The sequence below is a fragment of the Micromonospora sp. NPDC048830 genome (assembly GCF_043198215.1).
In the GTDB taxonomy this organism is placed as follows: Bacteria; Actinomycetota; Actinomycetes; order Mycobacteriales; family Micromonosporaceae; genus Micromonospora.
The window spans coordinates 1-43,515 of sequence record NZ_JBICUP010000051.1 but is presented as its reverse complement, the minus strand read 5'-3'; the positions used below and the strand labels follow the sequence as shown (position 1 = coordinate 43,515).

Here is a 43,515-nt window from a genome sequence, read left to right as displayed (position 1 = left end):
GTTCTACCGGAGTCCCGCTGCCTCTCTACCGGCACCCTCCATCATGCTCAGGCAGCCCTTGACATCAGGCCCAACGCCTTAACTTCACGGCCTTGTCCTTTAGGGCGGGGAGGATGTCAAGCCCTCACCGTCGCCAACGGCATGATCGCGAAGTACGGCAGCCAGTCGAAGCTCGCCGCCGTCGGCCGGTACTTCCACCCGCCCGGGAGTACGCGGGCCAGGGCCGCTCGGCGTTCGCCCTCAACGGCACCGGCACGGTGCTGTTCGAGGTGCGCGGCCAGCAGGACGACCTGGGCCAGAAGCAGCACGGCATGCTCGTGGAGAGCGTGCAGACCGGCGTCGAGGCCCTGATCGGCGGCCTGGCCGACGGCACCGTCGACCGGGTAGACGGCGACGACTTCTTCGACCTGCCCGACTACGGCTGGGACACCGCGAACGACTGAGCACCGACGGAGCAGCCGCGGGGACGCACCTGTTCCCGCGGCTGCTCCGTTCGCGCGGGCGCGCTGGCACGTCGGCTCGGGGCCGGGTCGCATCTGCGGGGAGGTGGCGGCGGGCCGCTCGCATGTCGCCAATCCGTCGTTGTCCCCCAGCCGGCCCGTCCGTAGCGTCGCGACCACAGATCGATGCCGCGTGGAAGGGCTCCCCTCGTGACCGAACTCGTTGCTCCGCAGCTCGTCGTGAACAGCAGGATGATCTACTTCGGCTGGTTGCCGGCCGATCCCGACGCCGTGGCCGCCCTGGTGCCCGAGGGGCTCGAGCCGACGCCGAACCGCCAGGTCTTCATGAACCAGTACGTCGTCGACGACGCGGGGCAGACGTCCGGCTTCGGCGCCTACTCCCTCACCTACATCGGGCCGGACCTGTCCGGGGTCGACGCCCCCGACGGGGTCACCCCGGGCCGCTGGTGGACGCACTACTTCAACTCGAGTCCGGTGGTCCGCGAGTACGCCCTCGCGCGGGGTGTGCCGGCCACCGTGGGTACCACCACCATCGAGGTGACCGGTCACCGGCTGGTCGCCACCACCGAGGCGGACGGCGTACCCGTGATCAGGACCACGGCCCGCGTCGGCCGCACCGGCGACGCGGCGAACCGGGGGCAACTGCGCTACCTGACCAGGCTGGACGGCAGGTTGCTCAGCGGCAACTACCCGTTCGTGGCGGAGCCGGTCGATCCCTTCGAGGTCGAGTCGCTGGAGTTCCTGGCCCCCGACCATCCGGTGTACGCGCTGCGCCCGGCCGAGCCGTTGCAGGTCGTGTGGGGCTTCTACGCACCGCGTTCGTCGTTCGCCTACCCGGGCGGCGAGTCCACCCTCGACTGAGCCTCCCGTCTCCTACCACGGTAGGAGGCGGCGCTCCGACCGTCGGCCGCAACCGGGGCTTCAGGTCGGGCGAAGTCCACGGGCCGGCGCAGCAGCATCTGCAGGTATGACAATCACGCTGCGCCGGGCGGCTCACTGGCACCGCCCACTGATGGTCTTCGTCTCGGCGATGGCGGTGCTCGCCGTCGTCTCCGCGGTCGGCATCGTCGCCGACCCGCGGGTCCTCACCGGTGTGCCGATCTGGCTCAAGCCGCTGAAGTTCTCCCTGTCGTTCGTGGCGTACAGCGTCACCCTGGCCTGGATGCTCTCCCTGCTGCCGAGGCGTAGCCGGGTCGCGGAGCGGGCCGCCACCGTCATCGTCGCCGTGGCGGTGCTCGAAATGGTGATCATCGTCGGGCAGGTGCTGCGCGGCACCACCAGCCACTTCAACGCCACCACCCCGCTGAACGGCGCCCTGTTCGCGTTGATGGGTGCCGCGATCATGGTGCTGTTCGCCGCGCACCTCGTCCTCGGGATCGTGGTGCTGCGCCAGCGCATCGCCGACCGGGCCGCCCGGTACGCGGTGGCGCTGGGGCTCGGCCTGACGCTGCTCGGCATGCTGGTGGCGGTGCCGATGACGATGCCCAGCCAGCAGTCGGACGTCGAGGGAATCTCGGGGGCGCACAGCGTGGGCGTGCCGGACGGCGGGCCGGGGCTGCCGCTGGTCGGCTGGAGCACCACCGGCGGGGACCTGCGGATCGGGCACTTCGTGGGGCTGCACGCGCTGCAGGCGCTGCCGATCCTGGCGATCCTGCTGCGCCGGTTCCTCGGCAGGCGACTGGACGAGCTCACCCAGGCGCGGCTGCTGGTCGTCGCGGGCGGCGCGTACGGCGCGTTCACGCTGCTGCTCACCTGGCAGGCGCTGCGCGGGCAGCCGCTGCTGCGGCCGGACGCGCTCACCCTGGCCGCCGTGGCGGCCCTCGTGGTCGCGACCGCGACCGCCGCCGGCCTCGTCGTGACCCGGCGGCGCCGCTCGGAGATGGCGCTCGCGGCATGACCGGCACGCTGTTCACGCTGACGTTCGCGACGGCCGCGCCGTTCTGGGCCCTGATGATCCTGCTGCCACGCTGGTCGGTGACCGCCCGGGTCGTCCGGTCGCCGCTGATCGTGGCCCCGGTCCTGGCGATCTACGCGATCCTGGTGCTCCCGGCGCTCGGGGAGGTACTGCCGGCCGTGACCTCCCCCACCCTGGACGGCGTACGCGACCTGCTGCGCACCGCCGACGGCGCGGCGGCGGCCTGGGCGCACATGATCGCGTTCGACCTGTTCGTCGGCCGGTGGGCGTGGCTCGACAGCCGGGAACGGTGGGTGCCGGCGCTGGTCATGGCGCCCGTGCTGGTGCTGACGATCCTGCTCGGGCCGCTCGGCCTGGCCGCCTACCTGGCCGCCCGGACGAGGTGGGCCCGGCCGGCGGGTGTTCGTCCGTCCGAGCCGCAGCGCCTAGGCTGACCTGGTGGGCTGGGTGGCACGACTGTTCGGCGCGCGGGACACCCTCGTGCGGATGGTGCTGCTGGACCTCAGCGGCATCGGATACCTGCTGTTCGGCGCCCCGGTGACCGGGGCGCCGACGGCCGCCCAGTGGGTCCTCGCGGTGATCGCGTTCGCCGTCGCGCTGGTGTTGCACCGCCGGCCGCTGGTCAACCTGCTGGCCCAGGCCGCGCTGCTGGCGGTCGCGATCCCGCTGGTCGACGACGTCACGATCAACCAGGTGGGCGCCAGTTGGGCGCTGCTGGAGCTGACCATGCGGGCGCGTCGGCCACGGACCATCTGGCTGGCCGCCGGGCTGCTGGCCGCCGTCGACCTGACCAACTCGATCGGCGACCCGTTCCGGCGGGTCCTCTCCGGGGTGTTCGGGCTGCTGGTGGAGGTCGGCGTCCCGCTGCTGCTCGGCCTGGTCATCCGGACCACCCGGGAACTCGCCCGGCAGGCGCAGGATCGGGCGGAGGCGGAGCAGCGCCGGCGCGAGTCGGACAGCCGCGCGGCGCGCGCCGACGAGCGCAGCGCCATCGCCCGGGAGTTGCACGACGTGGTCGCGCACCACGTGGCGTCGATGGTGCTGCGGGTCGGCGTGGCCCGGCACGTGCTGACCGACCTGGATCCGCGGGTAGGTGAGGTGTTCGACGACGTGCACGCCACGGGGAGCGCTGCCCTGGCCGACCTGCGCCGGCTGGTCGAGGTGCTGCGCAACCCCGAGGGGGTACGCGGCGACGCAGCGCTGACCGCGATCGAGCCGTCGGCGCTGCCGGCGGCACTCGGCGCGGCGGTCGACCGGGCCCGGCAGGCCGGCGTCGTCGTGGAGGCCGACATCGACCCGGCGATCGGTTCGCTCGACGCGGTCCGGGGCCTGGCGGTGTTGCGGCTCACCCAGGAGGCGCTGACCAACGTGGCCAAGCACGCCGGCACGTCCGCGCTGGCCCGCCTCTCGGTCGGCGTCGCCGACGGCGCCGTCCACTGGGAGGTGTCGGACGACGGGGGCGGGTGGCTGCCCGCGGCCGTGCCCTCCGGTGGCGGCCACGGCATCACCGGCATGCGCGAGCGCGTCGAGGTTCTCGGCGGTCGACTGGAGGCCGGCCCGACGGGCAGGGGCTGGCGGGTGCGTACCGTCCTGCCGGCCGCGGTGCCTCCTCCCCCGTCCCCCGCCGTCGCGCCGGCCCCGTCGGCACCGCGGGAACGCGAGGCCCCCGTCGGGCCGCGCACGGCGGAGCCGGCGTGATCCGCGTCCTGCTGGTCGACGACCAGCACCTCATCCGTGCGGGCCTGCGCATGCTGTGCGACGCCCAGCCCGACATCGAGGTCGTCGGCGAGGCCGACAACGGCCGCGACGCGGTCACCCTCGCCGCGCGGCTCGTCCCCGACGTCGTCGTCATGGACCTGCGCATGCCGGGCGTCGACGGGATCACCGCGACCACCCGGATCCTCGCCGACCGTCCCGCCATCCGGGTGCTGGTGCTGACCACGTTCGGCGACGACGACCACCTCTACCCGGCTCTGACCGCCGGTGCCTGCGGATTCCTGCTCAAGGACGCACCGCCCGCCGACCTGCTGGACGGCGTCCGCCGGGCCGCCGCCGGCGAGAGCCCGTTCAGCCAGGAGGTGCTGCGGCGCCTGGTCCAGCGCGCGGTGCACGCCCGCGCCGGGACGCCCCGGCCGGTGGCGGAACTGACCGCCCGCGAGCAGGACGTGCTGGACCTGGTCGCCGAGGGCCTGTCCAACACGGAGATCGCGGAGCGGCTGCACATCGGCGTCACCACGGTCAAGACCCACATCACCAGCCTGATGACCAAGACCGGGAGCCCCAACCGGGTGCGCCTGGCCCTGTTCGCCCGCGGCGCCTGAGGAGCCCCTGGGCCGGCCGGCCCCCTCCCCGCACCGCCGGCCGAAACTCGCTTGCTGCGGGGGGTTCCCTCCCGGACAGTGGTGCCCATGACGTTCTGAGGACAGCTTCCCCCTCCGTTCCCGAGGCCCGCGGCGCCAGCCGGCGCCGTAGTGCCGCCTGTCCACACCTTTCACCGAGAAGCGAGCGTCTTTGTCTCAGCACCACTTCCGGCGGGAACCCCTGCCCAGGTCCACCCCGGCCACCGTCACCGTGTTCGCCTCCCCCACCAGCTGGATCGAGTCCGAGGCCCTCGCGCAGTGCCAGCAGGTGGCCGCCCTCGACGGCATGATCCACGTCGCCGGCATGCCGGACCTGCACCCGGGCAAGGGCGCCCCCATCGGCGCCGCGATGGCGTCGACCGTGTTGTACCCGTTCCTGGTGGGCTCCGACATCGGTTGCGGGATCGCCGTGTTCCCGGTCAAGCTCAAACGCGCCGTACCGGAGAGACTCGCCGCCCGGTTCCCCGACCTCGACCGCCCGCTCGACCCGGAGCGGTACGGCGACGACCCGGCCTGGGCCGTCGTGGACGGTGACGTTCCCGCGGGTCACGTCGAGGGCCTCGGGACGGTCGGCCGGGGCAACCACTTCGTCGAGCTGGCGCGGATCGACACCGTCCTCGAGTCGGGTCACGCGAGCCGTCTCGGGCTCGACCCCGGCGACCTCGTGCTCGTCGTGCACAGCGGTTCGCGAGGGCTCGGCGAGCGGATCCTGCGGGCGCACACCGAGGTCCACGGTGCGGGCCCCACCCCTGATCCCGCCGCCTATCTGGCCATGCACGACGCGGCCGTACGCTGGGGTTCGCTCAACCGGCGGCTGCTGGCCGCCCGGGTCGCCCACGCCCTGGGCAGCGAGCCCACCGAACCGGTCGTGGACCAGTGCCACAACCTGGTCGAGGTCCGCGACGGGGGCTACCTGCACCGCAAGGGCGCGGCGCCGGGCGACGGCCGCGACGTGCTCGTCGCCGGGACGCGCGGCACCCGTTCCTACCTCGTGGCCGCCCACGCCGGCCCGGAGGCCAACCACTCGGTGGCGCACGGCGCGGGCCGCAAGATGTCCCGCGCCGACGCCCTGCGACGGGGCCGGGCCAAGCACACCGTCGAGGAACTGCGCCGCACCCCGGTGGGCTCGCTGGTGGTGTGCGGCGACCGTCAGCTGCTCTTCGAGGAGGCACCCACGGCGTACAAGCGCATCGAGCAGGTGATCCGCGACCTCGTCGACCACGACCTGGCCACCCCCGTGGCCGCCACGGTCCCCCTGGTCACCTACAAGACGCCCGACGTCGCAGCGGGCCCCCGGCCCGAGCGCCGGAACGACGGCCGCCGGCGGGGCCGGCGATGAGCGTGCACCTGCTCATGTCCGCCGGGCGCGGCCCACGGGAGTGCGCCTGGGCGCTGGCTCGGCTGCTGTGCCGGCTGGAGGCCGACGCCGCCCGGCAGGGTCTGACGACCCGGCGGGTGCAGACCGTGCCCGGTGACCGGCCCGACACCTACCGATCAGCGCTGGTGCGGGTCTCCGGCGCCGACGCGGAAGCGTTCGCCGCCTCCTGGACCGGAACCCTGTGCTGGCAGGCCCCCAGTCCCTACCGCGCGAGCACCGGCCGCAAGAACTGGTACGTCGTCAGCCGACCGTGTCGGACCGACGTCCCCGCCACGGCGTTCGCGGAGGCGGACGTCGAGATCGTCGGCTGCCGTACCGGCGGCCCCGGCGGGCAGCACCGGAACAAGGCCAGCACGGCGGTACGGGCGGTCCACCGCCCTTCGGGCATCGTCGTGGTGGTCGACACCGAACGGCAGTTCAGCCTCAACCGGCGCATCGCCGTACAGCTGCTGCGGCAGCGCATCGAGCGCGGCGACGAGGCGGCGCGGCGCGCCGTCACCCGGGACCAGTGGCGGATCCACGACGAGCTCGTCCGCGGCGATCCGACCCGGGTGGAACGCCCCCGACCGGCGGCGGGGGACGGGACCCCGCGACAGCGGACGCACCAGCGACGGCGGCCCGGGCCGCGCTGAGCGGCGACGGCTCAGCTGGCCCGAGCCGTCGCCGCGGTACCCGTCGTCAGGGGCGCGCCCACCGGCCGACCACGGCCGCCGCACCGCCGCCCCGGCGTACCGGCTCGGCCGCGGCGAGCAGCCGGCCGTCGTCCAGGAACTCGATACCCGTCGCGGCGCCGATCTCGGCGGTCGAGGAGAAGGCGTGCCCCGGGGGAAGGCCACCGGCGTACTCGGCGACGAACGCCGGCTCGGCCTGGGTGCTGGCGCCGTTGCGCTGCGACGCCCGCGGCGCCGCCAGCGCCTGCCGCAGGGTCATCCCCAGGTCGATCCGGTTGACCAGCAGCTGCAGGACCGTGGTGATGATGGTCGCGCCGCCGGGCGTGCCGACGGCCAGGAACGGCCGTCCGTCGGCCAGCACGATCGTGGGCGACATGGAACTGCGCGGGCGCTTGCCCGGCGCCGGCAGGTTCGGGTCGGGCGCGGCGCCCTGGGTCGGCGCGAAGTTGAAGTCGGTCAGCTCGTTGTTGAGCAGGAACCCCCGACCGGGTACGACCATCCCGTTGCCGCCGGTCGCCTCGATGGTCAGCGTGTACTCCACCACGTTGCCCCACCGGTCGGCCACGGTCAGGTTGGTGGTGCTCCTGCGGTCGTCGCGGACGTCGGCGGCCGGCGCCGCCGAGCAGCCGCCGTAGGCGCCGTCGGGCACGCCGGGCGCGACCGGCTTGGGCAGCGCCGCCGAGGCGTCGATCAGGCAGGCGCGTTCCTTGGCGTACGCGTCGCTGAGCAGTTCGTGGAGCACGGCCCGCGGGGTGTGGTCGCCGACGTACCGGTTGCGGTCGGCGAACGCCAGCGCGCTGGCCTCCAGGTAGTGGTGCATCGCCTGGGTCGCGCTCATCGAGCGCAGGTCGAACTGCTCGAGGATGTCGAGCGCCTCGCCCACCGCGGTGCCGCCGCTCGACGGGGTGGACATGCCGTACACCTCGAGGCCCCGGTAGTCCGACCTGGTCGGCTCGGGGAAGCGGGTGCGGTAGCCGGCGAGGTCCGCGGAGGTCATCCCGGCCGGGCGGACCGGGTACGGCCAGGACCCGATCGGCTGCGCCGCGACCGGCGGGTGCTGCACGGTGGCGACCAGGTCGCTACCGACCTCACCCCGGTAGAACACGTCGGTGCCCTGCCTGGCGATCAGCCGGTACGTCTCGGCCAGGTCGGGGTTGCGGAAGGTGCTGCCGACCGCGGGCGGCCGGCCGCCGGGCAGGTACAGCGCGCTGGTCGAGCTGAACTGCCCGAAGGCGGCCTGGTTAGCGGCGATCTGGCCGGCGAAGGTCTCGTCGACGGTGAAGCCGTCCTCGGCGACCCGCGCGGCCGGCTCGAGCAGCTGCGCCAGCGACCGCGTGCCCCAGCGGTCCAGGGCGTCCTGCCAGGTGAGCAGCGTGCCGGGGACGCCGACCGACAGCCCGCTGATCCGGGCCTCGTCGAACCGGTACGGCTGGCCGGTGGCCGGGTCGACGAAGCTGGTCTCGGTCATCGACGCCGGAGCCGACTCGCGGCCGTCGATGGTGTGCACCCGCCCGGTCCCGGCGTCGTAGTAGAGGAGGAAGCCTCCACCGCCGATGCCGGCCGAGAAGGGTTCGGTGACGCCGAGCGCGGCCGCCGCGGCGATCGCCGCGTCGACCGCGTTGCCGCCGCGGCGCAGCACCGCCAGCCCGACCGCCGTCGCCGTGGCGTCCACCGTGGCGACCGCTCCCCCGTACCCGACCGCCGCCGGTTCCTTCGGCGGCTCGGCCGGCTTCGCCGCCTGCCCGGGTACGGCGGTCCCGGCCACGACCGTGGCCAGCGCGATCGTGGCGGTGATGAGGGTACGAGGTCTCACGTGGTCTCCCCGGATCGACATGGGTGGACCTACTGCCTACCGCCACGGCCGCGAGTAGGCAACCGGTCGAGCCGATGTTCCCGATCCGCCCTGGTCACCCAGGCGGTCACGGCCAAGACCTGGCGGGCCACCGTCTGGGGCCGCGCGGGAAGGCGGCCGGGTGACCGTGGCCCGGTGGGAGGGCACCCCCGGCCGGTCCTGCCGTGGCGACGGCGCCCGCCGGGCCGGTCTTCCCCGGCCCGGCGGGCGCTCCCATTCGATCAGTCCTGCCTTGCGGAGATCGAGCTCTGCGCCGTGTTCGTGGCGGCCCGGATGCCGAAATAGGCGGTCGTGATGGAGGTGATGGCGGTGAAGGCGCTGGTCAGTATCGCGACGGTCTGAGAGTCCGCGGTGTTCGAATCCAGACTGACCAAGCCGATGATCGAGGCCGCAACGATGGCCGCGTCTCCCAGGACCACCACCAGCAGCCCCGTCACCGCCCGGGTCTTCTGAACGCCGTCCCTGGTACCGACGGGCTTTTTTGGTGCACCCCCGGTTCGATCATCGGGCGGAGCCGGCGGTGGATCGCTCGGCTGACTCGGCGGCGGATCCAGCCCTTCAGCCACGGCACCTCCATTCTTCCGCGCCCCGGGTGTTCTTGATCGACAACTGTGCCGGCGCGGCCCGCACGGACGACCCGACCGCGCCGTGCGAATCATTTTCTCCTCGCGCGCCCTGGCACCGGGGACGGACCGGTCGGTGCCGCAGGATCTGCGAAACGGTGTGCCGGCGTCCGGGAACACTCTCGGCGCTCATCTGCCGAGAGACCGGCAGCACCCCGACCAGGGCGCACGAACGGGGACAGTCGGCGGTCACGTCGACTTCCCTCCCGCGTACCGTGCCGGAATTTTGCCGAACCCGTCCCGCCGTCGGCGCCGCCGGTTGACAATGCTGCTGCGGAGAAGACGTACCGTGATGCGAGGTCGACGTGGCGGAGACAATTCGAGATCAACCGTCGCGTCCGCAGAACCCGCCCGAGGACGCCGACCGACAGGACATCCGACTCGCTGTGGTCATGACCGGTGGGGTCAGTCTCGCGGTGTGGATCAGCGGGGTCACTCTTGAGCTCTTCCGGTTGGCCACGGCCCGCACGAGGCAGGAATCCACCTGGACGGCGCTGCTGGATCTGCTCCAGGCTGACGTCCGCATCGACGTCATCGCCGGGACGTCCGCCGGCGGACTCAACGGCGCTTTCCTGGCGCTCGGCCTCGCCAGAGGCGGTGACCTGTCCGCCATGCGGGACCTGTGGCGTGAACACGGCAGTCTGGACCGGTTGCTGCGCCATCCGTTGACAGCGAACCCGAAGTCGCTGCTCAGGGGCGACGACTACTTCCTGCCCAGGGTGCGGGAGGCGCTGGAGAGCATCGTCTCGCGTGCCACGCCCCCCGGAGGCCCGACGGACGAACCACTGCCGGTCGAGCTGGTGCTCACCGGAACACTCTGGCGGGGCCGCTGCACGGCGTTCACGGACGACCTGGGCGTGGCGATCACCGAGACCGACCACGACGCCACCTTCCGGTTTGCCAACCTCCGAGCCGGCTACCCCGACGGCCGGCCGGTCAGCGGCGACCTGGCCGGCGACGCGGTGCTCGACGAGCTGGCCGCCGCGGCACGCTGCACGTCCTCGTTCCCCGGCGCGTTCGAGCCGCACCTCGTCCGCGTCGGCCCCGGCGATCCGGGCGGGGACCTGCGATGGGACTCGGCAGCCGGCCGGGCCAACTTCCGCGAGACGCAGTACGTGGTGGACGGCGGCGTGCTCCTCAACAAGCCGATCCGCCCCGCCCTGGAGGCGGTGTACCGGCAGACCGCCGGCTTCCAGGTGCGCCGGGTTCTCGCGTACGTCGCGCCGGACCCGGGCGAGCAGGCTCGCCCCTCCCCCGCGGTCGACTGGGCGGCCGTACCGCACGCCGACGCCGCCCCACCCGGGCCGGAGCTGCCGTCCGCCCGCGAGGTGCTGCTCGGGGTCCTGACCCGGCTGCGCGCGACGGACTCCGTCTCCCGCGAACTCACCGAGATCCGGAGCCGCAACGGTGACGTGCGGGTGCGGCGCCGGGCCCGCGACAGGTTCGCCACCGCCATGGTCGGGTTGGCCGACCGGCTGTCGGAAGGGGCGTGGCCGGCGTACCTGGAGGTCCGGGTCGAGAATGCGGCCCGCACCGTGGCCCCGCTGCTGGTGGCGGGGCAGCGCGGCCGGCCCGCCGAGCGGTGGAGCGAGCAGGAACTGCTCGCCGCGCTTCGACGGCAGAGGATGTCCTTCATCCCGACGGGCTCCCTCACCACGGCGCTGGAGTGCGCCGACGAGTCCTGGGACTGGGGGCAGACCACGGTCCAACGCCTGGCCGACATGACGATCGACCTGCTCAAGCGGGCGGTGTGGCTGGCGCACCTCGGCTCGCCCGAGCGGGCGGCCGTCGTGCGGTGCCGCGAGAAGGTGGCCGGCACGCTGAAGGAGATCCACGCCGGCCGGGAGGACCTCAACCGCTACTGGTCGACGGCACCGAGCGGGCCGGCGCGGTACGGCATCGGCCCGATGCCGGTACGCCGCGGCTCGGCGAATCAGCCGGCGGAGAACCCGCACGAACTCGAACGGTGGCTACAGGCCGCGTTGGCGGCGTGGGACGCCGCGGCCGCCGGCGAGGGCGGACGACGCACCCGCCTGTACCGGCAGGCCCTCGACCTGGCCCGGAACCTCCGCGAGGTCGCCCCCGTGGTGCGGACGGTGAGCGCCGCCGGAAACGATGTGGTCGATCCGGATCGCGAGTGGGCCGACCGGCTCGCCGCGCTCCACCGGTTCCTCCTGCCAACGCCGTCCGTCGCACCCGCGAGCGGCCCCGACCCGGTGGCCACGGCCGATGCCGGCCCCGCCCTCGCCGAGGCCCTCAGCGACGAGACGGTGCTACGGAACATGCTGCGCCTGGAGGTGGCGCAGCTGGCGTTCACCGGTGCCAGCCACGAGCCGGAGCAGGAGGTGGAACTGGTCAAGGTCTCGTCACTTCACCCGGATCGGTTGACCGGCGTCCAGCTGCACCACTTCGGGGCCTTCTACCGCGGCTCATGGCGGGTCAACGACTGGCTGCACGGCCGGATGGACGGGGTCGCACAGCTCGTCCGGCTCCTGCTGGCTCCGGAGCGGTTACGGCAGTGCCTGCTCACGCCCGACTCGGCGCCTCCCGCGGGTCCCCGGTCGGCACGCTCCGAGGCGGTCGCCCGGCTATTGGAGGCGTTCGAGAGGTGCGCGGTCCCCGACCGGTCGCCGGACCGGGAATGGCTCGCCGCGCAGTGGGCCCAGGACCGGGCGGCGTGCGAACGTGAGGTGCTGCTGCTGGTCGCCGGCACGGACGCACCGGCGCTGGACGCCTGCACCCTCGCCATCGCCCGTCCGATCCAGACCGCCGTCCTGCGGGAGGACCTGCGCAGCCTCGCCGAGGCGGTACGCGCCGAAGGGGACGACCGCGGCGTGCCGAGCACGACGTGGCTGGCGTCCGTCGACGCCGCGTGGCGCAACGGGCGGAGCATGCCGGCGCAGGACCTGTGGCGGTGCTGGGACGAGGCCGCGAAGATCGGCCGGGAACGCGTCGAGGGCGACGTCGGCAGTGACACCTTCGCCCGAACCGTCTCGCACGCCACCACCGTCCTCGCCAACGTCGCCGGTGCTGCCGTTCCCGTCAGGCCGCTGGCCGTGGTCCTCTCCGCCTTCCGCGGCTACGCCCTCACCGTCTGGGCGATGGTGTCCCTGCTCACCCGCCGCAGCGCGGTGGGCAGGCATGCCGTCGACATCGCCGTCGCAGCCGGCGGTGCCCTGCTCGCCGTCACCCTTCTGGTGCCCGGGGTTCCGGTCGCGCTGACCCTCCTCGCGGTCCTCCTGCTGCTGGCCGGGTTCTCGTCCGCCGCCCTGCTCTCGCCCCAGGCGAGACCGGTCGGCCTGCGGCTGGCCGCGGCGGCGCTCGTCGTCCTGCTCGCCCTGGGCGGCGTCGTGTGGTCGGACCTGGCCCGCCACGGCTCCACCGCGCTGATCTGGAGCCTGTCGATCAAGCTAGGCGTCTCGGTGCTCGTCGTCCTGCTCGGATGGTGGGTGGCCCGCGCCCGCCCCGGGCGGTCCGGTGGTGGTGAGCGCCGATAGGCGCGTCCGCCCACGCCTGTCGCCGGGGTGGCTGTCGAGCCCTGGCGCCCAGGATTCGGTGGTGAAACGCCACGGCCGCGCCCGTCGCTATCGCACTCAGAGGCCCTGATGCTCGACGTCTTCGACGTCGAGCCCAGTGTCGTGCTCCAGTTCGGACATATCGATACGTTTTTGATAACAGATACCGGTCGCATCTGGTGCGCGTCGCTCCGGTGGAACAACCTCTGTGTGGGGCCTACCGCCCCACCGCATGTCGAGAGGAAAACCCATGCGCAAGACACTGGGCGTCGCGCTGCTGACCGGCGCCGTCGTCGCCGCCACGGCGGCCGGCGCGACAGGCGCCACCGCCGCCTCCGGCGCCGAGACCACCGGTTACATCGTCGTACTGCGCTCGGACGCCGACTCCCCGTCGGTCGCCGCCGAGCACTCGCGGGCCAACGGCGCCGCCCTCGGCCACGTCTACCAGCACGCCCTCCGCGGCTACTCGGCCCGGATGAGCGCCGCCGCCGCGGCGCGGGTCGCGCGCGACCCGCGGGTGCTGTTCGTACAGCCCGACGGGGTCGCGACGGTCGCCGCCCAGACGACTCCCACCGGCATCGACCGGGCCGATGCCGAGCTCAGCCCGACCGCGAAGATCAACGGTGTGGACGAGCGGGTCGACGTCGACGTGGCGGTGATCGACACCGGCATCGACCTCACCCACCCGGACCTGAACGTCTACGGGGCCGGCGCCAAGAACTGCTCCACGGGCGCCAGCGCCAACGACGGCAACGGGCACGGCTCCCACGTGGCCGGGACGATCGGCGCGCTCGACAACAACGTCGGCGCCGTCGGCGTGGCTCCGGGCGCCCGGGTCTGGCCCGTCCGGGTGCTGAACAACGTCGGCAACGGCAGGTACTCCGACATCATCTGCGGCATCGACTACGTCACCGCCCATGCCAGCGAGATCGAGGTCGCCAACATGAGCCTCGGCGGCTCCGGCTCCGACAGCGCCTGCGGCAGCAACAGGGACGCGATGCACGAGGCGATCTGCCGGTCGGTCGCCGCCGGCGTGACGTACGTCGTCGCGGCCGGCAACGAGACCGACAACGCGGCGAACCATGTGCCTGCCGCGTACGACGAGGTGATCACCGTCAGCGCGCTCGCCGACTTCAACGGCCTCCCCGGCGGCGGCGCGGCGGCCACCTGCGGCAGCGACGTGGACGACACGATCGCCGACTTCTCGAACTTCGGGGCCGACGTCGACCTGATCGCGCCCGGCGTCTGCATCTACTCCACCTGGAAGGGTGGCGGTTACAGCACCATCTCGGGCACGTCGATGGCCAGCCCGCACGTGGCCGGTGGCGCCGCCCTCTACAAGGCCACCCACCCCACCGCCACCCCGGGTGCGGTCAAGTCCGCCCTCCAGGCGGCCGGTACCACCGCCTACAGCTGGCCCGCCGGCGACCCGGACGGGGTCCAGGAGAAGCTGCTCAACGTCGCCACCTTCTGACCGGTGACCGTCCCGGCCCGCGCGGGCCGGGACGGTCGCTTCGGCGCGGGCCTGCTCCAGCGCGGCGAACAGCGGCGATACGGACAGCGACGGCATCGGGCCTCCTCGGGCGACGGCCGCGGGTTCCACGGCGGAGCGCCCGGCCGGTCCCTCCGCCGAGCCCACCGACCGGCCAGCGGCGGGCGCACCGGCCGACCCGTGAAGGTCCGGCCGGCCGGTGCGGTGCCGCCGGGACATCGCCCGGCGGCGCGTCAGTGGATGAGGATGGGGCTCTTCCCCTGCTCCGCCTGCGGGTCGTCGGGCAGGTGTGACGGCTCGTTCCGGCGGGACAGGAAGGCGGCCGGGACGAACGTGACCGCTACGAGGGCGAACGCGATCCAGAACGTGGTGGCGTACGAGCCGGCGGCGAAGTCGAGCCCCCGCTCGATGAGCGACGGCGGGACCGGGAACTGCTGGAGCAACTCCGGCTGCTGCTGGGCGGCAATGGCCAGACCGGCCTGGGTGATCGGCTCTCCGCTCGGGTCCGTCGCGCCGGGGATCGGCTGGGAACCGTTCAGCTCGTTGGTGAGGATCACCGACATCAGCGCGGCGCCGACGGAACCGCCGATCTGCTGGAGGATGTTGACCAGCGTGGAGCCGCGGGCCACCTCCTGGGGGTGCAGGGTCTTCAGCGCCGCGGTCATCAGCGGCATCATGGCGGCACCCATGCCCAGGCCCATGACGAACAGCGAACCGCACAGCAGCCAGTACGAGGTGCCCGCGTCGACCTGGGTGAAGGCGAAGAACCCGAGGAGAATGAGCACCAGGGCGAACGGCACGGTGCGACCGACGGGCACCCGGTCGGCGAGCGTCCCGGCGAGCGGCATGGTGAGCATCGCGCCGATGCCCTGCGGCGCGATGAGCAGGCCCGCGGCCAGCGTCGACTCGCCGCGCACCTGGAGGAAGTAGGCGGGGAAGAGCAGCCCGGCGCCCATGAACGCGATGATGAACACGAACAGGGTCACCGTCGCGACGGTGAGGTTGCGGTTGGCGAACAGCCGCAGGTCGAGCAGGGGGTGCCGGGGCTTGAAGGAATAGGCGACGAACCCGACCAGGAGCGCGGCGCCGACGAGCGCGGGCGCCCAGACCTGCCTGTCGGCGAAGGTGCCGGCCTCGGGCAGCGAGGAGACGCCGTAGAGGAACAGGGCGAGACCCGGCGACAGCATCAGCATGCCGAGGAAGTCGAACGACTCCGACGGCTCAGGGTTGTCCTTCGGCAGGGCCAGCTGGGCGTAGACGAGCGTCACGGCGCCGATGGGCAGGTTGATCAGGAAGATCCAGTGCCAGCTCGCCGTGTCGATCAGCCAGCCGCCGAGGATCGGGCCGCCGATCGGCCCGAGCAGCATCGGGATGCCGAGGACGGCCATCAGGCGACCGATCCGGTTCGGCCCGGCCGCCCGGGTCATGATCGTCGTGCCCAGGGGCAGGAGCATGCCGCCGCCGAGGCCCTGCAGGACGCGGTAGGTGATCAACTGCCCGATCGTGTCGGCGGTGGCGCACAGGCCGGACCCGATCGTGAACAGCGCGAGCGCGACCATGTAGAGGCGCTTCGTGCCGAACCGGTCGGCGGCCCACCCGCTGAGCGGAATCACCGTGGCGAGCGCGAGGGTGTAGGCCGTCATCGTCCACGCGACCCGGGCGTAGGACGCGTCGAACTCGGCCTGGAACGTCGGCAGCGCGACACTCACCACCGTCACGTCGAGGATCGACATGATGGCGCCGAGGACGACCACCCCCGCCACCTTGAGGACCGCGGCGTCGAGCTTGTCCGCTGTCGCGGCAGGTTGCTGGGTCACGAAAGAAGTCTCCTGGGATCGGTTGGGCCTGCGAGAGGCGGGCGGTTGCGGCGCGCCGCACCCACCCGGTTCGGGAGACGCCGCCTGCGGAGGCGACACCCGCGCGCAGCGTAACCACCGGCACCGACATTCCGCCGCCAATTACCGGCGGACGTCGCACAGCCCACACCCGCCAACCGTCCCGGGTCGATGACCGGCGGCGCGGCGACCGACGTCGCGCCGAAGTCGCGGCGACCGCCAACCGGCCGTGGCGGCGGTGCCCGGCGAGGACGGGCGGCGGGTCAGTCGGCCGCCGCCGTGGCGGGGACCGGATCGTCCTCGCCCGCCGGCCGCTCGACCGTCGGCAACAGCGGGTCCACGAGCAGCAGCAGCACCGAGGCCGCGGTCAGCGCCGCACCCACCAGGAAACCGGCCCGCGCGTCGAACGCCGACAGCAGCACGCCGCCGATCAGGGCGCCGAGCGCCACGCCGACGTTGAACGCGGCCGAGTTGGCCGCGAACCCGATCTCGGTACGGCCGGGTGCCACCCGCAGGATCCGCGCCTGCGTCGCCATGAAGACCGGCGCGGCGGAGCAGCCGAGCACGCCCAGCAGGATCACGACCGCCACCTGGTTGCCGGCCAGGGCGCCGAGGCCGAGCAGCGCCACCGCCTGCACCCCGACCGTCAGGAGCAGCGATCCCCGCGGCATCCGGTCCAGCAGCGGCCCGACCGCCACCACACCCGCGGTGCCCGCCGCGCCGAAGACGAACAGCAGCGCGCCGACGCTCTGCTCGGAGAACTCGGTCAGCTTGGTGAGGAAGTCCGTGATGTAGGTGAAGCCGGCGAACATGCCCGTCACCGACAGGGCGGTGGTGGCGATGACGATGGCGAACCGGCGCCCGTCCGGGTGGGAGCCGAAGGCGCCGTGGCTCTCCTCGGGCCGGGTGGTCGGCAGCAGCACCGCGATGACGACCAGGGCCACCAGGCCGAGTGCGGTGAGCGCGAAGAACGGCACCTGCCAGCGGCTGTGCTGGCCGAGCCAGGTGCCGGCGGGAACGCCCAGGACCGTCGCCAGCGACCCGAAGACCGACATCACCGCGATGACGCGGCCGCGGCGCTCCGGGGAGAACAGCCCGACGGCGGTGGGGCCGAGGACGGCCCAGAACAGCGCCTGCGCGATCGCGGTGACCACCCGGGCGCCGAAGAGCACCGGGTACGACCGGATCATCACCGAGGCGAGCGTGCTGACCACCAGGAGCGCGAGCAGCCAACTGAGGACATGCCGACGTGGCACGCGCCGCGTCACGTGGGCCAGGGGCAGGGAGAGCACGGCGACGGTCAGGCCGTAGCCGGTGACGAGGAAGCCCGCGGACGGCAGGGAGACGTCCAGGTCCTCGGAGATGAGGCTCAGCAGGCCGATCGGGAGGTTCTCGGTGGTGTTGAACACGAAGGCCGACAGGGCCAGGGCCGCCAGGACCGTGATCCGGCTCCAGAGGGGGGACCGCATACGGGGGAAGCTCCTCTCGAAGGGTTGCATCACTCGGCGGTGGCCTGGTGGCCGCCATCGAGTCCACGCCGGACCAGAGCACCCAGTGCCGCCAGAGCGTCACCATGCCAGATCGTATAGTGATTGCCCGAGATTGTGCATTCGTCGAGGCCAATGACGATCTCCCGCCACCCGGCGGCGTCCACCGACGATCCGGTCGCCCGGACGAGCGTCGTCGGCCCCGCGTACCGGCCGGCCGGCCGGTACGAGCCGAGGGCCCGTAGGTGGGCGAGGAAGGGACGGTACCGCCCGTACAGGAACTCGACGTCGCACTCCTGCGGCAGCACCCGGGCGCGGACCACGGCGGCGAAGACGTCATCGACGCCGGCGTGATCGGGAACCGCCGCCAGGGCCGCCCGGACCGGCTCGGCCGGGATGCCGCCGAGCTCGACGAGGTCGTGCACCAGCCAGCGCGCCGCGGTCCCGTCGGACGGGACGGTGAGCGCGCCGGGCGCCGGCGCGTCGACGAGGACCAGCCTCGGGACGGCGACCCCCGCGGCGACGAGGCGGCGGGCCAGGTCGTACGCGACGACGGCGCCCATCGACCAGCCCAGCAGCGCGACGGCACGGTCCCCGTGATGCCGGTGTATCGCGGCCAGGTACCGCGCCGAGTGCGCCGGCACGGAGTCCAGCGGGCTCTCCTCGTTGTTGAAGCCCGGCGCCTCGAGGGCGTAGACCGGCTGCTCGGGGTGCAACAGGGGCACCAGCGCCCGGTAGCCGTAGGGCGACCCCGAGACCGGTGGCGCGCAGAACAGCGGCACCCGGGGACCGCTCGGCCGCAACGGCAGCACCGGGTCGAAGCCGTCCGTCACGACGGGCTCCCGTCCGCGCCCGCGAACCGGTCCGGCTCCGGCACGGCGGCCCGGACCGGCGCGGTGACCCCGTCGATGCGCTCGGCGATCGCCCGAACGGTCGAGGTGCCGTAGAGCTGGCGCAGGTTCAGCTTGACGCCGAAGTCGCGGGTGATCCGGGTGATGACGCGCATCGCCTGCAGCGACGAGCCGCCGAGGTCGAACAGGTTGGCGTCGGCGCCGACGTCGGCCCGGCCGAGCACGTCGGCGAAGATCCGGACCAGAGCCGCCTCGGTCGCGGTGGCCGGCGGGACGACCGGGTCCGTGGTGGCGGCGTCGTCGGCCGGGTCCGGCAGGGCGTTGCGGTCCACCTTGTGCGACGACGTCATCGGCAGCTCGTCGAGGAACACCCAGGCGGACGGGATCATCGCCTGCGGCAGGGTCTCGGCGAGGAACGCCCGCAGCTGCGTGGCCGCCGGCCGCTGCGGGCCCTCGGCGACGAGGTAGCCGACCAGGCGCTGGTCGACCTGGCGCACGGCCACCACGGCCTGCCGGATCTGCGGGTGGGCCAGCAGCGCCGACTCGATCTCGCCCGGCTCGACGCGGATGCCGCGCAGCTTCACCTGCTGGTCGATCCGGCCGAGGTACTCCAGATCCCCGTCGGCGTTCCACCGCACGAGGTCGCCGCTGCGGTACACCCGGCCCGCGGCGCGGAACGGGTCGGCCTGGAACCGCTGGGCGGTGAGCTCCGGACGGTTCAGGTATCCGCGGGCCAGGCCCGCACCGCCGATGAGCAGCTCCCCCGGCGCGCCGCGCGGCACGAGCCGGTCGGCGCGGTTGACCACGTACAGCCGGCGGCCCGGGTGCGGCCGTCCGATCGGCGGCGGGGTCCGCCACGTCCCCGACCCGCAGTCGTACTCGGTGCAGCAGACGGCGACCTCGGTCGGGCCGTAGAGGTTGAGCAGGGTGCGCCCGGGGCGGATCCAGGCGTTGGCCAGCTCCGCCGACAGGGCCTCACCGAGGCTGACCACCCGACGCAGCGCGGGGTACGGCCCGGTCTCCAGCAGGCTCAGCATGGTCGGTGTCAGCGCGGCGGAGGTGACCTCCGCACGCCGCATGAGCGCCGCCAGCTCCGTGGGAGACGCGCCCTCCTCCGGCGCCACCAGCACGAGCGTGGCGCCGGCGAGCAGGGCCGAGAAGATCTCCCCGCAGGACACGTCGAAGGTGAGCGCGGCGAACTGCAGGACCCGCTCGCCGGGGCGCAGGGCCGCCAGCTCGATGTAGCGGTCGGCGTACAGGCCCATCGCGCCGTGCTCCACCTGGACGCCCTTGGGCCGGCCGGTGGAGCCGGAGGTGTAGAGCAGGTACGCCAGGGAGTCACGGCCGGTCGGGTCCGGCAGCGGCGTGTCCTCCGGTTCCTCGCCGGCCGGCTCGTCGAGCACGACGACGCTCCAGCCGTCCGGTTCCGGCAGGTGGCCGGCGAGGGCCCGGCGGGTGAGCACGACGCGGGCGCCGGCGTCGCGGATGAGGTACGACAGCCGGTCGACCGGGTTGCCGGGATCCAGCGGGGCGAAGGCCGCACCCGCGCGCAGCACCCCGAGCATGGCGGGCAGGACGTCGAGGCCGCGGTCCAGGACGAGCGCCACGACGTCCTCGTGGCGTACGCCCCGGGCCCGCAGCCGCCGCGCCAGCCGCTCGGCGTCCGCGCAGAGCGCACCGTAGGTCAACCGCTCGCCGCGGCAGACGGCCGCCACGGCGTCCGGGGCCGCCGCGGCGGTCGCCGCGATCCGCGCGTGCAGCGGCTGCTCGGGGACGGCGCGGGGGCCGCCGTCGCCCAGCCGGAGCAACGCCTTCTGTTCGGTCTCGGACAGCACCGGCAGCTGGGACAGCGGGGTCGACAGGTGCGCGGGCAGCATCCGCAGCACCCGCTCGAGGTGGTCGGTCATGGCCTCGATGCGCCACCGGTCGAACAGGTCGGTCGCGTAGTTCACGTGCAGCGACAGCCGGTCGCCGGCGAGCGTGAAGTCGAGCGAGAGGTCGAACTGGGCGCGGCCGGACGGCGGCACGAGCAGCTCGGCGTGGACGCCGGGCAGGTCGAGAGCGCCCCCGGTGGTGCCGTCGCCGAGCAGTTGGGTGATGACCTGGAAGAGCGGGTTGCGGGAGCCGTCGCGCAGCGGGCGCACCCGCTCCACGACCTTCTCGAACGGCACGTCCTCGTGGTCGTAGAGGTCGAAACTGGCGTCGACGACCCGTTCCAGCAGCTCGCCGACGGTGGGCCCGCCGGTGAGGTCCAGCCGCAGCACGACCATGTTCACGAACAGGCCGACGGTGTCCTCCAGGTCGGGGTCGGCACGCCCGAGCATGGGTACGCCGAGCGGCACGTCCTCCTGACCGGAGTGGGCGTGGAGGACCGCGGCGAGTGCGGTGGTGAGCACCATGAACAGCGAGGCGCCGGCCTCGCCGGCCACTCGGCGCAGCCCGGCCAGCAGCTCGCCGTCGAGGTGGCGCACCACCGTGCCACCACGCTGGCTCGGCACCGGCGGCCGGGGCCGGTCGGTCGGCAGCTCCAGGGTGGGCAGCCCGCGCAGCGCCCGCTCCCAGTGCTGGAGTCCCTGTTCCAGCGCGTCGTCGGTCAGTCGCTCGGCATGCTCGCGCACGTAGCTGGCGAAGTCGGTACGTGGCGGCGGCAGTTGCGGCACGCCGCCCGCGACGGTCGCCCGGTAGAGCGCGGAGAGGTCACGTTGCACGACGCCGGTGGACCACCCGTCCGTAACCACGTGATGGAAGGCCAGTACCAGGATGTGGTCGGCGGCGTCGACCCTGATCAGCCGGAACCGGTACAGCGGGCCGACGTGCAGGTCGAAGACCGCGGTGACCTCCGCGTGCAGCGCGGCCTCGATCGCCTCGTCGCGGTTCCCGGTGGCGGAGCGCGGCAGGTCGACGACGTCCAGGTCGACGTCCTCCGGCGGCGGGCCGATGACCTGGTACGGCACGCCGTCGCCGACCGCGAACCGGGTGCGGATCCCGTCGTGCCGCCGCACCAGCAGGGTCAACGCCGCACGGAGCGCGGCGATGTCGACCGGTCCGCGCAGCCGATAGACGAGGGGGCTGTTGTAGGTGGACTCACCCGGGCTGAGCTGATCGATGAACCACAGCTGCCGCTGGGCGTGGGACAGCGGCAGTCGCACCTCACTGGACGGCGTCGTCATGGCGGTCCTCCGATAGGTATGTTGAGGGTTGTCGATGAGCCACGGCGCTCACGCACTGGCCTGCCCACGACATCGGGGGCATCGTGAACGGGGAGGCGAGGGAATGTTGCGGGAACCGGTCGCGGAGATCGCGGCGCTGTTCGACGTGTACCAGAGCGGGCTGGTCTTCCACTGCCTGTGCGCGGTCACCCGGCTCGGGGTGCCGGACCAGCTCGGCGACGACCCGCGGCCGGTCGCCGAGGTGGCGGCGGCGGTCGGCGCCGACACCGACGCGTTGCGGCGGGTGCTGCGGCTGCTGGCCGGGCACCACCTGGTCGAGTTCGAGCCGGGCACCGACGAGGTGGCCCTGACCCATCGCGGCGCGCTGCTGCGTCGGGACCACCCGCTGTCGCTGGCCGCGACCTTCGCCACGCTGGGCGTGTCGGACGTGGCGCACCGGACGGCCGACACGCTCCGTACCGGACGGGCGGCCGCGCCGGTGGCGCTGGGTGAGGACTTCTGGTCGTTCCTCGCCGCGCGTCCGGACCGGCAGACCGTCTTCAGCCAGGCCATGGCCGAGCAGGCGCGACTGTTGTCGCTGCCCTGCGTCGACCTCGTCGACTGGCCCACCGAGGGCGTCGTGGTGGACCTCGGCGGTGGCACGGGCGCCCTGCTGGCCGCGGTGCTGGGCACCGCCCCGCGGCTGCGCGGGGTGCTGGTGGACCAGCCGCAGGTGCTCGACCGGTCCCGCGCCGCCGTCGCCGAGCGGGGCCTGGCGGACCGGTGTGAGGTACGCGCCGGGGACCTCTTCGACCCGGCGCCCCCCGGCGACGTGTACGTGTTGTCGCGGGTGCTGCACGACTGGGACGACGAGGCCGTGGTGGGCATCCTGACCGCGGTGGCGGCCGGTGCCCGGGCCGGCGCGCGCCTGATCGTCTTCGAGGACGTGCTGCCCGAGGACGGCTCGGCCACGGCGGCGCAGGCCTGGGCCGACATCGCAATGATGCTGCTGTACGAGGGCGCCCGCGAGCGCACCGCCGGGCAGTACCGGGAGCTGCTGGAGCGCGGTGGCTGGCAGCTGCGGGACGCGGTGCCCGGGCCGCCCGGGATGCACGTCATCGAAGCGGTCCGGTCGGCGTAGCCGGGGTGCGCGCCGGCTCCAGGACCACGTCGAGCCGGCGCAGCCCGTTGAGGAAGTTGGAGGCCTGCCGGGCCGGCTCGCCCACCTCGCGGATCTCGGCCACCTGGCCGAGCAGGCTCTCCAGCACGCAGCGCAGTTCCAGCCGGGCCAGCGCGGCACCCACGCAGTAGTGCGGTCCCCCGCCGAATCCGACGTGCGGGTTGGGCCGGCGGTCGACGAGGAACCGGTCCGGCTCGGCGAACAACTCCTCGTCGCGGTTGCAGGAGGGCAGCCAGACGACGACGCGGTCGCCCCCGGCGATGCTCGCGTCGCCGAGGGTCGTGTCCCTCGTCGCGGTGCGCATGGCGTGCCCCGGCGGGGAGGTGTAGCGCAGGATCTCCTCGATCGCCGCGTCCAGCAGTCCCGGCTCCGCCCGCAGCCGCCGCCACTGCTCGGGATGGCGGGCGAAGGCCAGCAGTGCCCCCGAAATCGCGTGCGGGGTGGTCTCCAGGCCGCCGTTGAGCAGGCCGTCGCAGTTGAGGACGATCTCCTCGTCGGTCAGCGGGCGGCCGCCATGGTCCGCGGTGGCCAGCGTGGAGACGATGTCGTCCCCCGGGTCGGCCCGGCGCCGCTCCAGCAGCTCGAAGAAGTAGGCGAAGACCGCCGAGTGCGCGGCGGCGCGTTCCGCCGCCGCGGCGGGTGAGGGATCGGTGTCGTCGAACCCGGTCGCGGTCAGTGCGGCCAGCTCGTCCCAGTCCTGCCGGGGCACGCCCATCATCCGGAACAGCACCCAGGACGGAACGGGCAGCGCCAGATCGGCCACGACGTCGACCGGCTCGCCGCGGTCGACCAGCTCACGCAGCCGCCGGTCGACGGTGTCGCGCAGACCCGGCGCCAGGTCCGCGAGCGCGCGGCTGGAGAACCACCGGGCGTGGGCGGGGCGCAACCGCTGGTGGTCGGCGCCGTCCGAGACGACCAGCATCCGTCCGCTGGCGGCGGCCACCGCGGCGGCACCGGCGCCCAGCCGCATCCCCCGGGTGGACGTGAAGACGTCCGGACGCCGCAACACCTCCCGGCCCGGCCGGTACGCGGTGACCGACCAGAAGCCGTCGCGCTCCGGGTTGGTCCAGGCGACGGGGTGCCGGCGACGGGCCTCGCGGGTGACCTCCAGGAACCGGTCCCCGGCGAAGAAGTGCGGGTCCGCCAGGTCGACGTCCGTCCCGCCGGCGGTGAACAGCGGAGTGCGATTGACCACAAGGACCTCCCCGAAATCACTCGCATTTAGGTAATGCAATTACTGCCGTTGCCCGAATGCCACCGGGAACGACTTTTTCCATATTCTTCGACTCGACCGCTGGGAATTGCCGCGAAACTGTCTACAATTGATTCATCCTGCCACCCATTCGCATTGGTCCACGCAGTGACGCGTGTGCCGAATCGGGGCGCATCGCGCTCCGCCACCCCGGCGCCGACGCACGACCGACAAGTGAGAGAGGGAAGCCAGCATGTTCGAGGAAGCCACCGTCTACTCGCCGGTGATCCGGCAGGAGAACGGGACCGTGTCGGTGACGTTCGCCCGCGAACATCCCGGGTTCTCCGACGCCGACTACCAGCGGCACCGGGCACGGATCGCGGAGCTGGCCCTGACGTACCGGCCCGGCGACCCGGTGCCCGAGGTGGACTACACCGCCGAGGAGGTCGACCTCTGGCGGCAGGTCGTCGGCGACCTGCAGGACAAACACCGCCGGTACGCGGCGGCGGAGTTCCTCGACGGATCGCGACGGCTCGGCCTCCCGTCGGACCGGCTGCCGCAGTTGCGGGAGGTCTCCGGCCGGCTGCGCGCCCTGACCGGGTTCCACTTCACGCCGGCGGCCGGCATCGTCGGCCTGCGCGACTTCTACGGTTCCCTGGCCGAGGGCCGCTTCCAGGCCACGCAGTACATCCGGCACTGCTCGCTGCCGTACTTCTCCCCGGAGCCGGACATGATGCACGAGGTGGTCGGGCACGGCAACGCGCTGGCGAACGGCCGCCTGGCGGCGCTCTACCGTCGGGTTGGCCGGGCCGCGTGCCGCGCGGGCAGCAGGAAGGCCCTCGAGGTCCTCTCGCGGGTCTTCTGGTTCACCCTCGAGTACGGCCTGGTACGGGAGAACGGCGAGCCCAGGGTCTACGGCGCCAGCCTGCTGTCGTCGGTCGGCGAGCTGGAGCAGTTCCGCACCGCGGCGGAGGTACGGCCGCTGGACGTCGCCGCGATGGCCCGGCAGAGCTACACGGTGGAGAACTTCCAGCCGGTGCTCTTCTGCGCCGAGTCGTTCGACCAGTTGGAGGCGTTCTACGACGACTTCCTGCCCGCCGTCGAGGCCGGCGAGCCGGCGCTGGTCGGCTCCTGAGCGACGGGCGTGGCCCCGGCGGCCGCGCCGGGCCCCGGACGGGGCCCGGAGCGGCGGCCTCATGTCGTCACTCCCGAGGCGGGGCGACCGCGGCGGGCCGGTGGCGGTCCGGCAGCCGCCGCGCTGCGCGGGGACAGCACTCGCAGCAGGTTCTCCCACAGGATGAGCTCGCGGTCCCGCCGGGAGACCCCGGCGAACACCTCGTCGCCGTCGCAGACCGCGCCGACCAGCCGCTGGAGGCCGCCGGTGAGCTGGTTGAGCGGCCAGTCCGTCCCGAAGATGATCTTGTGGTTGATGCCGAGCCGGAACAACCGGTTCAGGTGGGCCGGCCAGCCGCCCACGAGCGGGGAGCCCGCGAAGCCGCCGGTGTCGAGATAGACGTTGGGCCGGTGCGCCGCCAGGTACGAGCTGACCTCGACGTCCGTGACCCCGCCGTGCCCCAGCACGAAGGGCACGTCCGGAAAGTCCCGGGCGGCCCGGTCCACCAGGATGGCTTCGCTGGTGGTGAACATCAGGGAGTGCGCCGTCGGCCCCGTGTGGACGAAGACCGGCAGGGACCGGCTCCGGCACACCTCGTAGTAGGGGTAGAGCGACGGGTCCGACGGCGAGTAGCCGCACGGGGGGTAGAGCTTCATCCCGTCGAACGCGTACCGGTCCACCAGCTCGGCGAAGGCGTCCGCGCCTGCCGCGCCGCGCCGCGGGTCGGCGCCCAGGTACACCCAGAACCGGCCGGGGTGGCGCAGCCGGATCTCGTGGTGCCGGCGGGCCATCTCGGCGAGGTCGAGCCGGCCCGGCATGACCATCCCGAAGTCGGGCACCATCAGCACCGCGCGCGCGACGCCGGCCGCGTCCATCTCCGCCACCAGCCGGTCGGCGTCGTGGTCGCGGTGCTGGGCGCGGTAGCTCTCGTGCAGCCGGTCCAGCGGCGGGCCGGCGGCCACGGCGTGCAACCGCCGGCGCATCCCGACGGCGACGTCACCGATGAAGGCGTCGGGGATGAAGTCCGTCGAGGCGACGTGACAGTGGCCGTCGTAGATCACTGGAGGCAGTGCTCGACGGTCTGGCGGATGGTCGCCGAGCGGCCGGCGGTGAAGTTCATCAGGTCGAACCTGCGGCCGGTCCGATCCTCCAGGAACGACAGGTAGGCCACCATGCCCATCGAGTCCAGCAGGCCGGTGGTCAGCAGCGGGGTGTCGGCGGTCACCGCGACCTTGGCCTCACCGTCGTTCCAGTTCTCGATCCACTCGATCAGCTCCTGGTGCAGGGCTGCGGTGTCGACCTCCATCGGGACCTCCCCTGGTGACGGCGGCCGGCGCCGCGCCGAACAGGCGCAGGACGTTGCCGCTCATGATCATTTGACGTTCCCGGCGCTTGACGCCGGCGAGGACCGCCTCCCCGGTGAACTCGTCGACCACGGTGGTCAGCGACGCGGACAGGCGGAACGACGGCCAGCACGTCCCGAAGAGGATCTTGTGGTTGATCCCCGTGTGGAACAGCCGGTTCAGGTGCGCCGCCCAGCCGTCGGCGCTGAGCATCGACGGGAACTGGCTGATGTCCAGATGGACGTTCGGCCGGTGCGCGCACAGGTACGACGCCTCGTCGACGTGTGTCACTCCCCCGTGGCCGAGGACGAAGTTCACGGTCGGGAAGTCCCGGGCGGCGTCGTCCACCAGCAGGGGCCGCCCGAGCGTGAAGTCGAGCGGGCCCCAGCCCGGCCCGGTGTGCGTGAGCACGGGCAGGCCCCGCGCCGCGCACACCTCGAAGTACGGATAGAGCCGACGGTCGCTCGGCGAGTAGCCGGTGAGCGGGTAGAGCTTCATCCCGGCGAACCCGTACTCGGTCACGCACCGCTCGAACAGCTCCACGCCCTCCGCGCCGGCGCGCGGGTCGACCCCCCACATCACCCGGAAGCGGCCTGGGTGGCGGGAACAGACCCGGCGATGCAGCCGGGCCAGCTCCTCGGGCGCGACCGCGTGCCGGCTGGCCCGGGAGTAGTCGGCCGCCACCAGCACCGCCTGGTCGATCCCGGCCTCGTCGAGCTCGGCGACCAGCCGGTCGCCGTCATGGTCCTGGTAGCCGGCGAGCAGCTGGTCGAGGACGGCGCCGTACCGGTCCCGGACGCCGTACGCGGCGAGCCGGCTCGCGACGTTGGCCGCCTGCGCCTCGAGGAAGTCACGCGGGGTGGCCCGGTCGCTGGCCAGCGTGACGTGGGCGTCGACGATCATGCGACCGGGGTGGCCGAGTCCCGCCGCTGCGCGAAGTACGCGGCAACGGCCGTCCGGCTCAGCTTCAGGTTGGCGGTCAGGAACGCCGAGTCGCCGCGCAGCGGTGTCGGGCTGAACAACACCACCGCGATGCGGTGCTGGCCGTCCAGGTGCTCGTTGACCTTGCCGATCCCCTCGATGATCGCGGCGCGCTGGGCGTCGCCGTCGTCGGTCGGCGTGACGATGCCGGCGAGGCCGTGCGCGCTCGGCGTGGGCACCACGACGAGGTCCGCGACGCCGGGTACGCCGACGAAGTGGGACTCCACCTCGCCGGGGTGCACCTTGCGACCGCTGGCGAGCGCGATGACGTCCTTCTTGCGCCCGAGCAGGGTGAGGTAGCCGTCCGCGTCCAGGCGCCCGTAGTCGCCCGTGACGATGGTGCCGTCCGGGCGGAACGTCTCCTCCGCCACCTGCCGGTCCAGGCCGAAGTAGCCGAGGCTCAGCGGCGCCGGGCGGTGGATCAGCAGTTCGCCGTCCGCCAGGAAGGTCACCGCGTCCGGGTCGATGAGCTTGCCGACGGTGCCCGGGCGGTTCTCCTCCAGGGTGTTCCAGCCGATCATGCCGCTCTCGGTCATCCCGTACGCCTCGAGCAGGCGCACGCCCTGGGCTCCGAAGGCGTCGAGGGTCTCCCGCCGGATGGGTGCCATGCCGGTGATGGCGAAGCGCAGCCGGCCGCCGAGGAACTCGCCGAGCGGCACTCCCCCGCCCGTTCTGGTGGCGAGCTGCAACACCGCGTCGTAGAAGATCGGCGGGCCGATCAGGAAGGTCGGGCCCTCGGCGCGCAGCGCGGCGAAGACCCGCTGGTACGGCGCGAGCACCAGGTCCGCGCCGGTCCACAGGCAGCAGTAGACCGACAGCCGCTGCTGGTAGTTGGCCAGCGGCAGGAAGATCAGGTGCCGGTCCCGCGACGAGATGCGGAAGCTGTCGATGAACCGCCGGATGACGTACTCGGTGCCCCTGCGGCTGATCCGCAGGCCCTTGAGCGTGCCGCTGGTACCCGAGGAGTAGACGAGGCTGTGCAGGTCCGGCGGCGTGTCCGGGGCCGGGCGGGCGGGATCGCCGGGATGCGTCTCGTCGCCGAGGACCAGCAGCGCGAGGCCGTGCCGCGCGGTGAACGCCGGCACGTCGTCGACGGGGAAGTCGTCCGGGAACGCCTGGATCAGGGCGCCGACGAGGAGCGCGCCGAGGTCCCAGCTCAGCCAGTCGATGCTGTTTGGGGCGCGCAGCCCGACGACGTCGCCCGCCCGGACGCCGGCGGCGCGCAGCTGCTCGGCCCGGCGCTCCGCGAGATCCGCCAGCGCGGCGTGGCTGATCTCCCGGCGGTCCCCTCGGGCATCGATCTCGACGACCACGGCGTCGGTGTTGTCGCGGTACTGCTCGATCAGATGGGCCAGTTCCATGGTCAGTCCCTCGCGTCGGTGGCGCCGGCCGGCTGGCGCAGCCGCGCCAGCAGGGTGTCGAGGCGGTCGTGTGCGAGGCGGCCGACGTGGCCGCCCAGCATCGGTTCGTACGGGCCGGTGCCGGCGTCCCAGTCGAGGCTGACGGTGAGCACGCTGCCGCCCGCCTCGTCGGGCCGCCAGCGCACCGAGCGCTCGAGCCGGTTCCAGAGCCAGTCGGGCTCTGCGCGCAGCACGACGCCGTCCGGCGTGACCTCGACGTGGTCGGTCCACCGCGCCGTCCGGCCGCCGACCGTCCCGGCGAAGTCGGGCTCGACGGCGACACCGGCCGCCTTGGGGTCAGCCACGACACCGGCCGCCTCGGGGTCAGCCACGACACCGGCCGCCTCGGGGTCAGCCGTGGCGCCCGTCGCCTCGGGGTCGGCGGCGAACGGGTCGAGCAGGTGCGGCCGCGCGCGCAGGAGCGCCGCCAGCTCGGCGGGGCTCAGCGGTACGGCCACCGTCCGCGTCAGCGGCGACAGCCGGACCGGCACCGGGCCGGCGGCGCCGTCCAGGGTGTCCAGCACGTCGTCGAGCACAGCCAGGCCCGCCGTCAGGTCGGCGGTGGAGATCACCATCGGCGGTTGCACCCGCAGCACCCGGTTGTGGTAGAGCGAGTACGTCGAGGTGACCCGGCGGCGCAGCAGCTCGCCGAGGACCATGCCGCCCAGCGACTCGTCGTGGAATTCGAGGCCGTGCATCATGCCGACGCCGCGGTGCGCGGACAGCAGCCGGGGATGGCGGGCCACCGCCGCGGCCAGCCGCTCGGTGATCAGCGCGCCCTTGTCGACCACGGACGCGAGGAAGCCGTCGGCGGTGGCGATGTCGAGCACCTCCAGGGCCACCCGGCAGGCCAGCGGGTTGCCGCCGAGGCTGGAGCCGAAGGTCGACGGCTGGTCGCGCAGGGACTCCCAGACCCGCGCGGTGCCCATGACGGCGGAGATCGGCACGACCCCGCCGCCGAACGCCTTGCCGATGCACATCAGGTCGGGGGTGACGCCGAAGAGCTGGTGCGCGAAGAGGGCGCCGCAGCGGCCGAAGGCGGTCTGCATCTCGTCGAGGATCAGCAGCGCGCCGCGCTCGTCGCAGAGTCGCCGCACCTCGGCGAGGTATCCCTCGGGTGGCAGCACCACCCCGCCCTCCGCCTGCACCGGTTCCAGCAGCACCGCCGCCGTGTCGGTGCCGACCGCGCGGTCGAGGGCGTCCAGGTCGCCGAAGGGCACCTGCCGGAAGCCGTCCATGAACGGGCGGAACAGCGCGGCGTGTTCCGGGCGGCCGGACGCGCTGAGGGTGGCGAACGTCTTGCCGTGGAAACAGTCGACCGCGGTGACGAATCCGGGCCGCCCGGTCGCCGCCCGGGCCAGCTTCAGCGCGTTGTCGATGCTCTCGCCGCCGCCGTTGGCGAGGTACGCGTACGGCAGCCGGCCGCCGCTGACCGCCGCCAGCCGGGCGGTCAGCCGGATCTGCACCTCCTCGAACATGATCTTCGTGCTGTTGAGGCGGCGGGTGGCCAGCTGCTCCTCGACCGCCGCGATCAGCCGCGGATGGGAGTAGCCGAACGACTGGTTGCCGTACTGGTCGAACAGGGCCAGCAGGCGGCCCCCGTCCTCGTCGGCGACGAAGCTCTCCGCGCCCTCGCCCTGGACGCCGCAGCCCATGACGAAGGACATCGTGGCGTAGGTGGGATGGTTGTGTGCCGCCTTCGCCTCGGCGAGTCGCTGTCGGTGTGATCGCACGGTGGCTCCGTCCCCTGTACCTGTCAGGCCGCGGCGGCGTACGCGTGGTAGTCGGCGAAGAAGTACTGCAGGAGCCGGCTGGCCCGGCCCTCCTCGGTGTGGCACCGGCGCGCGGCGGCCTCGACGTCGAGGGCGCCCACGACGCTCAGCGGGGCGTTGTGGAACCGCTCGTCCGCGTACGGCGGGGTCAGCGCCACGAAGCCGACCTCCAGGTAGAACGGGCGCAGGCCGCCGGTGTCCTCGTCGGCGAAGAAGTCGCCGAGCACATGGGTGGCGCGGTGCCGCGTGACGCTGTGCACCAGCGCCTCCCGCATGAGGGCCATGCCGACCGACTGTTGCCGGATGCGCGGCAGCGTCATCAGGTGGCCGAACTCCACCAGCCGGTGCCCCGGCCGGCGCAGGGCGCCGAGGTCGACGACGTCGTCGCACGGCAGGCCGATCTCGCCGTCGGGCACCACCTTGATCGTGCCGATCGCCCCCGTCTCGTCCTCGGCCAGGATGTAGCTGGCGTACCCGTCGAACCGGTCGAACGTGGTCGCCGTGTCGGCGACGTCCGTGAGGCGGGACTGGTCGTGCACGTACACCGCCTCACGCAGCCGGATCACGGCGTCCCAGTCCTCCGGCGACTCCGCCACCCGGAAGCACGTCACGTCGGCCATCAGCCGCGCACCACCTTTCGGAAGAAGTCCACGTAGCTGGTGTGGAAGTACTTCAGTCCCGGCCGCACCTCGGCGTGCAGCTCCGGCAGCCGTTCGATCGGCAGGTTGGGCATGAGGTGGTGCTCGACGTGGAAGTTGTTGCCGTTGGTGAACCACGTCATCAGGCGGTTCGACCGGATGGTGCGGGTGTTGGCGAACGGGTCCTCGCTGAGGGTCTCGCAGCGGAAGTGCTCCGGCAGTTCGATGGCCGCGTGCACCGGGCCGGCCACCAGCAGCAGCGGAAGGATCCACACCCACAGCACGACGGGGTCGCGCAGCGCGACCGAGAGCGCCGTCATCGCCAGCACGGCCGCGAGGATGACGTGGTGGTCGCGCCGGATGCGCCGCGACGTGGCCGCCGACTCGCCGGCGTAGTCGCGGCGCAGCGCGGCCCGGGCGGCGTTGACCAGGAAGAGCCGGTAGAAGTGCAGCATCGTGAAGCGGACGGTCCAGGTCAGCGCGGTACGCCACCGGGAACGCCGGCCGTCCGCGCCGTACTGGTCGCCGTAGTCGAAGAACTCCCGGTTCTCCGGCGTACCCAGGTCGCGGTGGTGCCGCAGGTGGGTCGCGCGGTAGGCGGCGAACGAGATCAGCATGGGTACGCCGAGCACGATGCCGGCCACCGTGTTGGCCCGTCGGTTGCGGAACCCGAGGCTGTGCAGGGTCTGGTGCTGCAGTTCCGCGGCGTGGGCGAACGTGCACCCGAGAAGCACCACGCCGACGACGCGGCTCCAGAGCGCCGGATGCAGCGCGAGCGCCGCTCCGCCGCCGGTCAGCGCGGCGCAGAGGGCCAGTTTCGCGGCGAACGTGCGGTTGTTGATCGCGGTACGCAGGTGCCTGAACTCGCCTCGCAGCTCCGCCAGGGCCACGGGGCCGGCGCCGCTGCGAGGCTGCTGATCGTCGACGGTCGTCATCAGCCCGTCACCTTCTGCCGCCGGCCACTCTCCCCGTCCGGGGCGCCGGCGGCGGTCGCGGTCAGGCGGTCCAGTGCGGAGCGCAGGATCTCCCCGAGGCGGGCGAGCGGCTCCGGCTCGAACGGTTCCTCCGGGCCGCCGAGCTCCTGTCCCGTGACGACGACAGTGTCGCCGCGGTACGTCGGTCCGCCGGTACCCGCCTCCTCCACCAGCACCACCGTCCCCGGTGGCGCGTCCCCGCCCGGCAGCGCGGCGGCGATCCGTCGGGCGAGTTCGGCGCCGCCGCCCACGCCGAGGAGGTGGTACGGGCCGGGCACGCCCGTCGCCCGGATGCGCTCGACGTGCGCGGCGACGACGTCGCCGGCGTCCGGGGCCGGGGTGCGCAGGCCGTACAACGGGCGGTCCGGCAGGTGCGGGGCCAGGCGCAGATACACCCACGGGTCCGTGCCTGGCGCGGCGACGCAGAACAGCGGCTCCCGGCCGCCGGCCGTGCGCAGCGGCACCAGCGGCTCCCGGCCCCAGTCCGCGCCGACCGTGGCGGCGACCTGCTCGGCGACCGCCTCCACGGTCAGGTTCCGGAAGAGCTCCCGGACGCCGAGTTGCACCCCGAAGCGGCTCCGGAGCCGGCCGACGAGCCGCGTCGCCGACAGCGAATGGCCACCCAACTCGAAGAAGTTGTCCCGCAGGGCGATCGCGGGAATCCGGAGTACCTCGCAGAAGGCGGCGGCGACCGCCTCCTGCACCGGGCCGCGCGGCGACCGGCGGGCCGGTTCGCCGGCGCCGCGCAGGTCCGGCAGGGCCCGCCGGTCCAGCTTCCCGCTGCGGGTGAGCGGCAGGTCGTCGAGCACGCCCAGCAGCTGGGGCACGAGGTGGGACGGGAGGTCCCTGCCCAGCGCCCGCCGCAGTTCACGCGGGTCGAGCCGGGCGCCGGGGGCCGCCACGACGTAGCCGAGCAGGCGACGCTCGCCGGTCGGGTCCTCGTGCACCGTCGCCGCCGCCCGCGCCACGCCGGGCAGCCGGACCAGGGCCGCCTCCACCTCGCCGAGTTCGATGCGGAACCCGTTGACCTTCGCCTGGCCGTCGTCGCGGCCGACGAACTGGAGCTGCCCGTCGGCGTTCCACCGCACCAGGTCCCCGCTGCGGTACATCCGCGCGCCGCGTCCGCCGAAGGGGTCGGGCAGGAACCGCCCGCCGGTCAGCCCGGGCTTGTTCAGGTAGCCCAGCGCGACGCCCGCGCCGCCGATGTACAGCTCCCCCACCGCGCCGACCGGCACCGGTCGCAGCCGGTCGTCGAGCACGTGGACGCGCAGGTTCCGCAGCGGGGTACCGATCGGCGGGGTGGCGTCGGCCGGGGACAGCGGCTGGCTCATCGCGGTCGAGATGGTGCCCTCGGTCGGGCCGTAGCCGTTGATGAGCCGGCAGACCGGGGCGAACCGCTCGACGACCGTGGGTGCCGCGGCCTCCCCCACGATGGAGACGGTCGTCCCGGGCGGCAGGTCCGCCGGCGCCAGCTGGGCGAGGACCGAGGGTACGAGCACCACGTCGTTCACCCGCTGCCGGTGCAGCAGCGCCGCCAGGTCGGGGCCCGGAGCGAGCTGCTCCTGGGGCGCGCCCACCAGCGTGCCGCCCAGGAAGATCGACTGGGTCATCTCGCCGACGAAAGCGTCGAAACTCGGCGAGGCGAACTGCAGGGTGCGCCGGCCCGGGCCCGGCCCGAGGCGGTCGACCATCGCGTTGGTCACGTTCACCACGCCCCGGTGCGCCACCACGACCGCCTTCGGGGTGCCGGTGGAGCCGGAGGTGTAGATCAGGTACGCGGGCGACCGCGGCGAGAACGGCGCGAGCCGGTCGGCGTCGGTGAGCCGCTTCGGCGACTCCGCGGCCAGCGCCGCCCTGGTCGTCGGCGCGTCCAGGACCAGGGTCCCGGCACCGTCGCCCGCGACGGCGGCGGTGTCCTCGTGCGCCAGGACGAGGCTCAGCTCGGCGTCGGCCACCATGAACGCGATGCGTGGCGCGGGGTAGGCGGTGTCCAGGGAGAGGAAGGCCGCCCCGGTCTTCAGCACCGCCAGCGCCGCGACGACGAGGTCCGGGCAGCGGGGCAGGGCCAGGCCGACCGTCCGTCCCGGTCCGACGCCGCGGGCGACCAGGAGACGCGCCAGCTGGTTGGCGCGTTCGTCCAGGGCGCGGTACGTGACGACGGTGTCCGCGTAGTGCAGCGCCGGCGCGTCCGGCGTGCGGTCGGCCCACTCCTCCACCAGCTGGTGCACGCCGATGTCGGGGATGTCGTGGCTCGGGCCGGCGCCGAGGTTCCGCAGGCGGCGCAGCTCCGCCTCGTCCACCATCGGGACGTCGGCCACCGCGGTCGCCGGGTCGGCGGTCGCGGCGGCGTCGAGGAAGACGAGCAGCCGCCGCAGGTGGGCGCCGAGTTCGGCGGCCGAGTAGCCGCCCGCGTCGGCGTCGAGGATCAGTTCGACGCCGCCGTCGGGAAGCTGGAAGAAGATCGCGGAGAAGTCCTCGATGTCGGGCTTCGACAGCGTTCGGAGAGCGGACTGTCGACCGGCGAAGTCCAGCGGCGCGTCCGTCCCCATCACGTTGACGATCGGACCCCACAACGCGCGTCCCGTGCCGGTCAGGCCCAGATCGGCGATCATGCGGGTGGTGGGGTACCGGCTGTGCAGCAGGGCTTCGCGCAGTTCCACGGCGACCGACGTCAGGACGTCGCCGAGCTTCGGCTCCGAGGTCAGCCGCAGCCGCAGCGGCATCCCGTTCGTCGTCATGCCGGGCACCGCACGCTCGGCGCGGCTGACCCTGGCGGTCACGGGCATCCCGACCACCAGGTCGTCCGCTCCGGTCATCCGCGCCACGTACGCGCTCACCAACCCGACGACCAGCTCGGACCAGCCGACCCCGAAGCGGGCCGCGGCGGCCCGCAGCCGGGCCACGAGTTCGGCGGGGACGGCGGCACGCTGCCGCACGACGGTGCCGGACCGCGCGTACCGCCGGCCCGCGAGCCGCACCGGTTCCGGCAGGTCACGCAGGCGCTCCGCCCAGAACGCCCGGTCCTGCTCGTGTCGGGGGCTCGCTCGGTAGCCGGCCTCGGCGTCGACGAGGACCTGGTACGGCGGGAACGGCCGGCCCACCCCGGCCTCGCCGGCGGCGGGCGCCGCGACGAAGGCGGTGTAGAGCTCGGCGGTACGGCGGTGCAGCGCGGCCAGGCTCCAGCCGTCGATCACCAGGTGGTGCACCCGGCGGTAGAGGACGTGCTGCGAGGGCCCGAGCCGCAGCAGCGCGGTGGTGCACAGGCCGGAGCCGAAGACGTCGACCGGGGCGGCGGTGTCGGCCTCCATCCAGTCCGCCGCCGCCCGCTCCGGGTCGGCCGCGGCACTGACGTCCACGAACCGCAGCGGTGTGGCGGCCGCCGGGTCCACGTACTGCACCGGCCCGTCCGCCGTCGCCGCGAACCGCAGACGCAGCGCCTCCGCCTCCCGCTCCACCTGCCGGTGCGCGGCGGCCATGGCGTCCCGGTCGACCGGGCCGAAGAGGTCGATGCGGTCGCTGATGCTGCGGGACGCGCCGCCGGTGCCCAGCGACTCGGCCAGCCACACTCCCGACTGGGCCGGCAGCAGGGGCCACAACTTCGGCTCGGTCGTAGACACGTTCAAGCCCTCCCCGCGCATGCCGCTCCCTCCGAGACAGTCCCCTAGCAATTAGCACGACGGGAAACGCGCCGACACCGAACATTTACCCGCACGATTGGCAACCTTCCGGACGCCCCCCTGCATTTCGGCGGGACGGACACCCCAACGCCCCCTGTGCGAGAAAATAAGTTGCTTTTTAGTTCGATGAACACCGATGGACTTCGCTATGGTTGCGGCGGTGGCATTCACGGGGAGGGTGCCGAGGCCGATGAGCGACGTACCGGAAAGCTTCCTCAAGGAGTTCCGCCTTCTCGAACCGCATCTGGACGAGCGCCAGCGCCGGCTGGTCCTGGCCGCCCGCGCCGTCTCCCTCGGCCAGGGCGGAGCCCGCCGGATCGCCCGCGCCGTGGGCGTACACCCGCACACCGTGTCCAAGGGGATCCGGGAGCTCCAGGGGCCCGAACAGAGCCGCGGCAACCTGCGCCGGCCGGGCGGCGGGCGCAAGAAGATCACGGAGAGTAACCCGGAGGTGCTGCCGGCCCTCCTCGACCTGATGGAACCGGGTCCCGCCACCACACCCCACCTGCAGTGGACGGCCTCGTCCACCCGCGCGCTCGCCGCGGACCTGCAGCGCCGCGGCCACCGCATATCCGCCTGGTCGGTGGCGAGCCTGTTACGGCAGAACGGGTTCCGCCTCTTCCCCGGCTCCCGCCCGGCGGGCCACGAGGGCCAACTCGACCGGCGGGAGCAGTACCGGCGGGTGAACGAACGGGTGGGTCAGTGGTTGGCCACGCGGCAGCCGGTGGTGACCGTGAGCATCCGGCGCGACGGGATCGGCGTCCCCGCCGCCCCGGACACGGCGTACCCGCGCGATGCCCGCCCACCCGACACCGCCACGGCGACGACGAGCCGCCAGGCGGCCGGCCCGATCGCCGACGGGGCGGATCGCAACGCCGAGGACGGAAGGGTGACCCTGGCAGCGGGCGCGATCCGCACCTGGTGGGAACGGCAGCCGGCATGGAGCGGCCAACTCCTGGTGGTGGCCGACACCACGGTGTGGGCGGCCGGCAGCCGAGCCTGGCGCCGCGCCATGACGAAGCTCGCGGGCGAGACCGGGCTGCTCATCTCCGTCTGCTACCTGCCGCCGATCACCATGCGCTGGGTCCGGATCAACGAACTCATCCGCTCCACGCTGATGGTGCAGCGCAGCGGCCGGGAACCCGACCGTCACGAGGTCGAGCTCGGCGTCATGGCCGGCACCGGTCGCGGTACCCGGCGGGTCGCCCCGGCGCCCGAAGGGCCCCCGGCATGGAACTACACGGTCGCCCCGGCCACGTGAACATTCCAGCCGAAGACCCGCCTCCGGCACTCCTCACACAATCGTTCGACCTGCCGGGAAAATGGCCGCAGCATTCCACCTCCCGGTCGTCGCGGAACACCGAATTGCCGTGGCGGCGCCATGAATGGAAGCACTACTTTCCAGCCGCGTCGACCGTCCACTCCAGATTGTGGCCCCGATCCCAATCGTGATGGGTCAGGCGCCTTTTTCATCCAGTGGCCACAGGCGGATCAGATACCGCTCGATGCCGTCGAGAGAACGCCACGCCGCCCTGGTCTCCCCCCGCCGAGGCGCGGCTGGTCTCCTCGCTCACCCGCCGGGCCGCGTCCTGCACCTCGGTGCGTCCCACGTGTCCCACGGCCAGGCCGTAGCCGCCCGGCCCCGCCCCGAGTTCGATGCGAGGCGGGCCGGGCAGCGCGACCAGGTCGGCGTCGAGGACGACGACGCCGGTGGGTGAGGTGAACCGCATGCGGTCCTGCCATGCGGGGCGCTGTTCCTCCCCGGTGTCGGCAGCGACGTCGCGAGCGCGAGCGCCGCCACGGCCGGCGCCGCCACGGCCCACCTGGCAAAGCGGGCCAGGGGCAGGGCGGCGAGCAGCAGGACCGGGACCGCGAGGAACACCAGCGGGGGCGCCAGGTCCGGCAGGTTCCACCACCAGATCCGGCCGGACAGGAGCAGGTGCGCCACCACGAACGCCAGCCACGACCCGGACGCGCCCAGCACCAGCCAGGTGAGCCGCCGCCACGATCGGGGTCGACCGGTGTCATCGGCCGGCCGTACCGGCTCGTTCGCGGTCCCCGTGACCTGGTCGGCCGTCACGATCGCCCCCGCGGGCTGCCCGCGCCGAGCGTCCTGCCGTGGAGGCTGATGTTGCGGAGGATCGTCCCGCGCCTGCCGTCGTGGTCCTCGTACGCCATCTTGATCGCGTCCTCGTTCGCCTCCGCCCCGGAGTCGGGCCGTTCGCACTCCCCAGGCCCGGTCAGTCTGCGCATTACGCATCTCCCCTCGCGGACGCCGTGTCCGATGCCGACAGCCCTTGTCGGGTCGGCTCCGCCGTCCCCGGCGCCGCTTGGCATCGGATCGTTCCCGCTGTCACCAGCACCGCGCGCCGATTCACTGTCTCCCGCCACCCGGCACCGGCCAGCCTCGATAAACATCGATCAGAATAGATCCCATTGACGCCAGCCACCACCGATCCGATCCAGTGGCGGGACCGGCCCGACGGGAAGGGACAACGGCCAGCACACCGTCCGGCGGCAACGAAGCGAGGTACGGATGGCTCCACCGAATCCGGCCGGCGGCCGCCCGCACCGATCCCGGATGTATTTTTCCGGCCGCACCCCGCTCTGGAGGAGTAGTCAGCTTTTCCAGGAGGGGAGCCCATGAGAAGAATCCGACTGCTGGCGGGCGTCGCCGCCGCGGTGGTGGCCGCGTCGATGGTGGCCGCGCCGGCGAACGCGGCCGATCCGGTTGCGGCCGACGAGGGACGGGACGGGACCGAGGCGTCGATCCTCGCCTACCGGAGCGTGTACCCGCAGATCTCCTACGACGCCGCGAAGCTCGCGGCCACGCAGCAGGAGACCCGCAAGCAACTGCACGAGCAGTTGGCGAAGGACCCCCAGACGTACGGCGGCGGCCACTTCGACGCGCTCTCCGGAATCACCCACGTGGCACTGACCACCCAGGAGACCGCCGACCGGGCCGCGGAGGCCGGCAGGTCACTCGGCCTCGTCGTCAACGCCCACGTGGTCAGGTACAACTACGACGAGTTGGAACGGCTGGCCGACACGGTACGCGCCGGCACCGACGAACTCGGCAAACTGGCCAGGGGCCGGGTCGGCGTCGAGGTGAGCACCAACAAGGTGACCGTCGCCCTGACGGCGGAGGAGGAGGCCAGCCTCCCGAAGGACGCCGTACCGGACTGGGCCACCATCGTGCCGGCAACCACCGAGGAGATCGAGGACGACGTCTGCACCACGCGGGCCAACTGCAACGACAGCCTGCGCGCCGGGTTGGTGATCACCCGTTCCGGCGGCGGCTGCTCGCTGGGCTTCACGGCCCGCAGCAGCGGCGTGCGCTGGGCGCTGACCGCCGGCCACTGCGGCAGCGGCACGGTGAGCAACTGGTCCACCGCCGGCACGTTCATCGGCCCGCTGAGCCCGGTCAACGCGCTCAACTCCGGTCCGGTCGACGCCGCGGCCATCCAGGTCACCAACGCCGGGTATGCGGCGGACACCCTCGGCCGGATCGCCATCTCCGGATCGACCTGGGTTCCGGTGAAGGGGCGGGCGCACACGATGTCCTTCATCTGGGTCGGCGACGTCGTCTGCATCTCGGCCCGCTACGCGGCGCCCGCCACGTCGGGCAACCCGTGCGGCGTGGTCACCAAGACCAGCGACGCGGCCGTGCGCGGCCTGGTCCGGTACGAGGGGTACGACCCGTGCCCCGGTGACAGCGGAGGCGGAGTCTACTGGCTCCCGTCGTCGGGCCGCCGGTACGCGTTCGGCCTGCACAGCCGCAGCACGGCGGGCTGCAACACCACGCCGCGAAAGGCCTGGTTCAGCGCGCTGCCGAGGTTCTGGCCCGGCCTGTCGTACGACCTCGCCTGATCGTTCGCGATTCACACCCCGCGGTGTCCTTCCCGTCGTCCTCCGGCGGGAAGGACACCGCCTGCCGTGGACCGCCGGGCGGTCACCGTGGCGAAGTCCCGGGTTCCTCGCTTCGGCTACTTGTGCTCCGCGGTTGGCCTGCCTATGGTGCCTGAAACCGTTTTCTTCCGCGGGCGCGTACGGATCGAGGGGATCATGGGCAAGACTCGGGTGACGGTTCGGGAGATCGCCCGACTGGCCGGCGTGTCCACCGCCACGGTCTCCCGGGTCTCCAACGGCACCGGTCAGGTGTCGGAGGAGATGCGCCGCCGAGTGCTCGAGGCGATCGAGGAGCACGGCTACCGTCCGGACCACCTCGGCCGCGCCCTCGCCGCCCGCCGCCACGGCGCGCTCGGCCTGGTCTTCCCCGGCCTGGCCGGCCCGTACTTCAGCGAGCTGATCCAGGGCTTCGAGTCCGAGGCCGTGGCCGCCCGGGCCAGCGTGCACATCCTTTGCACCCACCTGCGGGAGGACTCCGACACCGAGGTGCTGGAGATGGCCCGCCGGGTGGACGGCCTCGCGGTGATGGGCGGCACCATCTCCGACACCACGCTGCTGCGGCTGGCCGAACTGGCCCCGGTCGTCGTCCTGGCCGGGCGCGGCCCGGGGACGGTGCCCTCGGTCAGCGTGGACAACGCCGCCGCGACCACCCGGCTCACCCGGCACCTGCTGATCGACCACGGCCTGCGCGACCTGGCCTTCGCGGGCACCCCGGAGGGCTCGCCCGACGTCAGCGACCGGTGGGCCGGCTTCCTCGCCGCCCACCGCGAACTCGGGCTCGTCCCACCCACGGACCCGGTCCGGGTCGCCATGCAGCAGCCCGACGGCGTGCTCGCCGCCGACCGGCTGCTGGACGGCGCGGCCGCCCCGGACGCCATCGTCTGCGCCAACGACGAGATCGCCCTCGGCGCGCTCGTCGGGGCGTTCCGCCGGGACCTGCGCGTGCCGCGGGACCTGGTCGTCACCGGCTTCGACGACGCGCCGATGGCCGCGCTCGTCTCGCCCCCGCTCACCACCGTCCGGCAGCCCGTACGGGATCTGGCGGCCGAGGCGGCCCGCATGATCCTGCGGGCCGTCGAGGCTCCCGACGCCCCCGCGCCGGACAGCGTCGTCCTTCCCACCGAGTTCGTCGTGCGCCGCAGCTGCGGCTGCCCGGCGGACACCACCACTGGAGGTACCGACGCCTGAAGCGCGTACTCCTGCCGCGGATCGCCGGCGGTCAGCTCCCGGCGACCTCGACCAGCACGGCGCCCGGCTGGGGCAGGTGCAGCTCCAGCACCGCCGCCCCGCCCTCGGCGGTGGTTTCGGCCTTCTCCACCGCCAGGGCGTCGGCGGCGAGCAGCGCGGCCCACTGCCGTTCGGTCGGCCATTCGGTCACGCCCAGCCGGCCGGCGAGGGTGGTGACGTCGCCGTGCTCGCGGTCCAGCCGGGTCAGCGTGACGGTCCGCCCGGCGGCGCCCTCCACGGCCAGCCGGATCCGCCGGGCCAGTGCCGGGTCGCCGTCGCGCTTGGACTGGTCGAGCGTGGAGCCCCAGACCAGGATGGCCAGGCTCCCGTCGGCGCGCCGGCTGGCCCAGGTCTGCACCAGCCCGTCCGCGCCGTCGCCGTACGCCCGGACCGGCAGCTCGGTCTCGCCGAGCCGGGAGAGCATCCGCAGGGCGTGGTAGCGCGGCTTGGCGATGCCGCCCACGGTGATCAGGCCGAACCCGCCGTGCAGCAGCCGCGGCGGGCGGCCCAGCTCCTCGAAGTGGTCGCTGGCGACCCAGTACGACAGGGCGTCGACCCGGCCGGCGGCCGAGCGCATGCCGCTGAGCAGGAACGTCGCCGCGGAGGTGCCGTCGTTGACGGGGTGGAAGTGGGTGGGGGTGACGCCCCACTCGGTCCACAGCAGGCGGGCGTCGGGGAAGCCGAGCCGGCGCAGGGTGGGGCGCAGGTCCAGCGGCGGGCTGCCGTACGTGTGGGTGGACACGAAGTCGACCGGCGCGCCTGAGCGGGCGGCGTGCGCCAGCAGCGCGTCGACCCAGCCGGCGGCGGCCGAGGACGGGCCGCCGACCGGGATCCGCGGGTCGACGGACTTCACCGCGGCGGCGGTGACGTCGTACAGCCGCATCCACTCCTCGCGGGTGCCCGACCAGAACACCTCCAGGTTGGCCTCGTTCCACACCTCGAAGTCCCAGGAGAGCACCTCCTCGCCGTAGCGCTCCAGCAGGTGCGCGACGAGGGCCCGGACCAGCTCCGCCCAGCGTTCCCAGTCCTTCGGCGGGGAGATGACACCGCGGTATTCGAAGACCGTGCGCTCCGGGTCGCGGGCCAGGTCGCGGGGCATGAAGCCGATCTCCACGACCGGCCGCAGCCCGGTGGAGAGCAGCAGGTCGTAGACCCGGTCGACGCCGGTGAAGTCGATGACCGGCTCGCTGTCCACCTCGCGGTAGACGGCCAGGTCGTCGTGCAGGATCGAGTGCGCCCGCACGGTCCGCACGCCGATCTCGTCGTGGATCCGGCGCAGCGCGGCCAGCAGCTCGACGCCGATCTCCCGCCCGCCCGAGGTGTCGGTGCACAGCAGCTGGGACAGTCGTTCGCTGCCGATCATCGGCTGCCAGGGGCGGTGCAGCGGGCCCCCCTCGGCGGCGGCGTCGACGTGCAGCACGACGGTCGGCGCGGCGCCGCCGGCGGGCAGCGCCGTGCAGGTCACCGGCGCGCCGAGCGGCCCCGTCACGGTGACCTCGCCGACCGAGGCGACCGCGTACGCGTACGGCCGGCCCGGCTCGCCGGTGGTGTCGACGTACCAGGTGTCGGGCACGGACAGCACGTCACCGCCGCGGTGGTCGACCGGCGCGAACTCGCCGTGGGGGACGCCGTCGCGCAGCGGGGCGCGGTGCACCAGGTAGCCGACGGCGTCGGGCACGGAAGACCAGGACAGTCGTACGTGGCCGACGCCGGCGAGCGCCTCCAGGTCGGCGGGCGGGTCGAGGACCGGGGTGACCGCTGTCGTGCCCGCCTCGTCGCTGCGCAGCGCGATGCGCGCCTCCCAGTCGGATCGGGCGTCGGCCGGCCGCGACTCGCTGCTGCTGGTCACCGGGGCACCTCCAGGTGTGTCGTCTGGTACCGATCCGAGCAATGTAACCGGTTTCTGCGACAGTCGCGCCCACTCGTCGGCCACTTTTTACGCCGGCCTGCGTACGCCACCATGGAAGTACGTCGAGCACTCCACCGGGTGCCCACCGCACGGCACCCCAGCCGGCTCCTGCGTCGAGGGCCGTCTACGCCTATCCGTTCTGATACCGCGCACCGTCGACCGGCGCGTGGATTCCCGGACTGACCACGGACAACTCCAGCACGGCGGGCAGGGGTGCGACGCCGGGCCCGCCGGCGCCGACCCACTCGACGATGTCCTCGGTGATCGCGCCATCGAGGACCAGACCGAACCAGACCGGCCGCGCCCCGGCGCGGCGCGCCGCCCGGCTGGGGTGGACGACGAGCACGTTGGACTGCGCGCACAGATCGAGGCAGGTGCTGACCCGGACGCGGTGCGGGGCCGGCAGTGTGTCGCGCAGGTGCCGCAGCTGAGCGTCGTGGTCCACCTCCGGGTGCTTGCGGGCGCTGCCGCAGCAGCAGTCCCGGCACACGGTCACCAGGCAGCCGTCCGCCTCCGTCATCGAATGTCTTCCGTGGAAACCCCCGGCTTTAGCCGTGGGGAGGAAACGGAACCCCTGCGGAGCAGGTCAGGGATAGCCCATTCGCCGCCA

35 protein-coding genes are annotated in these 43,515 nt (G+C 73.2%); 15 read left to right on the top strand and 20 right to left on the bottom strand.

All coding sequences use genetic code 11. From position 1 onward, the window contains the following. Positions 1-116 precede the first annotated feature (116 nt). Positions 117-308, bottom strand: coding sequence for a hypothetical protein (locus ACGFIZ_RS29505; RefSeq protein ID WP_393425007.1), 192 nt, complete (start codon positions 306-308; stop codon positions 117-119). 3 nt (positions 309-311) lie between these two features. On the opposite strand from ACGFIZ_RS29505, the gene ACGFIZ_RS29500 reads away from it, so the two are divergent. From ACGFIZ_RS29500 to prfH, 8 genes are all read left to right on the top strand, one after another. After that, positions 312-443: a hypothetical protein gene (locus ACGFIZ_RS29500; RefSeq protein WP_393425004.1), complete on the top strand. Its 132-nt coding sequence runs from the start codon at positions 312-314 to the stop codon at positions 441-443. A 207-nt stretch (positions 444-650) separates the two neighbouring features. After that, positions 651-1,322, top strand: a complete 672-nt coding sequence (locus ACGFIZ_RS29495) for a hypothetical protein (protein WP_393425001.1) — start codon at positions 651-653, stop codon at positions 1,320-1,322. A gap of 106 nt (positions 1,323-1,428) precedes the next feature. Next, positions 1,429-2,358: a hypothetical protein gene (locus ACGFIZ_RS29490; protein ID WP_393424998.1), complete on the top strand. Its 930-nt coding sequence runs from the start codon at positions 1,429-1,431 to the stop codon at positions 2,356-2,358. Next, entirely contained in the window at positions 2,355-2,810 is a 456-nt protein-coding gene (locus ACGFIZ_RS29485; protein WP_393424995.1) for an ABA4-like family protein, read from the top strand. The genes ACGFIZ_RS29490 and ACGFIZ_RS29485 overlap by 4 nt, the downstream gene beginning before the upstream one ends. Before the next feature lie 4 nt (positions 2,811-2,814). Further along, positions 2,815-4,074 carry a sensor histidine kinase gene (locus tag ACGFIZ_RS29480; RefSeq protein ID WP_393424992.1) on the top strand — a complete coding sequence of 420 codons (1,260 nt, stop codon included), beginning with the start codon at positions 2,815-2,817 and terminating at the stop codon, positions 4,072-4,074. Beyond that, positions 4,071-4,697 (top strand): response regulator, encoded by a 627-nt coding sequence (locus ACGFIZ_RS29475; RefSeq protein WP_393424989.1) that lies wholly within the window; start codon positions 4,071-4,073, stop codon positions 4,695-4,697. Before ACGFIZ_RS29480 ends, ACGFIZ_RS29475 begins: the two co-directional genes overlap by 4 nt. Positions 4,698-4,887: 190 nt before the next feature. Further along, complete coding sequence (locus tag ACGFIZ_RS29470; RefSeq protein WP_393424986.1) at positions 4,888-6,075, top strand: RNA ligase RtcB family protein; 1,188 nt, start codon at positions 4,888-4,890, stop codon at positions 6,073-6,075. Then, a complete protein-coding gene (gene prfH, locus ACGFIZ_RS29465) occupies positions 6,072-6,746 on the top strand; it encodes a peptide chain release factor H (RefSeq protein WP_393424983.1) in 675 nt (224 codons plus the stop codon). The genes ACGFIZ_RS29470 and prfH overlap by 4 nt, the downstream gene beginning before the upstream one ends. A gap of 46 nt (positions 6,747-6,792) precedes the next feature. Here prfH and ggt read toward each other — a convergent pair whose 3' ends face one another. Beyond that, positions 6,793-8,598, bottom strand: coding sequence for a gamma-glutamyltransferase (ggt, locus tag ACGFIZ_RS29460; RefSeq protein ID WP_393424980.1), 1,806 nt, complete (start codon positions 8,596-8,598; stop codon positions 6,793-6,795). Between the two features lie 260 nt (positions 8,599-8,858). After that, complete coding sequence (locus tag ACGFIZ_RS29455; RefSeq protein ID WP_393424977.1) at positions 8,859-9,203, bottom strand: hypothetical protein; 345 nt, start codon at positions 9,201-9,203, stop codon at positions 8,859-8,861. Between the two features lie 362 nt (positions 9,204-9,565). On the opposite strand from ACGFIZ_RS29455, the gene ACGFIZ_RS29450 reads away from it, so the two are divergent. Beyond that, on the top strand, positions 9,566-12,757 hold the full coding sequence (locus ACGFIZ_RS29450) for a patatin-like protein (RefSeq protein ID WP_393424974.1): 3,192 nt from the start codon (positions 9,566-9,568) through the stop codon (positions 12,755-12,757). A 268-nt stretch (positions 12,758-13,025) separates the two neighbouring features. Further along, positions 13,026-14,249, top strand: coding sequence for a S8 family serine peptidase (locus ACGFIZ_RS29445; protein WP_393424971.1), 1,224 nt, complete (start codon positions 13,026-13,028; stop codon positions 14,247-14,249). 251 nt (positions 14,250-14,500) lie between these two features. Here the strand turns inward: ACGFIZ_RS29445 and ACGFIZ_RS29440 are convergent, their stop codons facing one another. The 4 genes from ACGFIZ_RS29440 to ACGFIZ_RS29425 all read right to left on the bottom strand — a co-directional run bounded on the left by ACGFIZ_RS29440 (position 14,501) and on the right by ACGFIZ_RS29425 (position 21,610). Beyond that, positions 14,501-16,084: a DHA2 family efflux MFS transporter permease subunit gene (locus tag ACGFIZ_RS29440; RefSeq protein WP_393424968.1), complete on the bottom strand. Its 1,584-nt coding sequence runs from the start codon at positions 16,082-16,084 to the stop codon at positions 14,501-14,503. Positions 16,085-16,365: 281 nt separating this feature from the next. Next, positions 16,366-17,571, bottom strand: coding sequence for an MFS transporter (locus ACGFIZ_RS29435; protein ID WP_393424965.1), 1,206 nt, complete (start codon positions 17,569-17,571; stop codon positions 16,366-16,368). Between the two features lie 29 nt (positions 17,572-17,600). After that, positions 17,601-18,422, bottom strand: coding sequence for an alpha/beta fold hydrolase (locus ACGFIZ_RS29430; RefSeq protein WP_393424962.1), 822 nt, complete (start codon positions 18,420-18,422; stop codon positions 17,601-17,603). Continuing rightward, positions 18,419-21,610 carry an amino acid adenylation domain-containing protein gene (locus ACGFIZ_RS29425; protein ID WP_393424959.1) on the bottom strand — a complete coding sequence of 1,064 codons (3,192 nt, stop codon included), beginning with the start codon at positions 21,608-21,610 and terminating at the stop codon, positions 18,419-18,421. The genes ACGFIZ_RS29430 and ACGFIZ_RS29425 overlap by 4 nt, the downstream gene beginning before the upstream one ends. Positions 21,611-21,713: 103 nt before the next feature. Here ACGFIZ_RS29425 and ACGFIZ_RS29420 point away from each other — a divergent pair, with 103 nt between their 5' ends. Further along, on the top strand, positions 21,714-22,730 hold the full coding sequence (locus tag ACGFIZ_RS29420; RefSeq protein ID WP_393424956.1) for a methyltransferase: 1,017 nt from the start codon (positions 21,714-21,716) through the stop codon (positions 22,728-22,730). On the opposite strand, the gene ACGFIZ_RS29415 is transcribed toward ACGFIZ_RS29420, so the two are convergent. Further along, the gene (locus tag ACGFIZ_RS29415; protein WP_393424953.1) at positions 22,705-23,964 is read right to left on the bottom strand and encodes a cytochrome P450; all 1,260 of its coding nucleotides are present in this window, start codon (positions 23,962-23,964) and stop codon (positions 22,705-22,707) included. The two genes, ACGFIZ_RS29420 and ACGFIZ_RS29415, sit on opposite strands and share 26 nt — an antisense overlap. Before the next feature lie 250 nt (positions 23,965-24,214). Between ACGFIZ_RS29415 and ACGFIZ_RS29410 the strand changes: the two genes are divergently transcribed. Further along, positions 24,215-25,096 (top strand): phenylalanine 4-monooxygenase, encoded by an 882-nt coding sequence (locus tag ACGFIZ_RS29410; RefSeq protein ID WP_393424950.1) that lies wholly within the window; start codon positions 24,215-24,217, stop codon positions 25,094-25,096. Positions 25,097-25,155: 59 nt separating this feature from the next. Here the strand turns inward: ACGFIZ_RS29410 and ACGFIZ_RS29405 are convergent, their stop codons facing one another. Genes ACGFIZ_RS29405 through ACGFIZ_RS29370 form a run of 8 tightly spaced genes read right to left on the bottom strand, consistent with a single transcriptional unit; the run spans position 25,156 to position 35,800 of the window. Beyond that, positions 25,156-26,136, bottom strand: a complete 981-nt coding sequence (locus ACGFIZ_RS29405; RefSeq protein ID WP_393424947.1) for an amidohydrolase family protein — start codon at positions 26,134-26,136, stop codon at positions 25,156-25,158. Continuing rightward, a complete protein-coding gene (locus ACGFIZ_RS29400) occupies positions 26,133-26,381 on the bottom strand; it encodes a hypothetical protein (protein WP_347670703.1) in 249 nt (82 codons plus the stop codon). Before ACGFIZ_RS29400 ends, ACGFIZ_RS29405 begins: the two co-directional genes overlap by 4 nt. Further along, positions 26,314-27,321 (bottom strand): amidohydrolase family protein, encoded by a 1,008-nt coding sequence (locus tag ACGFIZ_RS29395; RefSeq protein ID WP_393424943.1) that lies wholly within the window; start codon positions 27,319-27,321, stop codon positions 26,314-26,316. Before ACGFIZ_RS29395 ends, ACGFIZ_RS29400 begins: the two co-directional genes overlap by 68 nt. Continuing rightward, positions 27,318-28,760: an AMP-binding protein gene (locus ACGFIZ_RS29390; RefSeq protein WP_393424940.1), complete on the bottom strand. Its 1,443-nt coding sequence runs from the start codon at positions 28,758-28,760 to the stop codon at positions 27,318-27,320. The genes ACGFIZ_RS29395 and ACGFIZ_RS29390 overlap by 4 nt, the downstream gene beginning before the upstream one ends. A gap of 2 nt (positions 28,761-28,762) precedes the next feature. Continuing rightward, complete coding sequence (locus ACGFIZ_RS29385; RefSeq protein WP_393424937.1) at positions 28,763-30,532, bottom strand: aspartate aminotransferase family protein; 1,770 nt, start codon at positions 30,530-30,532, stop codon at positions 28,763-28,765. A gap of 23 nt (positions 30,533-30,555) precedes the next feature. After that, positions 30,556-31,191 carry a GNAT family N-acyltransferase gene (locus tag ACGFIZ_RS29380; protein WP_393424934.1) on the bottom strand — a complete coding sequence of 212 codons (636 nt, stop codon included), beginning with the start codon at positions 31,189-31,191 and terminating at the stop codon, positions 30,556-30,558. After that, positions 31,191-32,144: a fatty acid desaturase family protein gene (locus tag ACGFIZ_RS29375; RefSeq protein WP_393424931.1), complete on the bottom strand. Its 954-nt coding sequence runs from the start codon at positions 32,142-32,144 to the stop codon at positions 31,191-31,193. The genes ACGFIZ_RS29380 and ACGFIZ_RS29375 overlap by 1 nt, the downstream gene beginning before the upstream one ends. Continuing rightward, a complete protein-coding gene (locus ACGFIZ_RS29370; RefSeq protein ID WP_393424928.1) occupies positions 32,144-35,800 on the bottom strand; it encodes an amino acid adenylation domain-containing protein in 3,657 nt (1,218 codons plus the stop codon). Before ACGFIZ_RS29370 ends, ACGFIZ_RS29375 begins: the two co-directional genes overlap by 1 nt. Before the next feature lie 250 nt (positions 35,801-36,050). Here ACGFIZ_RS29370 and ACGFIZ_RS29365 point away from each other — a divergent pair, with 250 nt between their 5' ends. Beyond that, on the top strand, positions 36,051-37,121 hold the full coding sequence (locus ACGFIZ_RS29365) for a hypothetical protein (RefSeq protein ID WP_393424925.1): 1,071 nt from the start codon (positions 36,051-36,053) through the stop codon (positions 37,119-37,121). 208 nt (positions 37,122-37,329) lie between these two features. Here ACGFIZ_RS29365 and ACGFIZ_RS29360 read toward each other — a convergent pair whose 3' ends face one another. Continuing rightward, positions 37,330-37,590: a hypothetical protein gene (locus ACGFIZ_RS29360; protein WP_393424922.1), complete on the bottom strand. Its 261-nt coding sequence runs from the start codon at positions 37,588-37,590 to the stop codon at positions 37,330-37,332. A 346-nt stretch (positions 37,591-37,936) separates the two neighbouring features. After that, the gene (locus ACGFIZ_RS29355; RefSeq protein WP_393424919.1) at positions 37,937-38,113 is read right to left on the bottom strand and encodes a hypothetical protein; all 177 of its coding nucleotides are present in this window, start codon (positions 38,111-38,113) and stop codon (positions 37,937-37,939) included. Between the two features lie 390 nt (positions 38,114-38,503). Between ACGFIZ_RS29355 and ACGFIZ_RS29350 the strand changes: the two genes are divergently transcribed. Further along, complete coding sequence (locus ACGFIZ_RS29350; RefSeq protein WP_393424916.1) at positions 38,504-39,730, top strand: S1 family peptidase; 1,227 nt, start codon at positions 38,504-38,506, stop codon at positions 39,728-39,730. Positions 39,731-39,925: 195 nt separating this feature from the next. Further along, positions 39,926-40,957, top strand: a complete 1,032-nt coding sequence (locus tag ACGFIZ_RS29345) for a LacI family DNA-binding transcriptional regulator (RefSeq protein WP_393424913.1) — start codon at positions 39,926-39,928, stop codon at positions 40,955-40,957. Positions 40,958-40,988: 31 nt separating this feature from the next. Here ACGFIZ_RS29345 and ACGFIZ_RS29340 read toward each other — a convergent pair whose 3' ends face one another. Together ACGFIZ_RS29340 and ACGFIZ_RS29335 are read right to left on the bottom strand one after the other, a co-directional pair. After that, entirely contained in the window at positions 40,989-42,845 is a 1,857-nt protein-coding gene (locus tag ACGFIZ_RS29340; protein WP_393424910.1) for a xylan 1,4-beta-xylosidase, read from the bottom strand. 190 nt (positions 42,846-43,035) lie between these two features. Next, complete coding sequence (locus tag ACGFIZ_RS29335; RefSeq protein WP_393425010.1) at positions 43,036-43,401, bottom strand: hypothetical protein; 366 nt, start codon at positions 43,399-43,401, stop codon at positions 43,036-43,038. Positions 43,402-43,515 lie beyond the last annotated feature (114 nt).

Excerpts from the sequence above, each read along its gene's own strand:
- ACGFIZ_RS29375 (WP_393424931.1), bottom strand. The coding sequence starts at position 32,144 with ATGACGACCGTCGACGATCAGCAGCCTCGCAGCGGCGCCGGCCCCGTG.
- ACGFIZ_RS29390 (WP_393424940.1), bottom strand. The coding sequence starts at position 28,760 with ATGGAACTGGCCCATCTGATCGAGCAGTACCGCGACAACACCGACGCC.
- ACGFIZ_RS29400 (WP_347670703.1), bottom strand. The coding sequence starts at position 26,381 with ATGGAGGTCGACACCGCAGCCCTGCACCAGGAGCTGATCGAGTGGATC.
- ACGFIZ_RS29395 (WP_393424943.1), bottom strand. The coding sequence starts at position 27,321 with ATGATCGTCGACGCCCACGTCACGCTGGCCAGCGACCGGGCCACCCCG.
- ACGFIZ_RS29445 (WP_393424971.1), top strand. The coding sequence starts at position 13,026 with ATGCGCAAGACACTGGGCGTCGCGCTGCTGACCGGCGCCGTCGTCGCC.
- ACGFIZ_RS29435 (WP_393424965.1), bottom strand. The coding sequence starts at position 17,571 with ATGCGGTCCCCCCTCTGGAGCCGGATCACGGTCCTGGCGGCCCTGGCC.
- ACGFIZ_RS29380 (WP_393424934.1), bottom strand. The coding sequence starts at position 31,191 with ATGGCCGACGTGACGTGCTTCCGGGTGGCGGAGTCGCCGGAGGACTGG.
- ACGFIZ_RS29420 (WP_393424956.1), top strand. The coding sequence starts at position 21,714 with ATGTTGCGGGAACCGGTCGCGGAGATCGCGGCGCTGTTCGACGTGTAC.
- ACGFIZ_RS29365 (WP_393424925.1), top strand. The coding sequence starts at position 36,051 with ATGAGCGACGTACCGGAAAGCTTCCTCAAGGAGTTCCGCCTTCTCGAA.
- ACGFIZ_RS29485 (WP_393424995.1), top strand. The coding sequence starts at position 2,355 with ATGACCGGCACGCTGTTCACGCTGACGTTCGCGACGGCCGCGCCGTTC.
- ACGFIZ_RS29355 (WP_393424919.1), bottom strand. The coding sequence starts at position 38,113 with ATGCGCAGACTGACCGGGCCTGGGGAGTGCGAACGGCCCGACTCCGGG.
- ACGFIZ_RS29500 (WP_393425004.1), top strand. The coding sequence starts at position 312 with ATGCTCGTGGAGAGCGTGCAGACCGGCGTCGAGGCCCTGATCGGCGGC.
- prfH (WP_393424983.1), top strand. The coding sequence starts at position 6,072 with ATGAGCGTGCACCTGCTCATGTCCGCCGGGCGCGGCCCACGGGAGTGC.
- ACGFIZ_RS29410 (WP_393424950.1), top strand. The coding sequence starts at position 24,215 with ATGTTCGAGGAAGCCACCGTCTACTCGCCGGTGATCCGGCAGGAGAAC.
- ACGFIZ_RS29490 (WP_393424998.1), top strand. The coding sequence starts at position 1,429 with ATGACAATCACGCTGCGCCGGGCGGCTCACTGGCACCGCCCACTGATG.
- ACGFIZ_RS29425 (WP_393424959.1), bottom strand. The coding sequence starts at position 21,610 with ATGACGACGCCGTCCAGTGAGGTGCGACTGCCGCTGTCCCACGCCCAG.
- ACGFIZ_RS29360 (WP_393424922.1), bottom strand. The coding sequence starts at position 37,590 with ATGCGGTTCACCTCACCCACCGGCGTCGTCGTCCTCGACGCCGACCTG.
- ACGFIZ_RS29345 (WP_393424913.1), top strand. The coding sequence starts at position 39,926 with ATGGGCAAGACTCGGGTGACGGTTCGGGAGATCGCCCGACTGGCCGGC.
- ACGFIZ_RS29350 (WP_393424916.1), top strand. The coding sequence starts at position 38,504 with ATGAGAAGAATCCGACTGCTGGCGGGCGTCGCCGCCGCGGTGGTGGCC.